This is a genomic window from Streptococcus sp. HMSC066F10, from assembly GCF_001813805.1.
Classification (GTDB): domain Bacteria; phylum Bacillota; class Bacilli; order Lactobacillales; family Streptococcaceae; genus Streptococcus; species Streptococcus vaginalis.
Genome location: NZ_KV814002.1, coordinates 57,672 through 100,444 on the forward strand (window position 1 = coordinate 57,672; position 42,773 = coordinate 100,444).

The window sequence follows — 42,773 nt, forward strand, 5'->3', positions numbered from 1 at the left end:
CACCAGTCGCCTTCATCTGTGTTCCAAGACGACGTTCACCATGTTCAAATTTATCAAATGGAAAACGCGGAATCTTAGCCACTACATAGTCCAAAGCTGGTTCAAACATGGCATAAGTTGTCCCCGCAACTGGATTAATCATCTCATCCAGAGTTAAACCAACAGCGATTTTAGCAGCTAATTTAGCGATAGGGTAGCCAGTTGCTTTAGAAGCTAGAGCTGATGAACGTGAGACACGTGGATTAACCTCAATGACATAGTATTTAAAGCTATGCGGATCCAGAGCCAGCTGTACATTACAACCACCTTCAATCTTAAGGGCACGAATAATTTTTAAACTAGCATCACGCAGCATTTGATTTTCGATATCTGAAAGTGTCTGCGTTGGCGCAAAAACGATAGAATCCCCTGTATGAATACCAACTGGATCAAAATTTTCCATGTTACAGACAACTAGAGCATTATCTGCACTATCTCTCATAACTTCATATTCAATTTCCTTAAAGCCAGCAATAGAACGCTCAATCAGACATTGCGTTACAGGTGACAGTTTGAGACCATTTTCAGCAATTTCACGAAGTTCTTTCTCATCTGCACACATACCGCCGCCTGTGCCGCCAAGAGTAAATGCCGGACGAACAATGACTGGATAGCCAATCTTAGCAGCAAATGCAACAGCTTCGTCAACGCTATTAACAATTTCAGATTCCGGAATAGGCTGTTTCAGCTCTTCCATGAGTTGCTTGAACAAATCACGATCCTCAGCTTGGTCAATAGCCGACAGCTTGGTTCCCAAAAGTTCGACACCCAGTTCATCCAAGATGCCTTCTTTAGATAATTCCATTGCCATATTGAGACCTGTTTGCCCACCCAAAGTCGGTAGAAGTGCATCTGGTCGCTCTTTCCGTAAAATTCTGGTGACAAATTCCAGCGTAATTGGCTCAATATAAACCTTATCAGCAAATTCCTTGTCTGTCATAATCGTTGCAGGATTGGAATTAACTAAAACGACTGTGTAGCCTTCTTCTTTCAAAGACAAGCAAGCCTGCGTTCCTGCATAATCAAACTCAGCAGCCTGTCCAATGACAATGGGACCAGAGCCAATCACCATAATTTTCTGAATATCTGTACGTTTTGGCATGTCTTTCTCCTATTTCCTAATCCATTGATTAAAATGAACTATGCCGTTGTTTAAAAGCATCAATCATTTCCATAAACTCATCAAAGAGATAGCTGGCATCATGCGGTCCTGCTGCAGCATCAGGATGAAATTGCACTGAAAAAGCAGGGAAAAATCGATGCCGCACACCTTCAATAGACTTATCATTGATTTCCTCATGTGTAATCAACAACTCGCTCGGAAAATTTTCCCGACTAACAGCATAACCATGATTTTGGCTGGTAAAATCAATCCGCCCTGTCGCAATCTCTCTGACAGCATGATTAAAACCGCGATGACCGAATTTCATTTTATAGGTCTGAGCTCCATTAGCCTTACAAAAAAGTTGATGTCCCATACAGATACCAAAAAGAGGAATTTCCCCTTGAATCCCTCGAATCATTTCTAGCACTTGCGGTACATCATCTGGATTACCTGGACCGTTGGATAACATGACACCGTCAGGGTGAAGGTGAAGAATATCTGCTGCACTTGTATCATAGGGAACAACTGTCACATTACAATTGCGTGCCGCCAATTCACGAAGAATCGAATGTTTCAATCCAAAATCAACTAACACAATACTAGGACCTGAACCCGGTGCTGGATATGGCGTTTTCGTTGAGACTTGTTTGATATTGTCAGTCGGCAAAACGGTCGCCTTCAACTGATCTTGCAGATGCACCATTTGGTCGCCTACATTGGCTATTGTTGCTTTCATCGTTCCATGCTGCCGAATGATTTTCGTCAATGCCCGCGTATCAATACCAGCAATTCCTGGAATTTTCTTGAACTTTAAAAACTCGTCTAGGGTCATCTGATTGCGCCAATTGCTTGCCCTTCGTGCCCACTCATAAACAACCACCCCTTTACAAGTAGGAGTGATCGATTCGTAGTCATCACGGTTAATTCCATAATTTCCGATTAACGGGTAGGTAAAGGTCAAAATTTGCCCATTGTATGATTGATCTGTAATAGATTCTTGATAACCGGTCATACCTGTATTAAAGACGATTTCTCCGGTCACATCCATATCAGCCCCGAATGCCTCTCCTTCAAATACTGTCCCATCTTCCAGAATTAACAAGCGTTTTTCCATTTTCCCCTCCGTTTGTCCTTACAGCAATACCTTAGTGTCTATTGCTCTTTTCGTCCATTTAAAACAGACTCAATAATTGCCATACGGACAAATACACCATTTGTCATTTGCTCTACAATCCGCGATTTTGGAGCTTCTACCAGATGATCTGCAATTTCAACATCGCGATTGACTGGAGCTGGATGCATGATGATGGCTGTATCCTTCAGTCTGTCATATCGTTCCTGAGTTAAGCCGTGCAATCTATGATAATTTTCTTTTGAAAAGAGTGAATCGTCATCATGACGCTCGTGCTGCACGCGCAGAAGCATTAAGACATCCACTTGGTCAACGACTTCATCAAGTGTGACAAATTGCCCATAATCTGCAAATTCTTCACTTCTCCATACCTCTGGACCTGCAAAATAAAGTTCTGCACCCAGACGCTTCAATATTTGCATATTTGACTTGGCCACGCGCGAGTGATCTAAGTCGCCTGCAATCACAATCTTCAAGCCGTCAAAATGCCCAAACTCTTGATAAATGGTCATCAAATCTAGCAAACTTTGACTCGGATGTTGTCCAGAGCCATCACCACCATTCACAATTGAAGTTGTAATCGTTGGACTTTCGACTAATTCCTTGTAATAGTCCACTTCTGGATGACGAATGACACAGACATCCACTCCGAGCGCTGACAAGGTTAAAATCGTATCATATAAGGTCTCTCCTTTGTTGATAGAGCTGGTCTTTGAATCAAAATCCAACAGGTCACAACCTAGCTTTAATTCCGCTACTTCAAAGGCTTTATGTGTTCGCGTAGAGGGCTCAAAGAAGAGATTAGCGATAATATGCTGTTCATCATAATGAGCTTTTGCTCCATTTTTAAATCCAATGCCACGTTTGATTAAACTTAAGACTTCCTCATTGGTAAGAGTTTCCATAGAGACAACGTTTTTAAGAGCGATTTGATTAGATGACATGGTGTATTTCTCCTTTTATTAGATACAGCGTTTCTTTCAATAAAATTAAGAATTCAAACTAATTTTTAGGTTCAGGCAAAATAAGATAGAGTACAATACCAAGAACGGTTGACAAGGCAACCCCTGAAATTTGCAGACCTAAAAGTTGAAGCGTTAAGCCGCCAATCCCTGCAACTAAAATTACACTGGCAATTAACAGGTTTTTCTTATTATCAAAGTCTGTTTGCTTTTCAATCAAAATTTTCAAGCCGCTAGAGGCAATGACTCCAAAGAGTGCAATGGAGATTCCTCCAAGAACGGGACTTGGAATGGATTGCAAGAGGGCAGAAACTTTCCCAACAAAACTCATCACAATCGCAAGTACTGCCGCACCTGCAATCACATAAACGCTATAGATTTTGTTCAGAGCCATCACACCGATATTTTCACCGTAACTCGTTACTGGAGGCGCACCGAAAATCCCAGCGATAACTTGTGAAAGGCCATCTCCGGCAAGAGTTTTATCCAATCCTGGGTCTTTAAAGAAATCTTTTCCGGTCAAGCTATTCAGTACCATGACATGACCAAAGTGCTCTGTCATCGTCACAAAGGCAATTGGAGCCATTGTTAAAATCGCACTTGGATAAAATTTTAAATTGTAGTCTAAGAAAGGAAGATGCATAGGTGGGACATGGAACCATGAAGCTTGAGAGACTTTTGCAAAGGAAATAATTTCTTCTCCTGTTACCGCTCCAAGAATGAGCGCGAAGACATATCCGACAATCAAGCCTAACAGCACTGGAATAATTCCAACAATCTTTTTACCATAGATATTAAAGAGGATGACTGCAAAGAGAGTGACAATTCCAATGATGAAATAAGTTAAATTGTATTTACCATCTTTTAACATGACATCATTTACAGCTGTGCTTGCTAGGCTTAGTCCGATAACCATAATGATTGGTCCTACCAAAACTGGCGGCAAAATCTTATCAATCCAAGCATTCCCAGCGAACTTCACAATAAGAGCTACAATGAAGTAAACCAAACCACCTGTAATGGCACCTTGAGCGACTGCTGCGATACCGTCTGTTTTCATCAACATTTGCATAGCTGCGATATAAGCGAAACTAGACCCCATATAAGCTGGCACTTTGTACTTGGTAACCGTTAAATGTGCTAAGGTTCCTAGACCGCTTGAAAACAAGGCAACTGCTGGATCAATTCCGACTAGAATGGGAACAAGAACCGTTGCTCCAAACATAGCGAACAAATGCTGAAAGGACAATCCTACAAGCAAACCAGGTTTTGGCATATCGTGCACATCATATTTCACATCTTGACTCATTTTCTTATAACTCCTCCGCAATCAAGACACGGTCTTGACCATCCTGTTCTACCATTTCTACAATAATCTCTTCTGTTCGGCTTGTCGGAATATTTTTTCCAACATAATCTGCTCGAATCGGCAACTCACGATGCCCACGGTCTACTAAAACAGCCAAGCTCACGCGTGATGGACGTCCCAAGCTAACTAGATTATCAATAGCAGCACGAATGGTGCGTCCTGTATAGAGGACATCATCTACCAAGATGACTTCGCGGTCTGTAATATCAACAGGAACATGTGTTGTATCTTCTTCCACTTTAAAATCATCGCGGAATGGCTTGGTATCCAACTCACCGATGGGTACATCAATCTTTTCAAGTTGCGCTAATCGTTCTTGAATCCGCTGTGCAATGTAAACACCCCGTGTTTTTATACCAATCAAGATAATCTTGTCTAGCTCTTTGTTGCGCTCAATGATTTCATAAGTGATCCGTGTAATGGCACGTTTCATTGTCAAACCATCAACAACTTCTTTTGTTTTCATGGAAAACCTCCTGCATAAAAAAGATAAAAGAAAAAGTCTCCTTCACAAGGAGACTTCAGAAAATCTAGGTAAGCACAGAGAAACTACTAACAGCCTCACTGTGCTACACCATCTTATACTTTGACTCCTTGTCTGCCTCACAGGACAGATTTAAAGGATTATTTAATTTTTATTACTATATCACACTTTTTGAAAATCTTCAAGAGAAAACCGTAAAGTTTTAATGGAAATTCTCAAATTGATTCCGACTATAATATATAAGCCACATTTCTTTGCATTTTCTACAACTCATTTGCGATTTTATTGATTTTCCTCAAGCGATGATTGACACCACTTTTCGTCAAAGGCTTACTAAGACTTTCTGCCAATTGCTGGATAGAATAATCCGGATGATTGACACGCAGATAAGCTACCTCTTGCAAATCAACCGGCAAGCTTTCTAAACCAACTGTGTCAATGATTTTGCTAATGTTGTGAATGGTTTTCATGCTAGCTGTCACCGTTCGAGCAATATTCGCTGTTTCTGCATTATTCGTCCGATTCAGATCATTTCTAGCCTCCCGCAAAAGTTTGACCGACTCAAACTCAGTCATCGCTTCCATAGCCCCAATCACAATCAAAAAGTCCATAATGTCCTCAGCTCGCTGCAGATAGGTTACTGAGCCTTTTTTGCGCTCAATTGTCTTGGCGTCCAATAAAAACTTTCGCATCAAAGCTGCTAAATCCTCCGCATGGTCAAAATAGACCGACAAGATTTCCAGCTGATATTTCCCAGAATCTGGATCACGCATACTGCCCGTTGATAAAAATGCTCCTCGTAAATACGATCGGCTAGCCTCATCATCTGATAAAATAGCTTGATCAATACCTGCTTCAATTCCAAAAAAAGAGTCTGCCAAGTGCAAATCAGCTAAAATTTGTTCAACACCTTCATCTAAAAAAACAGTATAAACACGGTTTTTCCGAAGATTCGCTTTTTGATGATGACGAATATCCGACTTGACTTTATAAAAAGCTGCCAACAATTCATAAATATGACGAGCAATTTTTGCATTTTCTGTCGTAACAGATAATGTTAAGCCTTGACTAGAAATTCCTAAACTGCCTGATATCTTAATAATAGCAGATAATTCCGTTTTATCTTTTTTGCCTAGACCAAGCAGTTCTTCTTTCACTTTAATGGTAAAACTCATTTGCGCACCTGTATAATCTGCATGAGTTCATCTACGACTGATTCACCATCATGAAAAGCTCCGCCATTTTCCAAGCGAAGAAAATTAGACGAAATGACACGAGGAACTTGTTTTTTCAGGCCTTGAAAATCATGTTCAACTTGCACTAAATATTCATCAAATTTATTAGAATTCATATATTCTTGAGGAACTTGATCAATGTTCACTAAAACCGTGTCAATAAATGCTTTCCCAAGATGACGATGCAAAACAGCTACGTGGTCACTATCTGTGAAATGCTCGGTTTCACCACGCTGCGTCATAATATTACAAACATAAGCAATCTCTGCTTGGGTTTTCAAGAGCGCTTGCCCAATTTCTTCTATCACCATATTGGGTAAGATAGAGGTAAACAATGATCCCGGTCCCAAAACTACCATATCACTTTCTAAAATTGTTTGTACCACTTTGCGACTAGCCACCGGCTTCTGGTCATTATAGGTATTGGTCACATAAACCCGCTCAATCATACCTTGGTGTTCTGCGAGATGACTTTCTCCAGCGACTTCGCTTCCATCAGTAAATACAGCATGAAGCGTTAAAGGTGTATCACAAGACGGATAAATTTTGCCAGTTGTATGGAAAAACTTAGTCAGTAGCTGCATAGCATTGTAAGTCGACCCTTGCATTTCTGAAATACCTGCAATAATCAAGTTTCCAAGAGGATGTCCAGATAAAGCACCATCTTCTTCCGCAAAGCGATATTGAAAAACTTTTTCATAAAAGCGCGGCATGTCCGATAAAGCTACCAAAACATTTCGCAAATCACCAGGTGGTGTTAATTGTTGAATGTTTTTTCGCAATTCCCCTGAACTTCCACCGTCATCAGCGACCGTCACAATAGCAGCAATGTCTACGTCTTTCTTACGCAAACTATCCAAAATGACTGAAATCCCTGTGCCACCACCAATAACAGCAATCTTTGGTCTCCTCATGAACGATTCACCGTTTCCTTTCTGCGGTCTTTGTCTCGATGTGATGAGTGAACGGTCCATTCGCTTGCCAAATCATCTGCTAGACGTTGTGCAAAAGCTACGCTTCTGTGTTGACCGCCTGTACAACCAACCGCAATTGTTAAAACAGATTTCCCCTCTTTTTTGTAGCCCGGTAAAATCGGTTTGATAAGATCCACTAAGTGCTGATAAAATTCTTCTGACTCCATATGATTCATCACATAATCATAAACTGGTTTATCAAGTCCTGTTTGATTGCGAAGTTCTGGTTGGTAATATGGATTTGGTAAAAAACGCACATCAAATACAAGGTCGGCATCTAGCGGAATACCATATTTAAAGCCGAAACTCACCACTTCAATGCGAAACGATTGAAGCTTTGTCTGATCTGAAAAATGTTCAGAAATGGTTTTACGCAGTGCACGCGGTGTTAATTCGGTCGTATCTACTACATTTTGACTCATGTTTTTCAACGGTGCCAGTAACTCACGTTCTAGCTTAATCCCGTCTAAAATACGACCGTCTGCTGCTAAGGGGTGGCTGCGACGCGTTTCTTTATAACGAGCAACCAATTCCGTATCTGCCGCATCTAAAAACAAAATCTTAAAATCAAGTCCAGCGTTACTTTCAATCTCATCTAGAACTTTCTGAATCTCAGAAAAGAAGGAACGACTGCGCATATCTACAACCATAGCAATCTTGTCATTGTCTTGCGTTGTTTCGATCAACTGCAAAAATTTAGGAACAAGTGTAGGAGGCATATTGTCAATCGTAAAATAGCCTAAATCTTCAAAAGACTGGATGACCACGGTCTTTCCCGCTCCACTCATTCCCGTCACGATAACCAAATGAATTTGTTTGTCTGACATATTTCCTCCTTGATAAAACAATCAATTTCCAGTATATTAAAATATTTCCAATTCCTTTTTATTATAACACACCCAGTACAATTCGGATAGTAAAAAAGAGAGAACAAAAGCAATCACTATCTGTACTCTCTAGAATTTATACTACTATGTTTTAATGATTACCAAACCAAAGCGCAATTTCCCGTTTGGCAGACTCTTCAGAATCTGAACCGTGAACAACATTTCGAATCGTTTCACCAGCTTCAGCTGCTTGTGCAAAATCTCCGCGAATAGTTCCCGGTAGAGCTTCTTCCGGACGAGTAGCGCCCATCATGTGACGCCAACCTGAAATCACTTGGCTTCCCGATAAAACACCGATAATCACAGATCCGCTTGTCATATAATCACGGATTGAAGGATAAAAATCTTTCGCTAACAGGGCTTCATAATGCTGATCAATTAACTCATTTGAAACATTGGTTCTCATTTCCAAACGTTCGATTTTGTAACCACGTTGTTCTACGCGCTTCAGTACTTCTCCAACCAAGCCACGTTTTACGCCGTCTGGTTTTATAATAAAAAATGTTTGTTCCATGATTGACACGCTCCTCTTTTGTTACCTTTATTTTATCATAAATGAAAGAAAGTTGAAAGTCCTTTCAAAAATCTTCTTTCACAAATGACTTATCAAGGTCAAAGATGTTAAAAACATGAAGATTGTAAAAATCCAGAACCAAACAGAACGAAAAGCTTGCCTATAGGCCCCTGTAAATGAACGATTTTCTTGTACATACATTTTTATGTCTGCTTTGTTATTAATCAGGAAAATTACTGCGACACTTGCACCGACTAGCAGGATAAATAAGTGTAAGAGACCACCTATATCGTCCGGCAAAAACGAATACAAATAAGTTAAACCATCTCCAATGACCAAATTATTAAAAACGTGGAAAACCATTGCCCAGAGAATTGAATACTCCAAGGTCACATAAGAGAAGATAATTCCAACAAAAGTCGCAAAAAAGAACTGCGGGATATTTCCATGAAATAAACCAAATATGAGGGAAGACATCAAAATCGCAAAGACTTTTCCATATTTTTCAAATGTTCGTAAGCCTGCACCGCGAAAAATCAATTCTTCTGAAACAGGACCGAAAAAACCTGCATACAAAAACATCGTTACACTATCTGAGCCTGCGGAAGCTGATTCAATGGCTTTAAATAAGCTAAATCCAAAGATATTCAATACTGCCTCAAATATTTGATTAAAGAGTACAAAACCTAATTGACCCAGAAGTAAGAATGATAAAACTATTCCAAACGTTTTGGGAGTCATGACCCTTTTCTGCGTTCGTAAATCAGACTTAAATAATTTTCCGTCCCGATACAACCAAAAGATAAATACTCCTGCACAAACAGCAATTAGATAATAGCTGCCATCGCGTGACATAAAACTTTCCGTTGCTTTTTGGATTCTCTCAAGATTTCCGAAATAACGAATCGCTTGAAACAAGGTTACAATCGTCTGATAGATTAAGCTAATCATTGTCACGACGAAGACATAAATCAGACACAAAGCAGAAAATAAACTAACATCTTTTCGCACTTGCTGATTGGCTGACATCATTTTTCCTCCTTCTTCAAATAGATTTTTCGACTCCACAAGTATAACCCCACAGCAAAGCCTTCATAAAGAACAAAAAACAAAAGAAAGGCGTGGAGGAAAAATTCTTCTGGTAATATCCAAATGACAGGATCTTTAGCAGGGTCAAATAACCAAGTATTATCCCCAACAAATAAAATCTGATGAAAGAGAGTAAAAAACGCATCAAAGCCAATCCCCAGCGCCACACCAGCAATTACAATAGGTAACCAAATAATAGCTAAAATCACTTTGGAAAAGACAGATAGGTATCTTTTTTTTATAATGCTTTTTACAAACAAACAAACCGCTGGTAAGGTTACTAGAAAAGCAACTTGCGCCAGATGAAAAAGATATTTCACGACTTGAAAATGGTGCAGACCTGCTGCTGATGAGCGAAAATCAGGCATGAAGAGCTTTTGCTGAAATGGATTGGTTAAGTAATTCATCAAAACATTGAAATTATGCTGAATGGTTGCAGATTTGAGGTAAACTTGATTTTCTAAATGCAACCAAGAAATTTCCAAAGGATAAAACAGCCAAGTCAGATAAATGGTCAACAAAATGGCTGTTGCTAAAAAGCAGAGCATACTCAGCCAAAAGGTCAGTTTAGTGCGCATTAAAATCCCACTCCGCTAGGCTAGAAAGTACATAATCTGGTTGGATTGGCAAGCCTGGCACTTCTTCTGGTTTCGTAAAGCCAGTTGTCACCAGAAGCGTAGGGATACCATTGTCAATCCCAGCCCGAATGTCCGTCAGGTAATTATCCCCAACCATTATCACCTCTTGCCGCGGTAGTCCTAGATGCTCAACCGCCTTTTCCATGATAATTGCATTTGGCTTCCCGATATAAACAGGTTTCACACGAGTTGCTACTTCAATGAGAGTAATAATCGATCCTGCTCCAGGCATGAGACCGCGCTCCGTTGGAATATTAAGATCTGGATTGGTTCCTACGAAATGAGCTCCTTTTTGAATAGCTAAAGTAGCAATTGACAATTTTTCATAGTCCACTTCCCAGTCTAATCCAACAACTACATAATCTGGGTTATCAGTATCTTCGATATAGCCAGCTTCTGCAATGGCTTGCTTAAGTCCGACATCACCGATAACATAGACTTTCTTGCCTAGATTTTTATCATTTAAGTAGTCAACCGTTGCTAAAGTCGCTGTATAAATCGTTTCAATCGGCGTTTCAACATTGAATTGTTCCGCTAGCATTGTTTGAACAGTCTCAGGAGTACGTGTTGTATTATTTGTCACAAATAAATATGGAATATTACGCCGCTGCAATTCATGGACAAAAGCTTCTCCCGCCGGGATTCGGTCTTTTCCTTTATAAATCGTTCCGTCTAAATCAATTAAATATCCTTTGTAGGTCATACTTCTCTTTCTATTGTTTCTCTTATGAAATTTCTTGCCAAGTTACCATAGCTTGTGCATTGGTATCACCATTGCTGGAAATCTGATGATTGCTCTCTAATCCATTCAAATCATAGCTAGAGGTAATCTGCCCACCAGGTCGCACTTCCTTGACATACTTGAGGTGAACTTTTTTGGGAACGTGTTTCATAAGAAAATCCGCTCCCATAACCTCAAAAATCCAGTCCAAATACTTGCTATTATTGACATGACCATTCATGTCTAAATCATAAAATCGAACATGATAATCTTTACTAGTCGAATCTTTCAGTTCTGGATATTTTGGTCCACGAATCAACTTTTTAGAAAATTCTGTCTCGTAAGGCGCAACAATCTTTGGCTCTACAGCGTGCACTTTTCGACTGTCTCTGTCCATAAGGACAAAAGTAGCCATCATTTCAATCACAGCAACATCATTTTCATCAAAAACGGTAAAACGACGATAACAAAAGAGACGATTATAGGAAAGTGCTTCTGTTTCAATCGTCATTTCTTCACCAAATTTAGGCAGCCGTACCACATCGATATCATAGTCAGTAATAATCCAGACCAGATTGTATTTCTCCAGCATATCCTTGTCGCTAATCCCCAAATCAATGGATTGCAAACCTGATACCTGTAAGGACAGCAAAATAACATCAGGCAACTTGATATGACCGTTCATATCCGCCATGTCAAACGGAATTTTCATTTTCATTTGATAAGTTAAACCCATAATTTACTCCAATATAAATTTCTCTGCGACCGTATCACCCAAAAATAGACCTTTTTTAGTCATACGGACAACTTCTTTATCAGGTACTAAAAGCCCTTGCTCAGTTAATTCTGTTACTATATGACCATACTGCTGCTCAAAAGAAATGCCAAACTTTTCCTCAAAACGCTTTTTAGAAACACCTGACCTTTTGCGCAAGCCCAGAAACATTTCTTCTTCCATCATCTCTTGCTTACTCAGATGTTCCTCATTCACACGCGCATTGCCTTTTTCCACAGCCTCTAAATAATGACGAATCGGACCATGATTTTTGTAGCGGATTCCGTCAACATAGCCGGAAGCTCCAGCCCCAATACCAAAATATTCTGCATTGTTCCAGTACATGAGATTGTGTCGACTCTCAAAGCCTGGCTTAGAAAAGTTGGAAATCTCATAGTGTTCAAACCCAGCTTTTTCCAACTCCTCAATGATGTACTCAAACATCTCTGCTTCCAAGTCTTCTTTCGGTAAAGGCAGCTTTCCTCGCCGCATCCGGTTCATAAAGACCGTGTGATTCTCTAGAATTAAGCTATAAAGACTCATATGAGGGATGTCTAGTGCAATAGCCTTGGCTACATTTTCCCGCATGTTGTCCATGGTCTGCTTGGGCAATGCGTAGATCAAGTCAATAGAGATATTGTCAAACCCAGCTTGCTTCAGATTGGTGATATTTTCATAAATATCTTTCTCTAAATGGCTGCGCCCAATTTGCTTGAGCATGCGATCGTCAAACGTTTGAACACCCAAAGACACTCGGTTAACAGCCGAATCTTTTAAAACAGCAATCTTATCTGGATCCAAATCACCTGGATTGGCCTCAATCGTCAACTCTTCTAAACATGATAAATTCAAACTTTTCGTCAGCTCTGCTAGCAAAAATTCTAATTGAGTGGGGGACAGAGACGTTGGTGTCCCACCACCGATATAAAGCGTCTGTAAATGCTTTATATCATAAGAAGTATATTCTTGAAGCAAGTGCTCTAAATAGGCGTCCACTGGCTGATTTTTGATAAAGACCTTAGAAAAGTCACAATAATAACAAATTTGAGTACAAAACGGAATGTGTACATAGGCAGAAGTTGGTTTGGTATACATAGCATTTATTATAGCATAATTTTAGTATATAGATGTTTCAAAGTTCACACTAAAATACATAGGTCTCTTATCAATATATTCTTGCTAAGCAATAAAAACATAATAAATATTCAAAAACTTTCAGCTTAATTTTCTACTTCAGCTTGAACTTTTTTCAAATAATGATTTGTCAGTAAAAATGCCATCATTGCAAGAGCAATCAGAAAAGTACCTGCTAACAAATAGCCCACTAAATCTGGTGATACCAAAATGAAATAAGCGCTCATTGCAATAATGATTATGTAAATAATCATAGCAACAATGCCCAAAATCATCTTTAGTAAATTATTTTCACGATTAAATAATTCCGTCACATTCGACCAGTTAGTAACTTGTAGGCGTTTGTCACGATGATATCCCCAAGCACTCCATGCTAAGCAGGTCAATGTCCAAGCTATAATCATCAAGACAATAGCAACTGGTTGCACGCCGACAATAAAGGAAAAAATTGTCAATAAAATGAATGGTAAAATGGATTGAAGGACAAATAAATTCCAAAACTTAAGTTTAAGATAACGTGCCATGTCAAAGGGTAATACTTTCAAATAATCATAATTTTCACGTTCAAGTGAAATGCCAATTCCTGTTAAATTTGCTCCACCCGTATTTAAACTTGCTACAAATGTTGCTATCAACATCAGTGGAAAAGCAAATCTTGTTGTCAAATAAGGAGAAATCATTTCACTATTCTGCATAAAACTAGCCATTAACGGAATTAGAATAAAATAAGGTGACACACTAGGCATCAAAAGAGTTTGTAATAAGACGGAGCCATCACTGATTAGGTTTAATTGATAGCGCAACACAAACTGCGGAAAGTTCCTAAGTCCATTCATCTTAAAAATTTTCGTTCGTTTTTGTCTATTGACCGTTGCTGTTGTGGTCATTGCAGCTTCATAAAATTCTGGTAAAACCTTTCGCTTAACAATTATAAATAATATAACAGCTACGACTATCCATATTCCCATTCCAAGCAAGGAATTCAAAGCAAAAGGTTGCATACTGAAAGCATGAAAAACCGTCATTGGCGGAAAATAAGCAGGTTGATCTTGCAATATTGCGTTTTTAACGTTAGAGTTATTTTGCAAATTCACCAATAAAATCGCACCAAAAGCCATTATTGTAGCAAGAGCCAGTAAAATATTAGAGGCAAGCTTTTTATATTTCCTAAAAATAGTCGTTTTCGTAATAAAATGAACACCAACTAAAAGAAGGAAAATAAGTGTCGAAAATAGTATTCCTAACGAAATAAGCAGAATAGGGATTGCAAGCCAGATTGGTTGACCTGATTGCATTTGCAAACCAATAAAGTAAATAACAATGGGAAACACTCCCATTAAAGTAGTTAAAAGAACAGAAAATCCTTTCCCAACCATAATTTCGCTCTCACTAAAGGCATAAGGTCGGTAAGCTTGCAAGTCTTTACTTTCATAAAAAACATTGTAAAAGGAAAGAAATCCCTGTGCAAAGATGAAAAGATAAAAGACGCTGACAAAATTCGAAAATAGCCCTGGATTCTGAGCAAGCGGTAAAAAAGCACCCTGTACACCAAATATACAAGCATACAAAATTCCAGCATAGAGATAGTTCATCACTAGATTTCTAGCAACATTTCCTTTTTTCTTTGGATTTTTTTGCTGTTTTTTACGATAACTAGAAAGCCTAGTTGATTGCGTCGTATAAATGATATTTGCATGAATGAGGGAGCGAATCGCTTTAAGACGCATCAGGACTCACCTCTTCTCTACGACCTGCCAAACTGAGGTAAATACTTTCTAAGGATTTTTCAGGATGTTGACTTTTCAATTCCTCAATCGTACCGTAAAACAACAATTCTCCCTTTTTGAGAATGGCAATACGGTCACACAATTGCTCTGCCACTTCTAAAACATGGGTTGAGAACAAAACAGTATTTCCTTTATCTGCATGCTCTCGCATCATTTGTTTGAGGTCAAAAGCCGCCTGCGGATCCAAACCAGTTAAAGGCTCATCCAACACCCAGATATCTGGATCAGACAAAAGAGCACCAATGATAAACACTTTTTGTCGCATTCCATGTGAAAACGATTCAATAACTTCATAGCGATGAGCTGTAAAATCAAATAATTCCAGTAGCTCTGTTAAACGTTTCTCATAATCTGAAAGACTCATATCATAAGAAGTTCCAACCAATTCCCAGAATTCATTTGCCGTCAGGCGTAAAAACAAGTCCGGCGAATCAGCTACATAACCAATTTTCTTCTTGATTTCCAACCGATTAGCTGCTAATTCCTTGCCATCCACAAAAATCTGACCATGCGTTGGATTAATCACACTAACCAATGATTTAATCGTTGTTGATTTTCCAGCACCATTGTGTCCAATTAATCCTACAATTTCTCCACTCTGAAGCGTTAAATTCAGATGATTCAACGCTATCTTGTCATCGTACACTTTTGTAACATCCTTAAATTCAATCATAAATTTTCCTATCTATTGAATGTTTTCAGCATGATAGAAATAAAAGTAAAAATTCTTTCTCTTTATTCAAACATATATATTCATTAACAATTTATTATTAGTTTTCCAAAAAAACAAAATAATGCCTCTTTAACTAGTATCTGCCAACTCCAAAATTTTCTGAAAGGTTTTCCCATTGCGAATAGTCAAAGACTTGTAAAAGCTAGATTTGAGTAGCTTCTTGTGGTAGTTAGACTTGAGATAGTCAGCCTGGTCGCTATTTCTGTAAAAAAAGGCTGTCTGACCGAAATGCAGCAGATCCCTGTCATTTGCCCAGTTCCCCGCTTCTACCTCTATCTGCTCGCGATTAGCCTCTGGCAGGAAAAAGAGGACATCGCGCCGATAAGCTGCCTCATCCTGCCACCAAGCAGGCAGTTTTGCCACTTCTTCTTGAAGAATAGCAGAGCTGAGCAGGACAAAAGGGATTGGAAAGTCATAGGATTGACTGAAATAAGCCGTCAGAATCTCCCTAATCTTCTCCTCGTGCTCCTGACTGTCAAAAAAGAGAGCGCCACTGTTGATGTAGGAAACCGGATTATCAAAGCTCAGCTCCGCCAAATCGACCTTCAGGTCAGACACAATGACCTTGTTTTTTCCACCGACATTGATGCCACGGAGTAAGAGAATGTAACGCATTCTTCTTCCCTTTTTGCTTTGTTTATCTTTCTAATCCACCGCCTTAATCTCCAAAATCATATCGCGAATTTGAGCGGCAAGTTCGAAATCCAAAAGACCAGCCGCTTCTTGCATTTGTCCCTCTAGTTTCTTAATCATATCTTTACGTTCCTGCTTGTTAAGACTTTCAATATCTACCACTTCTTCCTTGTCTGGTAGAGCAGATTTTGTCACACTGATTAGGTCACGGATTTCTTTCTGGATTGTTTGCGGTACAATACCATGTTCTTCATTATAAGCCATTTGAATCTGACGACGACGGGCGGTTTCATCCATAGCTTTTTGCATGGAATCTGTGATCGTGTCAGCATACATGATGACGTGGCCTTCACTATTACGGGCAGCGCGACCAATGGTCTGGATTAAGCCACGTTCGTTACGTAGGAAACCTTCCTTATCGGCATCGAGAATGGCAACCAAGCTTACTTCAGGAACGTCAATTCCCTCGCGTAGCAGGTTAATCCCAACCAGAACGTCAAAAACACCCAAGCGCAGGTCTCGGATAATCTCGGTACGCTCCAAAGTCTTGATGTCTGAGTGCATGTACTTGACCTTGACACCCATTTCTTTAAAGTAATCCGTCAGATCTTCTGCCATCTTTTTAGTCAACGTCGTGATAAAAGTCCGCTCATTCTTTTCAGTACGTACGTTGATTTCCCCTAAAAGATCATCTATTTGCCCCATAGTCGGACGCACTTCAACTTCTGGATCCAGCAGTCCAGTTGGTCGAATAATTTGCTCAATTACTGTATCCGTCTGCTCTCGCTCATAATCCCCTGGTGTAGCAGACACGTAAACAATCTGGTGCACATGACTTTCAAATTCTTCCCGACGCAGCGGACGATTGTCCAAGGCAGACGGCAGGCGGAAACCATAATTGACCAGCATTTCCTTCCGCGAGCGGTCACCATTGTACATCCCTTTAATCTGCCCCATCGTCATATGACTTTCGTCTACCATGATTAAAAAATCATCAGGAAAGAAATCTAATAAAGTGTAAGGTGGCTCACCTTCACTCCGTCCGTCCATGTGGCGAGAATAATTCTCTACACCATTCGTGTAGCCCATTTCGCGCAGCATTTCAATATCATAGTCCGTTCTTTGCTTCAACCGCTGAGCTTCTAAAAGCTTCCCTTCTCTTTCAAAAAAGCCTAGCTGATCTTCTAATTCCGCTTGAATCTTGCCAATAGCAATCTCCATATTTTCGTCATTGGTCATAAAGTGAGTGGCAGGAAAAATAGCTAAATGGTCTACTTCGCCCAACACTTGACCTGTCAATACTTCCACTTCTCGAATGCGGTCAATTTCATCACCGAAAAATTCCACCCGAAAGGCATGTTCATCGCGAGAAGCTGGGAAGATTTCCACAACATCGCCACGCACACGAAATTTTCCCCGCTGAAAGTCAATATCATTGCGCTCAAATTGAATATCAACCAAATCATTGAGAAGTTGATCCCGTGAAATCTCTAAACCAGGTCGCAGACTGACCACGCTATCGGAGTATTCCTTAGGCGAGCCCAAACCATAAATGCAGCTGACTGATGCCACAACAATCACATCGTTGCGCTCCAAGAGAGCCGAGGTTGCTGAGTGACGAAGTTTGTCAATCTCATCATTGACCGAGCTGTCCTTCTCAATATAGGTATCACTAGAAGGCACATAGGCTTCCGGTTGGTAATAGTCATAGTAAGACACGAAGTATTCAACCGCATTGTCAGGAAAAAACTCCTTAAACTCACCATAGAGCTGACCAGCCAGGGTTTTATTATGAGCGATAACTAGGGTCGGTTTATTGACCTTTTGGATGACCTGACTCATAGTGTAGGTCTTCCCAGTTCCTGTCGCTCCCATGAGAATCTGAGCTTTCTCACCACCCTCTATATTATCCACTAATTGCTCAATCGCCTGTGGTTGATCTCCTGAAGGCTCATACTTGGAAACTAATTTAAATTTATTGTCCGTAATTCTATTTATCATTATTCTTTTCCTCTATACAATCTTCTCTTATTTTATCACAATTCTTAAAATATCACTGACTTAGGATATAAAGAATCTCACCTAGTAAAACTAAGTGAGATTTGATTTTCTAAATTGCAATGCTGTAGGCAATTTTTCTTCTTTTTTAAGAGACCAATACAGATAGGCAATACTGAGAATTAACACCAGACTGGTAAAAATAGAACCTTCTGCTCCAAAAGCCCCACCCGAAAGCCAATCAACACTAGATTTCGTATTATAGGCAAAGACGGAAGCTTCTGCTCCCTGACCGCTGACCTGAATACCATAAATATTACCTTGAACAAAATTCCAAGCCCCGTGGATACCAGCCAGACCCCACATATTGTCCGTTTTTAGCATGTAAAAACAAGCGAAAATACCATCAAGAATAATGTTGATAATCGAAAGAAGCGTTACACCGGGATTCAATAAATGGAGAGCACCAAATAGACCAGCAGAAATTAAGATACCGACTAAAATATTTGACTTGGCAGTAACTGTAGGAAATAGCCAACCACGCGTCACCAATTCTTCTGTTCCTCCTTGTAAAATCCAAAACGGAATCAAGGCGATGATAAAGAGCAAGGGCTCCAAACTAAGATGGTTGAGTTCTAACCTACCTAGACCTGTCAGCAAAAGCAAGACAACTATGAGAGAAAACTGTGCCGCTCCAATCAAAAATCCTTTTGTTAGTTCTTTAAACCAATTTTCCTTAAAAAAACCAAGACTTGAAAAAGGTCTTTTTTCAACGCATTTCACCCAAAGAAAGAGAGCCAAAGAAATAAAGGAAAAGAAGAAGAGTTGGATGAAAATCATATAATGTGATATCAGTTCTTGTATAATTACAAAGCCCGCCCCAGAATGAACAAGGCCAAGCACAAGACCCAGCAGTATCGAAATTGGAACCAATGCAAGCCCACCGACAATTTCACATCCATAAACAAAAACAATCGAGAGGATAACGGCCAACCAAATAGGCGGAATGTAACGGGACTGTTTCACATTATCAAGCATACGAGATTTAAACATAAAATTCCCTTTCTATTTTTTATTATTATATCATATTTATTTTACGCAAATCAAAAAAGAAATTTTCATCCATGTTATAAAATCTAACATAAAAACGCGAAATATTTGCCTTTCGAAGATATTTCTGGTATAATTTAAAAATATTCTTTAAAGGAGAGACTCATGAAGAAAAAAATTATAACTTTTTTGTTAGCTTTACTACCACTCTTTGCAGTAACAGCCATTCATGCCGATACAATCAAAGTGGTATCTGATACAGCTTACGCACCTTTTGAATTTAAAGATTCCGATCAAACTTATAAAGGTATTGATGTAGATATCATCAATAAAGTTGCTGAACTAAAAGGTTGGGACATCAATATGACTTTCCCTGGATTTGATGCAGCAGTCAATGCTGTTCAATCTGGTCAGGCAGATGCTATCATGGCTGGAATGACAAAAACTAAAGACCGTGAAAAAGTCTTCACCATGTCTGATACTTATTATGATACAAAAGTTGTCATCGCAACGACTAAAGCCAATACAATCAGTAGTTATTCACAATTAAAAGGAAAAACTGTTGGGGTTAAAAACGGAACTGCCTCTCAACGCTTTCTAGAAAAAATCAAAAACAAATACAAATTTACTATCAAAACATTTGACACAACTGATTTGACTTACAACAGCTTGAATTCTGGTTCAATTGACGCCATGATGGACGACCAACCAGTCATTGAGTATGCTATTAAACAAGGCCAAAATTTAAAAATCTCTATAAAAGGAGAAGCTGTTGGTAGTTTTGCTTTTGGTGTCAAAAAGGGAAGCAAGTATGAATATCTGGTAACAGAATTTAACGAAGCGCTTGCTCAAATGAAAAAAGATGGTTCTCTTGAGAAAATTATCACAAAATGGACAAGTTCTACAGCCACGAAAACAACTAGTTCTACTCCAGAAACCACTACTCCTGCTGGTCAAAAAGCTACTCCCGTAAAATCAACATATACCATTGCGAGTGACTCTTCCTTTGCACCATTCGTTTTTCAGGATAGTAATAACAAATATACTGGGATTGACATGGATTTGATAAAAGCTATCGCCAAAGACCAAGGTTTCACGATTGAAATTACAAATCCCGGATTTGATGCCGCTTTAAATGCTGTACAATCTGGACAAGCTGACGGAATGATTGCAGGGATGTCTGTGACAGACGCTCGTAAAGAAACCTTTGATTTCTCAGAGCCTTATTACACAGCAAACGCAATCCTTGCTGTCAAAGGATCAAGTACAATTGCTTCTTATAAAGACTTGAAAGGTAAAACAATCGGGGTTAAAAACGGAACTGCTTCACAAACTTTCTTAACAAAAAATCAAAGCAAATATGATTACAAAATCAAAACATTCGCTGATGCTTCTTCAATGTATGATAGCTTAAACTCTAGCTCTGTGGATGCCGTTATGGATGACGAACCTGTTGTTAAATACTCCATTAGCCAAGGCCAAAAACTGAAAACACCAATCAAAGGAACTCCTATTGGAGATACTGCTTTTGCCGTAAAAAAGGGTAGTAATCCTGAATTGATCCAAATGTTTAATAATGGTTTAGCAAATATCAAGAAAAATGGTCAGTATCAAAAAATTCTTGATAAGTATTTAAAAAAATCAAACTCAAATACTGGCTCTTCAGACAGTACAGTTGATGAAACAACCATTTGGGGGCTCCTCCAAAATAACTACAAGCAATTGTTAAGTGGTCTTGGAATTACTTTGGCACTCGCGCTTCTGTCATTTGCAATCGCTATGGTCATCGGAATCATCTTTGGTATGTTTAGCGTGAGTCCCGTCAAAGCCCTCCGCATTATCTCAGAAATCTTCGTGGATGTCATTCGTGGAATCCCGCTTATGATTCTCGCAGCCTTTATCTTCTGGGGCATTCCAAATCTCATTGAATCAATGACAGGGCACCAAAGTCCGATTAACGATTTTGTGGCTGGTACAATTGCTCTTTCTCTCAACGCTGGCGCTTATATTGCAGAAATCGTCCGTGGTGGAATTCAAGCTGTTCCAGCTGGACAAATGGAAGCCAGTCGAAGTCTTGGTATTTCTTACTCAAAAACCATGAGAAAGATTATTTTGCCGCAAGCGACAAAAATCATGTTACCAAACTTCGTCAATCAGTTTGTTATCGCTTTGAAAGATACTACAATCGTCTCTGCTATCGGTCTCGTCGAACTTTTCCAAACGGGTAAAATCATCATTGCTCGTAACTATCAAAGCTTCAAAATGTATGCTATCCTAGCAGTCTTTTACTTGATTATCATCACTCTTTTAACGAGACTTGCAAAACGCTTAGAAAAGAGGATTCAATAATGGCTAAATTAAAAATTGCTGTCAATGATTTACATAAATACTACGGAGAAAATGAAGTTCTAAAAGGAATCACAACCAAATTCTATGAAGGGGATGTCGTTTGTATCATCGGACCTTCAGGTTCGGGAAAATCAACCTTTCTTCGCAGTCTCAACCTGCTGGAAGAAGTTACAAGTGGATCTATTACCGTGGACGGTTTCGACTTAACCGATAAAAAAACAGATGTCGACTTAGTTCGTGAAAATATTGGTATGGTTTTCCAACACTTCAATCTCTTCCCTCACATGACAGTTTTGGAAAATATCACCTTTGCTCCTGTCGAGCACAAGCGAATGACACAAGCTGAAGCAGATAAACTTGGTATGGAATTATTAGAAAAAGTCGGTCTCTCTGATAAAGCTGATGCCATGCCAGATAGCCTCTCAGGTGGACAAAAACAACGTGTTGCAATTGCACGGGGACTTGCTATGAATCCTGATATTATGCTCTTTGACGAACCTACTTCTGCTCTTGATCCCGAAATGGTTGGAGATGTTCTCAATGTTATGAAAGAATTGGCCAAGCAAGGCATGACTATGATTATCGTAACTCATGAAATGGGATTTGCTCGCCAAGTGGCAAACCGTGTTATCTTTACGGCTGACGGAGAGTTTTTAGAAGACGGTAAACCCGACCAAATCTTTGATAATCCGCAGCACCCACGCCTCAAAGACTTCCTAGATAAAGTCTTGAACGTGTAATATGACTTCGAGTCTGGTACAAAAATGTTCCAGACTCGTTTACTTTTTAGAAGAAAACTTAATAACACAACAGTTGCACTTTCATTACATTTATTCTTAGTGACAAACTTTTATCTCGTACTCTTTTGACATTTTATATCTTTTTTGCTACACTAAAATCAGTAAAATTCGGAGGTAAGGAGTCTATGTACAAGAAATCTATTGCTTAAAGGAAACTTTATCTAGTAGATTTTTTGTTATGCTCTTGCCTATTTTTCATAAAAGAAATTTTTTTCAAACTTCTCAATGATAATCTATTCGTTGCAAACTACTCCGTTTTGCAATGTTTGTTGGCAATCCAAAAACAAGAACAGCTCTACTAGGTAAATAGGGCTGTTTTTCTTAGCTCTAAAATGACAATGAACATCATAAGGAGATATATATGCTACAAATTCGACATTTAACTATTACCCATTTAAAAGATTTGAAAGACTTAGTCAATGATTTATCACTTACTGTCAATGCAGGCGATAAAGTCGGTATTATCGGAGAAGAAGGGAATGGAAAATCTACTCTTCTCAAGCTACTTATGAATGACACACTTGTTTCAGACTATGTTAGTTATAGGGGAGGGATTCAGAAAAGCTATAATTGTTATGCTTATTTGCCGCAAACTTTACCTGAAAATGAAAGAAGGCTCTCCCTCAACGACTATTTCTTTGGTGATTTGGACGTAGACTTAGATTACAGCAAACTTTACCGCTTTGCTCAAGAATTACATTTTGATAGCGAACGTTTTACTAGTCAGCAAACATTAGCGACTCTATCTGGCGGTGAAACATTAAAAGTACAGCTTTTAAAAATCCTCTCTACAAATTGGGACATTCTCTTTTTAGATGAGCCCTCCAATGATTTAGACACAGACACTCTGATTTGGCTGGAAAATTTTCTTCAAAATACACCTCAAACAGTTATGTTTGTTTCACATGATGAAAGTCTTTTAAGTCATGCAGCAACAAAAATCGTGCATTTGGAATTGGTTAAGAAAAAGCAAGAAGCTAGAACAACTGTTAGGAATCTTGATTATGAAAATTACAGCCAGCAAAGACAGACCTCATTTGAAAAGCAAACTAAAGACGCAAAAAAAGAACGAGAAGAATATCAAAAAGCAATGGCAAAACACCAGCGAGTCAAACAAAGTGTGGAGCATGTCTTGCGTCATACTTATGACAGCACAGCTGGTAGATTACTAGCCAAAAAAATGAAAAATATTCTCTCACAAGAAAAACGTTTTAATCGAGAAGCCACTAAAATGACAGAGTTACCAACACAGGCAGATGCTATCAATCTACAATTTTCTACTATTACTCCTCTGCCATCTACAAAAAGAGTAGTCACTCTCAAACAGATGTATTTGAAGGTAGGGGAACGCACCTTAGCCAAAAATATAAATTTTGAACTCTTAGGGCAGGAAAAGATTGGGATTATTGGTGAAAATGGTGTCGGAAAATCTACTTTTATCAAAGAACTTCGAAATCTATTGCAAAAGAAAAAAGGCATTACGCTAGGGTATATGCCTCAAATCTATCCTGATAGTTTAAACGAAGTCGATTCTCCAATAGATTTTCTAACATCCACAGGAGAAGCTATTGAGCGAGAAAAAATCCTCACCCACCTAGCCAGTCTGCAATTCACGCGTAATGAAGTGCAACATTCTATTTCCCAGCTATCTGGTGGACAAAAAGCTAAATTACTGCTTCTAAAAATGGTATTAGATCAAGCAAATGTCTTGATATTAGACGAGCCAACACGTAACTTTTCTCCTACTTCGCAGCCACAAGTACGAAAACTTTTTACAGATTATAACGGAGCTGTCATTACCATTTCACACGACCGCACCTTTCTCAAAGAAGTTTGTCAGAAAATCTACCGCTTGACTAAGACAGGAATAGAGCTAGTCAGCAAAGAACAGCTATAAGTTTGTTCTACTAGTCAATCTTAAACAGCCAAACTTCCTTGAGCTGTCTGCATTTGGTAATAAACGCCTTTTGCTTGCATCAGCTCTTGATGACTGCCATATTCCACAATATCTCCGTCAACCAACACTAAAATGATATCTGCATTCTGAATGGTAGACAAGCGATGAGCAATGATAAAACTGGTTCGCCCTACCATGAGCTTATTAAAAGCCTCTTGAATGAGTACTTCAGTCCGCGTATCAATAGAGGAGGTTGCTTCATCCAAAATCAGGATTTTAGGAACCGCTAGAAAAACACGCGCAATGGTCAATAGCTGGCGTTGTCCTTGTGACAAAGAATCTCCTGCATCTGCTAGATAAGTATCATAGCCATGCGGCAATTGCTGGATAAAGAAATGAGCATTAGCAGCTTTAGCTGCTGCAATTACTTCTTCTCGGCTAGACTCTGGTCGCCCAAAAGCAATATTTTCATGAATCGTCGCTGTCTTCAGCCATGTTTCTTGTAAAACCATACCAAACTGCTGGCGAAATGAGACTCTGGTATAATCTGTAATATCTCTATCGTCTAACTTAATCTTACCCGCATCTACATTATAAAAACGCATGAGGAGATTGATTAAAGTGGATTTTCCAGCACCAGTTGGTCCAACAATAGCAACTTTGCTTCCTGCTGGAACGGTCATGTTTAAATCGTGAATCAAAGGTTTATCTTTTTCATAACCAAAACGGACGTGCTCAAAACAAATCGCACCCCGTACTGCTTCACTCGTGAGTTCTTCTTTTCCAGTTTCTACAACTTCTTTTTCATCTAAAATCATGTACAAGCGCTCTGCACAAGCAAGGGCGCTTTGTAATTCAGCCATAACAGACGAAATATCGTTGAAAGGCTTGGTGTATTGGTTGACATAATTTAAGAATGTCACTAATTGTCCAACTGTGAAACTAGAGCCGTTAATGATACGAACCGCACCAAATCCAACAACAATAGCATAAATAAGAGCATTCACGAAGCGAGTCGCTGGATTGACAGTAGAGGAATAAAAGATAGCATCCTGAGAATAATCTGCATAGCTCTCATTGCCTTTTGTAAAATCCGTAATGAATTGCTCTTGGGCATTAAAACTTTGAATCAAACTTTCTTGAGAGAGACTTTCTTCAATGAGCTGTGTCTGAAGCCCTCGTGTCGTCGTTTGTTTTTGAAACAGCTTGTAGCTTTTACGGGCTATAAAACGTGCAATCAGCATAGATAAGGGAGTTAAAAGAAAGACTAACATCATCATGAAAAAGTCAATCCTTGCCATTGTCACAATCGTTATAAGAATAGTTAACACGCCTACAAAAAACTGATTGAAAACCATGAGCAGACCATTATTTAACTGCTCCACATCCGTCGTCAAGCGACTCACTAAATCACCACTCCCTTGACAATCAAGATAAGCTAAGGGAAGTCGATGAATTTTTTGAATAACTGCGTCCCGAAGTTTCTGACTATAACTATAAATCAACTGATTATAGATTAAAGGATTGAGCCATTGAATCGCTGTATTGGCAACAATCACCATCCCCATTTTCGAGAGAATTGGCAGCAAATGCTGACTTGCATCGGAAAGTAAAATACTATCAACTGCATTTCCAATCAAAATCGGCAAATAAATGGTCAAGGCAACCTGAACAATCGTTCCAATTGTAGCTAGTAGGAAAAGCCAGCGCTGCTGCAATAAATCACTTGCAAGGCGTTTTAAACTACTTTTAGAATACCTCATTTTCATGCTTTTCCTCCTTACTATGTTGTGAGAGATGAATTTCTCGATAAATAGCGCTCGTTTGAAGCAAATCTTCATGTGCACCAAGAGCGACCTGATGACCTTTATCCAAGACAAGTATCTGATCAGCTGCACACAAGCTATTGGTTCGCTGTGAAATTAAAATCAAACTCGTGTTCTTTAACTGCTCTTTGATAGCTTGCAATAGTTTAGCTTCTGTTAAATAATCAAGTGCCGAAGTGGAATCATCCAGCACCAGAAAAGGTGCTTTTTGTAAAATAGCGTGCGCAATTGTCAACCGTTGGCGTTGACCACCGGAAAAATTCCGACCAAAAGCTTCTACTACTGCATCTAGCTGACCTTCTTTTTCCTGTACAAAGTCACTAGCCTGCGCAATATCAAGAGCCCACCAAAGTTGTTCATCCGTCACCTTGTCTTCCAAACCCAGCAATAAATTCGAGCGAATAGTTCCACGGAACAATTCTGCTTTTTGTGGCACCAAACTCATCCAAGTGCGCCACTCTTCAAGGTTTCTAGGACTTCGGCCATTTTTAAAAATAACCAACTGACCAGCATCAATCGTATACAAGTGCGCCAAGAGTTGCACCAAAGTTGATTTTCCTGAGCCTGTTCCGCCAATCACTCCCAAAGTCTGACCAGATAGTACGTCAAACGAAATATTTTCCAAGGCTGGACTAGCAGCTTGTGGATAGGTAAAGGTAACATTTTCAGCAGAAATAGACTGAGCACCAATAGAATGCCGTATTGGCAGTTCTGCTAGTACATCTTCCTCTTCCTGTTCAAAGACCTCTTGAATTCGTCCAGCGCTGATGTAACTTTGATTCAAAGAAGTGACGAGCATAGCTAATTTCAACAGTTCTATCAAAATTTGCAAAAGGTAATTGACTAAAGCGACTAATTTCCCTTGCGTCAGCAAATCCTGTCCAATAGCTAGATTCCCATGCCAAATAACCATGACCAAAGTGCTATTTACCACTAAAAAAGTCAACGGGCTAATCAAGCTAGACCAAACTCCTGTTTTTATCTGCCAGGTCTTATAGATTTCGTTGGTATCTCTAAACTCATGGATTTCTTTATTTGTTTGCCCAAAGGCACGGATAACACGCATACCTTGCAGTTGTTGGCGTGTCATATTGACAATTTTATCTGTAATCTGGCGAATTTTAGCGTACAGCGGATTTACCAAGCGTGACATGATATAGATAATACCCGTTAGGATGACAACCATGAGTAAGAACCACAGTGTAATACTTGGACTAATCAAAAATGCCATGATAATCGAGCCAAAAACAATAATCGGCGCGCGCAAAAAAAGACGAAGAAATTGATTGATACCGGTCTGAATTTGATAAGTATCACTTGTTAAACGAGTGACCAGACTAGATGTCGTCAAGCTATCTCGACTAGCTTTTGGCAAACGCATGATTTTTTGATATAAATCTTTAGTTAATTGACGTGTAAAACCTACCGCTGCTTTTGAGGAATAATATTGAGCAATAATCGCCACAACAACACCAAACGATGCAAGGACAACCAATAAAAAGATCATAGCATAAAGATGCGCACTGTCTTTTTTAGGGATTGTTTGGTCCACAATTGTTGCAATCAAAATTGGCACCAATAGTTCAAAACTAGCTTCTAACAATTTAAAAAGCGGACCCAACAAGGATTCCTTGATATAGCCCTTAAAATATTTCAATAAATCTTTCATGAAATCTCTTTTCTCATACAAAACTAGTTCTATTTTATCATATTTATCATAATCTAGCCTTCTCTGTGATTTGTTAGCGGATACAATTATTTTTATAGGAGAATTTTTGCTAGATGAATTCCAGATAAAAAGGAGAAGAACAATTTCGTTCTCTCCTACTAAATTTCTTTCAAATAAAATATTTATTGATGACGATTTGCCCAAGCAACATCCAAATCTAACACTTCTTGTGTTGTGTATTGTTGGCGATAAGGATTGTAGACTTTGTTAGTTGTTGCAACATTGGTTGCTTGCACATTTGGTACATCATATTGTGTCAAATTATATTGTTGAATCAAATTGTTCAACTTAACATTATAGCTTGTATCCGTTGCATAGACACCTGTTAAAGCAGCAGTTGCATTCATATAGCTGGTCGTATTACTCTTCCAAGCATAAGTGTAGCGGCTATGTTTTAAAATCGTCACATAGTCTTGTAAAGATTCAACATAACTTGGATAGGATCTAAATTCTGCATTGACATTATAAGTATTTCCTTGCCCATCATCTTCTAGTGTAGCCATTGTTGCTGATTGCCCAGCATATTGTCCTTTGATGCCAAATAAATTATGATGAGGAGCGGCTGATAAAGCAGAACGTCCAGAATTGCTTTCCAGAATGGCCTGTGCGATCATAATCGAAGCATATAAATCATTTTCTTGTCCCAATTGACGAGCAGTTTCACCAATTTGTGAAATGAACACCTCTGTTTGAGTTAACGGACGTTGGTAAGTCTCATCATTGGCACTAGCTGGGTGAACTTGCTTGGACAAAACTGCACTAACCAATAAAGCAGCGACCGCCAAAGCTAGAACTGTTAAAATTCTTTTTTTCAATTTTTTCTTTCTCATAGCTTATTCTCCAGTATAATATATTTTGATTATAACATAAAATTTCCAGCCCTTAGTTACAATTTGGTGACAGATTCATTATAAAAAACAGAGAAAATGTGTACTGACCCCCAAGAGTTAGATTTTTCTTGTCCAACTTTTGGGGGTCAGTACAATGATTCTCAGTTTTTTCTTCAATTCCTAAATTTTTTCCAAAATCGCATCCCAAGCTGCATCTAAACCATCTTTATTGACAGATGAAAAAACAATAAAATCATCATTTTTATCAAAATCCAACTTTTTCTTAATGACTGATTCGTGCTTGTTCCATTTGCCGCGTGGAATTTTGTCAGCTTTCGTGGCTACGACAATGACTGGTATTTCATAATATTTAAGAAATTCGTACATTTGTACATCGTCTGCACTTGGCTCATGCCGAAAGTCCACTAGACTGACAACTGCTCTGAGATTTTCCCTGCTCGTCAGATATTCCTCAATCATCTTGCCCCACTTCGCTCGTTCTGTCTTAGAAACTTTAGCATAGCCATATCCTGGGACATCCACAAAACGAAGTTTGTCATCAATATTGAAGAAATTCAGCAATTGCGTTTTTCCTGGCTTGCCAGAAGTTCGAGCTAGATTTTTTCGATTTAACAATGTATTGATAAAGGAAGATTTACCAACATTTGATCGTCCAGCAAGAGCGATTTCAGGAATCTCATCTTGGGGATAATGAGATTTATTTGCTGCACTTAGCAAAATTTCTGCATTGTGTGTGTTAATTTCCATTGCACACCTCTTTATGCTGTTTCTAAAATCGGCTTATCCGTTCCATCAACTGCTTCCTTGGTAATCCGTACCAGCTTCACATTTTCTTGACTTGGAACTTCAAACATAACATCCATCATAGTTTCCTCAATGATTGAACGTAATCCACGCGCACCTGTCTTGCGTTCAATGGCCTTGTTAGCAATTTCCTGAAGAGCATCATCATCAAACTCTAGTTTAACATCGTCATAAGAAAGGAGAGTCTGATATTGCTTCACTAAAGCATTCTTTGGTTCGCGCAGGATTCGCACCAAATCATCAACTGTCAAAGGCTCAAGCGCTGCAAACACAGGCAAACGACCAATCAATTCCGGAATCAAACCAAATTTTTGAATATCTTCAGAGATGATTTCTTGCATATAAGAACCAGTTTCATCAATGGCTTTATTATTTTGACCAAAACCGATAATTTTTTCGCCTAGACGTTGTTTGACAATTTCTTCAATACTGTCAAATGCACCACCAACGATAAAGAGAATATTCTTGGTATCTACTTGAATCATTTCTTGTTGAGGGTGCTTGCGACCGCCTTGCGGAGGTACGCTGGCTACAGTTCCTTCAATAATCTTGAGGAGCGCTTGCTGAACGCCTTCACCAGACACATCGCGAGTAATAGACACGTTTTCGCTTTTCTTCGCAATTTTGTCAATCTCATCTACATAGATGATACCACGTTCTGCACGCTCAATATTGAAATCTGCTGCTTGCAAGAGTTTCAAGAGAATATTTTCAACATCTTCTCCGACATACCCAGCTTCTGTCAAAGCTGTCGCATCTGCAATCGCAAAAGGAACATTCAGACTTTTCGCCAAGGTTTGAGCAAGAAAAGTCTTACCAGAACCAGTTGGCCCAATCATAAGAATATTGGATTTTTGTAATTCGACATCATCCTCTTCTTCACGATTATCGTGAAAATTGATACGTTTATAGTGATTGTATACAGCAACAGCCAATGCTCGCTTAGCACGATCTTGCCCAATCACATAATGATTCAAAATATTGAGTAGTTCTTGCGGTTTTGGCACTTCTGACAAGTCCGCTAGTACTTCTTCTGCTAGTTCCTCTCTGATGATTTCTTGCGCTAATTCCACGCATTCATTACAAATAAAGGCATTATTTCCTGCGATAATTTTTTGGACTTCTTCTTGGCTTTTACCACAAAAAGAGCAATAAACCATCATTTCATTCGTACGATTTGTAGGCATTTTTCACTCCAATTCTATTCGTTGTTTATTCTATTTTCTCATTTAAATAAGGTCATATAAAAAGCATGAATACTATTCACCAAATTTGTAAAAGCATTCAGCCAAAAGAGCACTGACAATCCATACCGTTTTTTACGAAAAGCTTGCGTTGCCGCCATAACACAAACGACACATAAAAGAGCCGTAAAAAATCCGAAAATACTACGTTCCATTACGACTCCTTTCTCTGAAAGGTTGTGACAGTAAAGTCATACTCATTCTTTTCATCTTTGGCATGAAACTGATGAGACAGCTCCTGAAATTTCGTCATATTAAAATCTTTCGGGAAATAGGTATCTCCTTGTAAACGAGCATGAATACGGGTAATAACTAATTCATCTATTAAGGGCTCGAACGCAGAAAAAATCTGACCACCGCCAATAATATAAAGAGTTTTTTCCTGAGTCTCATACCATTTCATGACAGAATCAACATCATGAAACACTAGAACTTGCTCATTCTCTGCTTGATATGATTTGTCTCTCGTCAAAATAATTGTCGTGCGATTGGGTAATACTCTGCGGTTCATCCCATCAAATGTCACTCGCCCCATTAAAATAGCCTGTCCAGTTGTCATTTCTTTAAAATGCTTGAGATCAGCTGGTAAATGCCAGGGCAATGTGTTGTCTCGCCCAATCAAGCCATTCTCATCTTGCGCCCAAATAGCTACAATTTTCTTTGTCATTTCCTAATCCTTTGAATTGATATTTCTATTTTATCAAATTTCACAAAAAAAGGCTGACTTTAACTATCAAATCAATACTAATTTATATTGCACAAGAAATCCGTTCTTTTATGATGTCTTGTGAAAATAGTTAGATACAGCCCTTTATTTTTTAGATTTTGAAAATCTGAAAATCAATTCATTCTCAAATGGCTAAATCAAATTTCAACTGTGGCTTAACAGGGATATAATCAACTAATTCAAAATCTTCTGCTTTAATGTCAAAAAAGTTGGTTCCGTCTGGAACATTTAAAACCAAGCGTGGCGTACAGTTAGTTGGTTCACGTTGAAGTAATTCTTCAGCCTGTTCAAATTGATTATCATAAATGTGCAAATTATTGACAAAATAAAAGAATTTACCAACTTTCCAGCCAAAATGCTTGGCAATCATCATTTGCAATGCTACATACTGCATGGCATTGATGTGATGAGCTACCAGCATATCATTTGAGCGTTGTGTCAGAGTTGCATCCAGATAAATGTCACCGTCTACACGACGTACATCAAACATGGTCTGAAAGGCACACGGTAGTAGACCTTCTGTTTCTTCAAATGCTTCATAATCCCAAAGTGAGATAATATTTCGTCGATTCCAAGGATTGATTTCTAGCTGTTTCAAGATTTTATTGATAATATCATGTTTCTTAACAACAGCGCCATAACGCAAGCCAATCGTGCGAGTATCTCCTACTTCCCAATCATTCCAATAATGAACATTGTACTTTTCTTCTAAAATATCTAAGCTATTGGATTGGTCTTGGTAAATCCAGAGCACCTCTTTGATAGCTGACTTGATAGCAATCGGCCGAAGCGTTGTAATAGGAAATTCTCCCTTGCTCAAGTCGTATTCAGCAAAAGAACCTGTAATATACTTAGAGTTAGCCACTTTCCCGTTTTTATAACGAGGGCGTGCATTTTCAGAAAAAACACCTTCAGTCAAGATTTTTCGAATATTTTCTTTAAAAATAGTATCTGCTTTTGTCATGATTTCCCTTTTCTAATATTACTTTTTCTAGTATAACACAAAATAAAAATCTCCTACAAGTCAAAACCTTGCAAGAGAACATGCTTTAATATCGAATTTTTTGAGCTCCATAAATCGAATGCTGACGATGTAGAGAAAACGCCACCGAACACACTATGAAAAAATAGGGGAAATTAGTAAAGCCAAATACTTCACAGCCAATTAAAATCGGACCTAAGAAAGTAGAGGTCGCACTTCCGAAAACTGCAGCATAGCCTAGCGCCGCAACCAAGCTAACTGGAAGACCAAATAAACCTGCCAGTAGAACGCCTAGACTTGCCCCAATTGCAAAAAGCGGTGTTACTTCTCCACCTTGAAAACCTGCTGATAAAGTCAAAACTGTTAGAAGTAATTTGAAGAGCCAATCATATACATAGACGGGCTGACCAGCAAAACTAGCTGCAATCAAATTTGTTCCAAGCCCTGAGTAGCGACCTTTATCTAACAGCAGAAAGACAATACTTAAAAATATTCCCATAACGACAATCCGTTTGTAGGAATTTGGAAAAATAATTGCTGCTTTCTTTTTGCTCCATGAGAGAGCATAAGCAAATAAATTGCCGCAAAGTCCAAATAGAACTCCAAGAAACACTAATTTGATAAGAAGCGTCGGTGACAATACCAGATGCACAGAAATTGGTTGTACAAACTTTTCAAGCCCTAACGCATGCGATGTCCAAGAAGCAACAAAGGAAGCAATCATTGCAGGATACAGAGCCGTCAGTTGCATGGTTCCTACAACCAAGACTTCCATTGCAAACAAAATTGCCGCCAGCGGTGTTTGAAACAGTCCAGCAAAACCAGCAGCCATTCCTGCGACTAAAAAGATTTTTGAAGTGTTGGGGATAGAAAATTTCTTGCCAAACCAATGAGAAACTGTTGCTCCTAATTGTACTGCTACTCCTTCTCGACCAGCTGAGCCACCAAAAAGGTGCGTCATCCAAGTTGTAAATATAACCAAAGGAATCAAGCGCTTTGGGATATGTTCCTCTACACCATGTCCTACATCAAAAATCAAGGTCATCCCTTTGCTACTGCTTCCACCATACTTTTGATAAAGAAATACAATTCCTAATCCCGCAACAGCTAAAAAAGGAATCAAATAGAGTGGATACATAGAACGAATATCGCTTAAAAAGATAAGGGTTCGCCCAAATATCACATCAATAATCCCAACTACTAGACCTATAAAAATGGATAACACTGTAATAGCCACTGCTCGCTTTCCACTATCAAGCCATTCTATATCACGCGAATGTTTCATTTTAACTTCCTTTATTATTTGACGTGTTGGTCTTGATAAGCACGCGAATGTTTCAAAATATCAGAAAAAGTCTGAACAATAGTTTCTTTGTACTGTTTTTCATGTACACTATTTGCAACTTTCTCTAGAATAACTTGTTCACGTTGGATATCCAAGACAGCTTTTCCAGTCTGACGTTTATAAAGAGCAACTTGACTCACCAAAGCCATTCTTTTTTCTAGTAAGGCAGTCAAATCTGCATCTATTTGATCGATTTCTTTTCTAATTTCTACTAAATCCATAATTTCCTCCTAATTACTTTCTATCTTAACAAAATTTTTCACAATATGCTAGTAATCGTCAGATTTTGAATCTCAGTCCTAATTTTCTCAATTTTAGCAGAAAAATAACACTCAAATTGAGACAAGTTCAAATAAAGCTTATTCTTTCAGAGCTAAGCAGCTTCTAACCTTCTACTTTGCTTCTACTCGCCCTAAAATCCGGCTTGACAATCCCTTTCCTTCTGTGGTAATTTTGAAAAATAAGGGGGAACGATGTTAGATTACTATTTGGAAAAAGTTATTTTAAACAAGGCAGAAGTGTTACAAATTTTGCTGGAATTTCAAACTTTAGAGATTGAGCAGATAAACACAAATTACCAGTTTTAGTGAGAAAAACATTTATCAATACTTGGCAGAGCTGAAGGAAGAATTTCAAGATTTGTTCTGTTTGCAAGTCATTAGACGTACGGTTCATTTGGATATTTATACAAAGCTCAATCCGCTAGTCTGTTTTCATCGGATTTATCAAGGTTCTATTTTTCTTCGTCTTTTGTGTTATTTCTTGCGGGAAGAAAAAGAAAGTTTTGCCTGTTTTATCCAAAAAGAATATCTCTCACGAGCTACGGGTTATCGGCTCTGCGATAAGTGTTTGGATTTTCTAAAAGGAATTAGACTTTCTTTAGACAAATACCAAGTGATTGGGCCAGAATACCGCATTCGATTTCTGATTGCTTTGTTGGAGTACAAGTTTGGCATTCATCTGTATGCGATCACAGAGAAAGAATTAGAGATTGTTTTTGACTTGATTAGCGCTTCCAACGCTCACCTCTCTATAGAAGCTTTTGAGGAAGCTACAGAAGAAAGTCGCTTCTTTTGCATTTTAATGGTTTTAATGTGGAAACGAAAGGATTTTGCAGCGGATATTCCGGAATCTCCTGAACTGACTCGGCTCAAAACACTATTTATCTATCCAAAACTGATGTCCTTGACCAAGAACATCATGGAATCTGCGTTAGAAATAACATTTACTCAAGCAGACTATGATTATCTCTTTCTAGCTTATTGTACGGACTCCCAATCCTTTTTTCAAAGACAAATGGTCCGATGAAGACCAGCGTTTAGCGGTTGATATGGTGACCAATCAAGGGATTTTGCTTCCATTTATTCAGAAATTGCAACACTTGTTTGGCGAGGAGATGACGAATTCTCAGACCTTTCGCATTGTCATACTTTTCTTTCTGAAGCCTTTTTTCTGCAATTTGCAAAGCTTGGTGCCTAATTCCTACATTTTTCAATACGACCATCGGGGTCTGTGCGACCCACTTTATCGGATTTTAAAGGTGCTTGTGAGAGAATGGATGCAAGAGATGGGCTTAACAGTCGAGGTTTACAAGTACCACATTTATCATGTGAGCATTCAGCTACGAGAGCTGATTTATTCCCGCATGGCTCCTATTCCGCTTTACATTTTTACGAGTAACAATGCGGATTTGACAACTTTAAAGAATGCCTTCTCCATGCATATTCCACCTGCTATTGCACGAATATCTGGTGTTGACTTTTTGAATACCTCCTTGGATTTGCAGACGCACGAGGAAACAAGCATTATCGTAGCCGACCAGCACCTTTCGACTTATCTCGAAGCCTTATTTCCAGAGGCAGAACACATTCTCATCAACTTTTCTATGAACTTTTATGACATTCATTACCAGCATATCTATGAAGCTATTTATAAACTGAGAGAAGCGGTATCGGGAGTATGTCAAGGGCTTGGAGAAGTTGATGTAGAACAAATCAAAATCGTTAAAATCCGGAAAATGGTTATCTGTACAGTGCCTGAAAGTTAAAAAATACTTTTCTTCAGTTAAAAGCAATAAAGCCTGAAAAAGTTCCTTTAGGTAACAATTTTCAGGCTATTTTTTATCTAAAAATCTCAATTGAACAGCCTTTTCAGGAAATTCAAAATAAAATTTTATTATTGTTTTGAGACAGACTCCTGCTCATTAGACGAAGTTGTCTTTTCAGCTGTTGATTTTGTTTCATTTTCAGCCCCTTTCAAGTCTGACGGAACTTATTCTTTCTCAGAATTGTTTACCTTATTTCCTTCTTCATCTAATCCTTTCCTCGAATCCGGCTGCACTTTTTCTTCTTTTTTAGTCTCAGAACCCTTGTCTATTGAGTCAGCAGTTTGTTCCTCTACTGGAGACGATTTAGCTTCACTGGTATCTACTTTCTTTGCAGTACCTTCTTTTTTAGAAACCTCTTTTTCTTCTTTCTTTTCCTCTCTCAATGGATTGTTTTCAATGCTTTCTCCCTTAACGGCTGGGAAATGCTGAGCCAATGCTTTTGGAATTCGATTTTCATTTAACTCCAGTTCTAACTTTGGAATAAAATTATGACTAAGATCAATATAGGTAATGGTATTGTTAGGGGTACTAATCGCCACGCTTGTGATCTTATTCTTAGATACATCTAAATTTTCAAGTGCTTTAAATTGATTCACACCTTCCAAATTCTTCAAGGCATTGCCGCTTAAACTCAATTCCTTCAAAGATGATTGAGCTCCAGAGATATTTAAGCTCTGAATTTGATCTTAAGCTGCTGTAAAGCTGGTCAGATTCTTTGCTGCTTCAATCCCTGCCAACGAAGTCAGGCGATTACCACTCATTGTAATACTTGTCAAAGCAGGATTGTTTTTCAAGAAATTCAAATTTTGAATATTTGACTCATTCACTGTCAGTTCTGCAAGCGCTAAGGTTTTCAAACTATTGATATCCAAGTTAGGATTATTTGACAAGAACAGACGTGTTAGGTGCGCTTTTTGAGCCAATGCTGATACATCTTGGAGTTGATTGTGCTCCAGACTAACCGCTTGTAAATTTGAAAGATTTGACAGAGCTGAAATATCTGAAATTTCATTATAGTCCAAATTTAAGGATTCTAAATTCTTCAACTGAGCCAGCGGACGAATGTCTTTAATTTTGGTAAAACCAATTCCTAGCACTTCAATATTTGGCATCAAATTAAGACCTTTACGTTCCAGCGGATCTTTTCATTGCCCAATATTTAGGTATTTCACCGTTGCCAACCAGGCTTTCATCTTTTCCAAGTCCGTTTCATTTGACGGAAATTCTGTATCCGCAGTTGCATGTAAAATATCTTCGATAATCTCATCATCAAATCCTAAGGCTTTCAATGTTGCCATGCCTACCTTATCATGAGCATGCGGATCACCGTGTGGATCGAATGGTTTGGTCGTATCAATGTCACTAATTAAAGTTGAATGTTTGTGATCGCCATGTGGATAAACAAAAGCCTTCCCTTTTTCATTGTCAATCACTTGGATCAAACTTTCATCAATTCCCAACTGTTATGCCAGATAGGTCTTTTTCTTAGTGATTTCTTCATTTTCTTTTGAAGAATCTTGTGCTGGCGTGGACGGAGTTTGACCTTTTCGAGCATAGTAAGCGTCCTCAGCAGATTTTTTATACTCTGCTGGGATTAAATATTCCCATTTGGACTGAATGAGTTGTTCATAAGAGATAACGTGCGTATGACCGTTATGGTTCACTAATAAGCCATAGGATTTCTTTTCTTGAATCCCTGTTCCATCAAATAAAAATCCATCACTTGTCGGATAATCTATACCAGCAAACTGATGTTTGTTTGAACCTGGATGTTGCGGATTAACAGGTGGATTTGTGTAATTTGGCTACGCAGCGGCGGTTGACGGAGCTTGACCATTTTTCGGAATCAAATAAGCCCATTTGCTGTTTTTTAAATCGGAATAAAAAATAAAGTGTGTGTGACCATCATGGTCTAAAATCAAACCGTCACTTGTTCTAGCCTTAATCTGTGATTCACTTGTGAATAGAAAACTATCATCTGTCGGCTTATCTACACCTGGTACTTGACCTTTTTTAGCGTTAGAATGTTTCTTTTTCACTCCTTGTTTCGCCGTCACCTTATCCCTGCTTTTTGACGACGAGTTAGAATAGCAAGCAGTCAGTAAAAGATTGCAAGATAAAGCAATTCCCGCCAATGCCCAAAGCTTCTTATATTTCATATAGCTCTCCTTTTATTTAACTAGTTAATATTTAACTAGTTAAACATAACACAGAAAACACATCTTGACAAGAAAAAATAAGTCAAATAGAGAGTTTTTAGCAAAATATAGAAAAAAACAGACAACATCTGTTTTTTGTAAACTCTAAGAGGGCTGTTTTCGTTTCTGACGTCTTGAAAAAGACATCACTCCATAAAAACTATAACCGGCAAGCAAATAGCCGATAAAGATTTTAAGTGACCATTGCAACACATACGGCCAACCGTACTTTGGAATATTTAAGAAAAAATAAGCAAAAGGACTATCTTTTGCGCCTGGAATAGGCCATTTGATGACTAAACCATTAAACAAGGCAAAAGCCAAATAAATCAAAGGCACACTTGTCCAAACAATCGGGTCAAACCAACGATATTGTGAGCGTTTATCAAACAACAAGGTATCCGCTAAAAACCATAGTGGTACAATGTAATGACAGAGGAAATTTTCCAGTCGATAAAAATCAGTCGCGAGCGGTGCCAACATAAAATGATAAATGACGCATGTAATCATGATACACATGGTCACTCCGCCTTTTAATCGAAACAGCGACTGCGTTTGCCAGCGATGTTCAGAATGCGCCATTAGATAGAGCAAATAGGCCGTAAAAGCTGTGACAATCATGTTAGATAAAACTGTGTAGTACATCAGCATTCCTAAGCCACCATGCTTTATGATTTCAAGGTAGACTCCTATAAATCCTAACATAAACAATACCATGCGGCTATAAAAAATCACATTTCGCTTCATCACCAACCTCAGATTTTCTTGACAAACTCCGATTTGAGCTTCATCGCACCAAAACCATCAATCTTGCAGTCAATATTGTGGTCTCCTTCTACAATCCGAATATTTTTCACACGCGTCCCTTGTTTCAAATCCTTTGGAGCACCTTTGACCTTTAAATCTTTGATGAGAGTGACGGTATCTCCGTCCGCAAGCTGATTCCCATTTGCATCAATTGCTCTGATACGCTCTTCTTCAACGACTTCTGTCGGATTCCATTCGTAGGCACATTCAGGGCAAACTAACAGCAAACCGTCTTCGTAAACATATTCTGAGTTGCATTGTGGACAATTTGGTAATTGATTCATACTTCTCCTTCACTAATCTCTAGACATCACACCTAGAATTTATCATGCTTTTCTATTTTACTATAAGATAAAAAATTTGACAAATGAGATAAAATGACTAATTTTTAAAAGACTTTTTGACTCAATACTTAATGAAAATTACAAGATTTAACGACCTTCACTTCTATCTGCTAGTACCTTGAGCAATCAACTACCATGTTGTTGATTTATTGCGCCATACACTTTGAAGTTGGAGATTTTTACAAAGTATAAAAAATCATTTGATTTTCTATTATAAATTTTTTTGATGTCATAAAATGCTTCAATCATTGCAAACCATCTATGTCATTTGCCTAGTTCCTGAGTGCGTTTATAAGACGCAGCAACGGCTTTGATAATGTTCCCTCTGAAAGCATCTTCTTCAAGACTTGCTACTCCCGCAATCGTTGAGCCTGCTGGGCTGCAAACCTGATCTTTGAGAACAGCAGGGTGTTGACCACTTTCTTTGGCTAATGCTGCTGCTCCTAAAAGGGTCTGATTTGCTAATTGCAGAGCTAAGTCTCGTGGTAAGCCAGTTTGTACTCCTGCGTCAGCTAATGCTTCTAAAAAAAGATACACAAAAGCAGGACCACAGCCTGCCACAGCAGTAGCGGCATCTAATTGCTGCTCCTTTAAATGAACCAGCAAACCGGCAGAATCCAATAGTTCACACAACAAGTCTTCATCCTGCTCTGTTGCTTTATCTGATAAAACATAGCTGATAACACCGTCACCAACTGCAACAGGCGTATTGGGCATTATCCGGATCAACCGATGTTGTGTAGGAACAAGAGCTTCTAACTGCTGCAAGGTCAAGCCGGCAGCCATAGAAATCAGTAAAACAGAGCTGCGTTTTTCCAAAATAGCATGGTACTCTTGCAACAAATCCGCAAATTGGGCGGGTTTAACACCTAAGAAAATAACATCTGCTTGCTCAAAGACGACTTCGTTCGTGACAGGTTCGCCACCCACTTCATTCGCGATCTGTTTTGCTTTTTCTGGGCTTCGATTTGCTAGTAGAGCTTGATGATTTTTTTGCCTCGCCACTACACGCGCTAAGCTCCCTCCCATATTTCCTAAGCCGATAAATCCAATTTTCATGTTTTTACTCCCTAATTTGTCCTGAACCTTGCACAACATATTTGTAACTCGTTAATTCTTTTAAGCCCATCGGACCGCGTGCGTGTAATTTCTGAGTAGAAATCCCCATTTCACAGCCCAAACCAAATTCTCCACCGTCTGTGAAACGTGTGGAAGTATTGACATAGACTGCTGCACTATCAACCTGCTCTGTAAAAGTCGCTGCGCTGGTGGCATTGTTGGTAATAATGGCATCTGAATGATGTGTGCTGTGTTGCTCAATATGTGTGATAGCTTCTTCCAAAGAAGCCACTACCTTTACAGCCATGATGTAATCTGAAAATTCGCTATCAAAGTCGCTAGGCTCTGCTATTTCCCCTGAGATGAAAGAGCGAGCTATTTCATCCAATCGAAGTTGAACAGGTACTACCCCACGCGCTTTACGAACAGTTACTAAGCGTTCTTCTAATGTTGGGAGAAACTGAGAAGCAATTTCTTTATGAACCAGACAAACTTCCATTGCATTGCAGACCGAAGGACGACTGGTTTTAGCGTTATCAATGATATCTAGTGCCATTTCTTGATTGGCGTCCTTATCAACATAGATATGAACAATCCCCGTACCAGTCTCAATAACAGGAACGGTCGCATTTTCAACGACCGCTTGAATCAGCCCCGCACCCCCACGAGGAATTAGCAAATCCAAATAGCCTTTTGCTTTCATCAAGATTTGAGCACTTTCACGACTGGTATCTGACACCAACTGCAAACAATCATCTGAAATCGCGGTTTGACAAAGTGCAGCTTTTAGCGCAGAAATAATGGCAGTAGCTGTTTTATGCGCTTCTTTTCCGCTGCGAAGAACAACTGCATTCCCGCTTTTAATGGCTAAAGCAGCTGCATCAGATGTCACATTTGGACGACTTTCATAGATAATTCCAATCACTCCAAGAGCTACCCGCTTTTTAATGATTTCTAGTCCATTTTCCAAATGAGAGACTTCTAAGATGTCTCCAACGGGATCTGGCAACGCAATCACTTGACGAATGCCAGTTGCCATGTCTTTGATGCGATTGACATCTAAATACAGACGATCCAACATGACATCTGAAATATGACCTTTTGCCGCTTTCATGTCTTCCGCATTGGCTGTCAAAATTGCGTCCGTAGCTGCTTCTAAATAATCAGCCATCAAAGACAGAGCTTTATTTTTCTCAGCTGTTGAAGCTGTGTTAATTGATTTTTTTGCTTGCTTGATTTTCTCTAGTAAGCCTTGTGTACTATTCATATCCTACTTCCTCTTAAAATTCTGACAATAATAATTCCAATTCAGGCGTTAGTGAAATCCAATGATCTCGGTGAATTACCACTCCCTTTGGTTTATTGGCTTTCAGCATATCTTGCAAAGCTGACTGCCCAAAACGAACACGTCCTTTTCCTAAAATGCGCTCTGTATCCTTTTCATAGACGGTCACAATATCATCATAAGAAAAGTGTCCTGACATTTTTGAAATTCCTGAAACAAGTAAGCTCTTGCCTTGCTCACTCAATGCTGTACTTGCACCTCTATCCACCCAGATAGAGCCTTGACTGGCAGCGTAAAAAGCCAACCATTGTTTTTGCGTTTTCATATTTTTGGCTGAAGCAGTAAAAAATGTGCCATTTCCCTGATTTTCTGCGGCTTCGATGAGGGCTTGCTCTTTCAAAGAGGAACAAATATAAACAGGAACCCCTGCCATAGTGGCAATCGTTGCTGCTTTTAGCTTGGTCAGCATACCACCTGTTCCATTAGAAGAGCCTGCTCCACCTGCCATTTCAAGCAAATCCGTCGTAATCTCCTCTACCAAATCAAGGCGCTTGGCATCAGGATGATTGACTGGATTTGCCGTATAAAGCCCGTCAACATCCGTTAATAAAACTAACAAATCTGCTTGCACCATAGACGCAACCTGAGCGCTCAACGTATCATTGTCACCGACTTTCAACTCAGCAATGGAAACCGTATCATTTTCATTGATAATTGGAATGGCTCCTCGGTTGAGCAAAACAGAAATCGCCTGATGTGTATTTTTATAGCGCCGTTTATCCGCAAAATCATCTTGTGTTAATAAAATCTGAGCCGAGACAATCTTTTTCAATAACAGATTCGTCGTGTATTCTTCTAACAGCAAGCCCTGACCCACCGCTGCGGACGCTTGCTTGTCTGCAATTTTTGTCGGGCGTTTCTTAAAGCCCAAAGATGAGAAGCCTGCCGCTATTGCTCCTGATGAGACTAAAATCACCTCGTGCCCTGCTTCATGTAGCATGGCTAACTGCTGGGTAATCACTCTCACTTTCGTTCTCGATAAACTTCCATCCTCATTTGTTAAAGAACTGGTGCCGACTTTACATACAATTCGTTTATATTTCATAACCCTCTCCAAAGCTAATATAACACGTGGTGCTATTTAATTTCAAAATATCTCA

At 38.9% G+C, this 42,773-nt stretch carries 45 protein-coding genes (1 of these 45 only partly in view); 5 read left to right on the top strand and 40 right to left on the bottom strand.

What is annotated here, in order from left to right:
• From carB to HMPREF2933_RS09370, 19 genes are all read right to left on the bottom strand, one after another.
• Positions 1-1,141 carry the start of a carbamoyl-phosphate synthase large subunit gene (gene carB, locus HMPREF2933_RS09280; RefSeq protein ID WP_024052256.1) on the bottom strand. The gene continues 2,039 nt to the left of window position 1, outside the view, so the window shows 1,141 of its 3,180 coding nt (coding positions 1-1,141); the start codon lies at positions 1,139-1,141; its stop codon lies off the left edge, out of view.
• 28 nt (positions 1,142-1,169) lie between these two features.
• The gene (locus HMPREF2933_RS09285; protein WP_024052257.1) at positions 1,170-2,258 is read right to left on the bottom strand and encodes a carbamoyl phosphate synthase small subunit; all 1,089 of its coding nucleotides are present in this window, start codon (positions 2,256-2,258) and stop codon (positions 1,170-1,172) included.
• A 38-nt stretch (positions 2,259-2,296) separates the two neighbouring features.
• Complete coding sequence (locus HMPREF2933_RS09290) at positions 2,297-3,220, bottom strand: aspartate carbamoyltransferase catalytic subunit (protein ID WP_024052258.1); 924 nt, start codon at positions 3,218-3,220, stop codon at positions 2,297-2,299.
• A gap of 58 nt (positions 3,221-3,278) precedes the next feature.
• Entirely contained in the window at positions 3,279-4,547 is a 1,269-nt protein-coding gene (locus tag HMPREF2933_RS09295; protein WP_024052259.1) for a uracil-xanthine permease family protein, read from the bottom strand.
• A gap of 4 nt (positions 4,548-4,551) precedes the next feature.
• Positions 4,552-5,073, bottom strand: a complete 522-nt coding sequence (gene pyrR / locus HMPREF2933_RS09300; RefSeq protein WP_024052260.1) for a bifunctional pyr operon transcriptional regulator/uracil phosphoribosyltransferase PyrR — start codon at positions 5,071-5,073, stop codon at positions 4,552-4,554.
• 281 nt (positions 5,074-5,354) lie between these two features.
• Positions 5,355-6,266, bottom strand: coding sequence for a DNA-binding protein WhiA (gene whiA / locus HMPREF2933_RS09305; RefSeq protein ID WP_024052261.1), 912 nt, complete (start codon positions 6,264-6,266; stop codon positions 5,355-5,357).
• Complete coding sequence (locus HMPREF2933_RS09310; RefSeq protein WP_024052262.1) at positions 6,263-7,240, bottom strand: YvcK family protein; 978 nt, start codon at positions 7,238-7,240, stop codon at positions 6,263-6,265. Before HMPREF2933_RS09310 ends, whiA begins: the two co-directional genes overlap by 4 nt.
• Entirely contained in the window at positions 7,237-8,127 is an 891-nt protein-coding gene (rapZ, locus tag HMPREF2933_RS09315; RefSeq protein ID WP_024052263.1) for an RNase adapter RapZ, read from the bottom strand. Before rapZ ends, HMPREF2933_RS09310 begins: the two co-directional genes overlap by 4 nt.
• 151 nt (positions 8,128-8,278) lie before the next feature.
• A complete protein-coding gene (gene ndk, locus HMPREF2933_RS09320) occupies positions 8,279-8,701 on the bottom strand; it encodes a nucleoside-diphosphate kinase (RefSeq protein ID WP_021001604.1) in 423 nt (140 codons plus the stop codon).
• Between the two features lie 78 nt (positions 8,702-8,779).
• Positions 8,780-9,730, bottom strand: a complete 951-nt coding sequence (locus HMPREF2933_RS09325) for a CPBP family intramembrane glutamic endopeptidase (protein WP_081333909.1) — start codon at positions 9,728-9,730, stop codon at positions 8,780-8,782.
• On the bottom strand, positions 9,730-10,368 hold the full coding sequence (locus HMPREF2933_RS09330; protein ID WP_024052265.1) for a TIGR01906 family membrane protein: 639 nt from the start codon (positions 10,366-10,368) through the stop codon (positions 9,730-9,732). The genes HMPREF2933_RS09325 and HMPREF2933_RS09330 overlap by 1 nt, the downstream gene beginning before the upstream one ends.
• Entirely contained in the window at positions 10,358-11,131 is a 774-nt protein-coding gene (locus HMPREF2933_RS09335) for a TIGR01457 family HAD-type hydrolase (protein WP_024052266.1), read from the bottom strand. Before HMPREF2933_RS09335 ends, HMPREF2933_RS09330 begins: the two co-directional genes overlap by 11 nt.
• Before the next feature lie 22 nt (positions 11,132-11,153).
• On the bottom strand, positions 11,154-11,885 hold the full coding sequence (locus HMPREF2933_RS09340) for an acyl-[acyl-carrier-protein] thioesterase (protein ID WP_024052267.1): 732 nt from the start codon (positions 11,883-11,885) through the stop codon (positions 11,154-11,156).
• Positions 11,886-11,888: 3 nt separating this feature from the next.
• Positions 11,889-13,019, bottom strand: a complete 1,131-nt coding sequence (gene hemW, locus HMPREF2933_RS09345; protein ID WP_024052268.1) for a radical SAM family heme chaperone HemW — start codon at positions 13,017-13,019, stop codon at positions 11,889-11,891.
• A 125-nt stretch (positions 13,020-13,144) separates the two neighbouring features.
• Positions 13,145-14,785: a hypothetical protein gene (locus HMPREF2933_RS09350; RefSeq protein WP_070241646.1), complete on the bottom strand. Its 1,641-nt coding sequence runs from the start codon at positions 14,783-14,785 to the stop codon at positions 13,145-13,147.
• On the bottom strand, positions 14,775-15,518 hold the full coding sequence (locus HMPREF2933_RS09355; protein ID WP_070241647.1) for an ABC transporter ATP-binding protein: 744 nt from the start codon (positions 15,516-15,518) through the stop codon (positions 14,775-14,777). Before HMPREF2933_RS09355 ends, HMPREF2933_RS09350 begins: the two co-directional genes overlap by 11 nt.
• A 129-nt stretch (positions 15,519-15,647) precedes the next feature.
• Entirely contained in the window at positions 15,648-16,193 is a 546-nt protein-coding gene (locus HMPREF2933_RS09360; RefSeq protein WP_070241648.1) for a DUF1697 domain-containing protein, read from the bottom strand.
• A gap of 30 nt (positions 16,194-16,223) precedes the next feature.
• The gene (gene uvrB, locus HMPREF2933_RS09365; protein WP_024052272.1) at positions 16,224-18,212 is read right to left on the bottom strand and encodes an excinuclease ABC subunit UvrB; all 1,989 of its coding nucleotides are present in this window, start codon (positions 18,210-18,212) and stop codon (positions 16,224-16,226) included.
• A 90-nt stretch (positions 18,213-18,302) separates the two neighbouring features.
• Positions 18,303-19,262: a CPBP family intramembrane glutamic endopeptidase gene (locus HMPREF2933_RS09370; RefSeq protein WP_070241649.1), complete on the bottom strand. Its 960-nt coding sequence runs from the start codon at positions 19,260-19,262 to the stop codon at positions 18,303-18,305.
• Between the two features lie 162 nt (positions 19,263-19,424).
• Here HMPREF2933_RS09370 and HMPREF2933_RS09375 point away from each other — a divergent pair, with 162 nt between their 5' ends.
• From HMPREF2933_RS09375 to HMPREF2933_RS09385, 3 genes are all read left to right on the top strand, one after another.
• A complete protein-coding gene (locus HMPREF2933_RS09375) occupies positions 19,425-21,608 on the top strand; it encodes an ABC transporter substrate-binding protein/permease (RefSeq protein WP_070241650.1) in 2,184 nt (727 codons plus the stop codon).
• A complete protein-coding gene (locus HMPREF2933_RS09380; RefSeq protein WP_070241651.1) occupies positions 21,608-22,348 on the top strand; it encodes an amino acid ABC transporter ATP-binding protein in 741 nt (246 codons plus the stop codon). The genes HMPREF2933_RS09375 and HMPREF2933_RS09380 overlap by 1 nt, the downstream gene beginning before the upstream one ends.
• 421 nt (positions 22,349-22,769) lie before the next feature.
• Positions 22,770-24,305, top strand: a complete 1,536-nt coding sequence (locus HMPREF2933_RS09385; protein WP_070241652.1) for an ATP-binding cassette domain-containing protein — start codon at positions 22,770-22,772, stop codon at positions 24,303-24,305.
• Between the two features lie 20 nt (positions 24,306-24,325).
• Here HMPREF2933_RS09385 and HMPREF2933_RS09390 read toward each other — a convergent pair whose 3' ends face one another.
• The 10 genes from HMPREF2933_RS09390 to HMPREF2933_RS09430 all read right to left on the bottom strand — a co-directional run bounded on the left by HMPREF2933_RS09390 (position 24,326) and on the right by HMPREF2933_RS09430 (position 34,034).
• Positions 24,326-26,074 carry an ABC transporter ATP-binding protein gene (locus HMPREF2933_RS09390; RefSeq protein ID WP_024052277.1) on the bottom strand — a complete coding sequence of 583 codons (1,749 nt, stop codon included), beginning with the start codon at positions 26,072-26,074 and terminating at the stop codon, positions 24,326-24,328.
• Positions 26,055-27,800 (bottom strand): ABC transporter ATP-binding protein, encoded by a 1,746-nt coding sequence (locus tag HMPREF2933_RS09395; protein ID WP_042754049.1) that lies wholly within the window; start codon positions 27,798-27,800, stop codon positions 26,055-26,057. The genes HMPREF2933_RS09390 and HMPREF2933_RS09395 overlap by 20 nt, the downstream gene beginning before the upstream one ends.
• Before the next feature lie 182 nt (positions 27,801-27,982).
• Positions 27,983-28,690: a glucosaminidase domain-containing protein gene (locus HMPREF2933_RS09400; RefSeq protein ID WP_003024892.1), complete on the bottom strand. Its 708-nt coding sequence runs from the start codon at positions 28,688-28,690 to the stop codon at positions 27,983-27,985.
• Positions 28,691-28,870: 180 nt separating this feature from the next.
• Positions 28,871-29,458 carry a ribosome biogenesis GTP-binding protein YihA/YsxC gene (yihA, locus tag HMPREF2933_RS09405; protein WP_024052279.1) on the bottom strand — a complete coding sequence of 196 codons (588 nt, stop codon included), beginning with the start codon at positions 29,456-29,458 and terminating at the stop codon, positions 28,871-28,873.
• Positions 29,459-29,469: 11 nt separating this feature from the next.
• On the bottom strand, positions 29,470-30,702 hold the full coding sequence (clpX, locus tag HMPREF2933_RS09410) for an ATP-dependent Clp protease ATP-binding subunit ClpX (protein WP_024052280.1): 1,233 nt from the start codon (positions 30,700-30,702) through the stop codon (positions 29,470-29,472).
• A 38-nt stretch (positions 30,703-30,740) separates the two neighbouring features.
• Complete coding sequence (locus HMPREF2933_RS10035) at positions 30,741-30,914, bottom strand: hypothetical protein (protein WP_003024903.1); 174 nt, start codon at positions 30,912-30,914, stop codon at positions 30,741-30,743.
• Complete coding sequence (locus tag HMPREF2933_RS09415; RefSeq protein ID WP_024052281.1) at positions 30,914-31,426, bottom strand: dihydrofolate reductase; 513 nt, start codon at positions 31,424-31,426, stop codon at positions 30,914-30,916. The genes HMPREF2933_RS10035 and HMPREF2933_RS09415 overlap by 1 nt, the downstream gene beginning before the upstream one ends.
• A gap of 184 nt (positions 31,427-31,610) precedes the next feature.
• Positions 31,611-32,450 (bottom strand): thymidylate synthase, encoded by an 840-nt coding sequence (locus HMPREF2933_RS09420; RefSeq protein ID WP_024052282.1) that lies wholly within the window; start codon positions 32,448-32,450, stop codon positions 31,611-31,613.
• Positions 32,451-32,535: 85 nt separating this feature from the next.
• On the bottom strand, positions 32,536-33,753 hold the full coding sequence (locus HMPREF2933_RS09425; protein ID WP_024052283.1) for a voltage-gated chloride channel family protein: 1,218 nt from the start codon (positions 33,751-33,753) through the stop codon (positions 32,536-32,538).
• Between the two features lie 14 nt (positions 33,754-33,767).
• Entirely contained in the window at positions 33,768-34,034 is a 267-nt protein-coding gene (locus HMPREF2933_RS09430; RefSeq protein ID WP_024052284.1) for a chorismate mutase, read from the bottom strand.
• A gap of 388 nt (positions 34,035-34,422) precedes the next feature.
• Here HMPREF2933_RS09430 and HMPREF2933_RS10475 point away from each other — a divergent pair, with 388 nt between their 5' ends.
• A complete protein-coding gene (locus tag HMPREF2933_RS10475; RefSeq protein WP_224783956.1) occupies positions 34,423-35,121 on the top strand; it encodes a helix-turn-helix domain-containing protein in 699 nt (232 codons plus the stop codon).
• 10 nt (positions 35,122-35,131) lie between these two features.
• Here HMPREF2933_RS10475 and HMPREF2933_RS10480 read toward each other — a convergent pair whose 3' ends face one another.
• Positions 35,132-35,317, bottom strand: coding sequence for a hypothetical protein (locus HMPREF2933_RS10480; RefSeq protein ID WP_191620755.1), 186 nt, complete (start codon positions 35,315-35,317; stop codon positions 35,132-35,134).
• A gap of 42 nt (positions 35,318-35,359) precedes the next feature.
• Between HMPREF2933_RS10480 and HMPREF2933_RS10485 the strand changes: the two genes are divergently transcribed.
• Positions 35,360-35,860: a hypothetical protein gene (locus HMPREF2933_RS10485; RefSeq protein ID WP_224783955.1), complete on the top strand. Its 501-nt coding sequence runs from the start codon at positions 35,360-35,362 to the stop codon at positions 35,858-35,860.
• Positions 35,861-36,084: 224 nt separating this feature from the next.
• Here HMPREF2933_RS10485 and HMPREF2933_RS10490 read toward each other — a convergent pair whose 3' ends face one another.
• The 10 genes from HMPREF2933_RS10490 to proB form a co-directional block, all read right to left on the bottom strand.
• On the bottom strand, positions 36,085-36,564 hold the full coding sequence (locus HMPREF2933_RS10490) for a hypothetical protein (RefSeq protein ID WP_024052288.1): 480 nt from the start codon (positions 36,562-36,564) through the stop codon (positions 36,085-36,087).
• 42 nt (positions 36,565-36,606) lie between these two features.
• Positions 36,607-37,032, bottom strand: coding sequence for a leucine-rich repeat domain-containing protein (locus tag HMPREF2933_RS10495; protein ID WP_024052289.1), 426 nt, complete (start codon positions 37,030-37,032; stop codon positions 36,607-36,609).
• Between the two features lie 33 nt (positions 37,033-37,065).
• On the bottom strand, positions 37,066-37,380 hold the full coding sequence (locus tag HMPREF2933_RS10500; protein ID WP_024052290.1) for a hypothetical protein: 315 nt from the start codon (positions 37,378-37,380) through the stop codon (positions 37,066-37,068).
• 3 nt (positions 37,381-37,383) lie between these two features.
• Positions 37,384-37,659: a pneumococcal-type histidine triad protein gene (locus tag HMPREF2933_RS10505; RefSeq protein ID WP_224784587.1), complete on the bottom strand. Its 276-nt coding sequence runs from the start codon at positions 37,657-37,659 to the stop codon at positions 37,384-37,386.
• Positions 37,660-37,725: 66 nt separating this feature from the next.
• Positions 37,726-38,079, bottom strand: a complete 354-nt coding sequence (locus HMPREF2933_RS10510) for a pneumococcal-type histidine triad protein (protein ID WP_224783953.1) — start codon at positions 38,077-38,079, stop codon at positions 37,726-37,728.
• Between the two features lie 144 nt (positions 38,080-38,223).
• Positions 38,224-38,865 carry a Pr6Pr family membrane protein gene (locus HMPREF2933_RS09445; protein WP_070241654.1) on the bottom strand — a complete coding sequence of 214 codons (642 nt, stop codon included), beginning with the start codon at positions 38,863-38,865 and terminating at the stop codon, positions 38,224-38,226.
• Positions 38,866-38,873: 8 nt separating this feature from the next.
• Entirely contained in the window at positions 38,874-39,209 is a 336-nt protein-coding gene (locus HMPREF2933_RS09450) for a zinc ribbon domain-containing protein YjdM (protein WP_003032271.1), read from the bottom strand.
• A gap of 324 nt (positions 39,210-39,533) precedes the next feature.
• Entirely contained in the window at positions 39,534-40,328 is a 795-nt protein-coding gene (gene proC, locus HMPREF2933_RS09455; RefSeq protein ID WP_024052294.1) for a pyrroline-5-carboxylate reductase, read from the bottom strand.
• Between the two features lie 4 nt (positions 40,329-40,332).
• A complete protein-coding gene (locus HMPREF2933_RS09460) occupies positions 40,333-41,595 on the bottom strand; it encodes a glutamate-5-semialdehyde dehydrogenase (protein ID WP_024052295.1) in 1,263 nt (420 codons plus the stop codon).
• Positions 41,596-41,608: 13 nt separating this feature from the next.
• Positions 41,609-42,718 (bottom strand): glutamate 5-kinase, encoded by a 1,110-nt coding sequence (gene proB / locus HMPREF2933_RS09465; RefSeq protein ID WP_024052296.1) that lies wholly within the window; start codon positions 42,716-42,718, stop codon positions 41,609-41,611.
• Positions 42,719-42,773: the final 55 nt, after the last annotated feature.

What these genes read in the sequence shown, in the direction of transcription:
- HMPREF2933_RS09285 (WP_024052257.1), bottom strand. Translation starts at nt 2,258, where the DNA reads ATGGAAAAACGCTTGTTAATTCTGGAAGATGGGACAGTATTTGAAGGA.
- HMPREF2933_RS09290 (WP_024052258.1), bottom strand. Translation starts at nt 3,220, where the DNA reads ATGTCATCTAATCAAATCGCTCTTAAAAACGTTGTCTCTATGGAAACT.
- HMPREF2933_RS09295 (WP_024052259.1), bottom strand. Translation starts at nt 4,547, where the DNA reads ATGAGTCAAGATGTGAAATATGATGTGCACGATATGCCAAAACCTGGT.
- pyrR (WP_024052260.1), bottom strand. Translation starts at nt 5,073, where the DNA reads ATGAAAACAAAAGAAGTTGTTGATGGTTTGACAATGAAACGTGCCATT.
- whiA (WP_024052261.1), bottom strand. Translation starts at nt 6,266, where the DNA reads ATGAGTTTTACCATTAAAGTGAAAGAAGAACTGCTTGGTCTAGGCAAA.
- HMPREF2933_RS09310 (WP_024052262.1), bottom strand. Translation starts at nt 7,240, where the DNA reads ATGAGGAGACCAAAGATTGCTGTTATTGGTGGTGGCACAGGGATTTCA.
- rapZ (WP_024052263.1), bottom strand. Translation starts at nt 8,127, where the DNA reads ATGTCAGACAAACAAATTCATTTGGTTATCGTGACGGGAATGAGTGGA.
- ndk (WP_021001604.1), bottom strand. Translation starts at nt 8,701, where the DNA reads ATGGAACAAACATTTTTTATTATAAAACCAGACGGCGTAAAACGTGGC.
- HMPREF2933_RS09325 (WP_081333909.1), bottom strand. Translation starts at nt 9,730, where the DNA reads ATGTCAGCCAATCAGCAAGTGCGAAAAGATGTTAGTTTATTTTCTGCT.
- HMPREF2933_RS09330 (WP_024052265.1), bottom strand. Translation starts at nt 10,368, where the DNA reads ATGCGCACTAAACTGACCTTTTGGCTGAGTATGCTCTGCTTTTTAGCA.
- HMPREF2933_RS09335 (WP_024052266.1), bottom strand. Translation starts at nt 11,131, where the DNA reads ATGACCTACAAAGGATATTTAATTGATTTAGACGGAACGATTTATAAA.
- HMPREF2933_RS09340 (WP_024052267.1), bottom strand. Translation starts at nt 11,885, where the DNA reads ATGGGTTTAACTTATCAAATGAAAATGAAAATTCCGTTTGACATGGCG.
- hemW (WP_024052268.1), bottom strand. Translation starts at nt 13,019, where the DNA reads ATGTATACCAAACCAACTTCTGCCTATGTACACATTCCGTTTTGTACT.
- HMPREF2933_RS09350 (WP_070241646.1), bottom strand. Translation starts at nt 14,785, where the DNA reads ATGCGTCTTAAAGCGATTCGCTCCCTCATTCATGCAAATATCATTTAT.
- HMPREF2933_RS09355 (WP_070241647.1), bottom strand. Translation starts at nt 15,518, where the DNA reads ATGATTGAATTTAAGGATGTTACAAAAGTGTACGATGACAAGATAGCG.
- HMPREF2933_RS09360 (WP_070241648.1), bottom strand. Translation starts at nt 16,193, where the DNA reads ATGCGTTACATTCTCTTACTCCGTGGCATCAATGTCGGTGGAAAAAAC.
- uvrB (WP_024052272.1), bottom strand. Translation starts at nt 18,212, where the DNA reads ATGATAAATAGAATTACGGACAATAAATTTAAATTAGTTTCCAAGTAT.
- HMPREF2933_RS09370 (WP_070241649.1), bottom strand. Translation starts at nt 19,262, where the DNA reads ATGTTTAAATCTCGTATGCTTGATAATGTGAAACAGTCCCGTTACATT.
- HMPREF2933_RS09375 (WP_070241650.1), top strand. Translation starts at nt 19,425, where the DNA reads ATGAAGAAAAAAATTATAACTTTTTTGTTAGCTTTACTACCACTCTTT.
- HMPREF2933_RS09380 (WP_070241651.1), top strand. Translation starts at nt 21,608, where the DNA reads ATGGCTAAATTAAAAATTGCTGTCAATGATTTACATAAATACTACGGA.
- HMPREF2933_RS09385 (WP_070241652.1), top strand. Translation starts at nt 22,770, where the DNA reads ATGCTACAAATTCGACATTTAACTATTACCCATTTAAAAGATTTGAAA.
- HMPREF2933_RS09390 (WP_024052277.1), bottom strand. Translation starts at nt 26,074, where the DNA reads ATGAAAATGAGGTATTCTAAAAGTAGTTTAAAACGCCTTGCAAGTGAT.
- HMPREF2933_RS09395 (WP_042754049.1), bottom strand. Translation starts at nt 27,800, where the DNA reads ATGAAAGATTTATTGAAATATTTTAAGGGCTATATCAAGGAATCCTTG.
- HMPREF2933_RS09400 (WP_003024892.1), bottom strand. Translation starts at nt 28,690, where the DNA reads ATGAGAAAGAAAAAATTGAAAAAAAGAATTTTAACAGTTCTAGCTTTG.
- yihA (WP_024052279.1), bottom strand. Translation starts at nt 29,458, where the DNA reads ATGGAAATTAACACACACAATGCAGAAATTTTGCTAAGTGCAGCAAAT.
- clpX (WP_024052280.1), bottom strand. Translation starts at nt 30,702, where the DNA reads ATGCCTACAAATCGTACGAATGAAATGATGGTTTATTGCTCTTTTTGT.
- HMPREF2933_RS10035 (WP_003024903.1), bottom strand. Translation starts at nt 30,914, where the DNA reads ATGGAACGTAGTATTTTCGGATTTTTTACGGCTCTTTTATGTGTCGTT.
- HMPREF2933_RS09415 (WP_024052281.1), bottom strand. Translation starts at nt 31,426, where the DNA reads ATGACAAAGAAAATTGTAGCTATTTGGGCGCAAGATGAGAATGGCTTG.
- HMPREF2933_RS09420 (WP_024052282.1), bottom strand. Translation starts at nt 32,450, where the DNA reads ATGACAAAAGCAGATACTATTTTTAAAGAAAATATTCGAAAAATCTTG.
- HMPREF2933_RS09425 (WP_024052283.1), bottom strand. Translation starts at nt 33,753, where the DNA reads ATGAAACATTCGCGTGATATAGAATGGCTTGATAGTGGAAAGCGAGCA.
- HMPREF2933_RS09430 (WP_024052284.1), bottom strand. Translation starts at nt 34,034, where the DNA reads ATGGATTTAGTAGAAATTAGAAAAGAAATCGATCAAATAGATGCAGAT.
- HMPREF2933_RS10480 (WP_191620755.1), bottom strand. Translation starts at nt 35,317, where the DNA reads ATGGTCGTATTGAAAAATGTAGGAATTAGGCACCAAGCTTTGCAAATT.
- HMPREF2933_RS10495 (WP_024052289.1), bottom strand. Translation starts at nt 37,032, where the DNA reads ATGCCAAATATTGAAGTGCTAGGAATTGGTTTTACCAAAATTAAAGAC.
- HMPREF2933_RS10510 (WP_224783953.1), bottom strand. Translation starts at nt 38,079, where the DNA reads ATGAAATATAAGAAGCTTTGGGCATTGGCGGGAATTGCTTTATCTTGC.
- HMPREF2933_RS09445 (WP_070241654.1), bottom strand. Translation starts at nt 38,865, where the DNA reads ATGAAGCGAAATGTGATTTTTTATAGCCGCATGGTATTGTTTATGTTA.
- HMPREF2933_RS09450 (WP_003032271.1), bottom strand. Translation starts at nt 39,209, where the DNA reads ATGAATCAATTACCAAATTGTCCACAATGCAACTCAGAATATGTTTAC.
- proC (WP_024052294.1), bottom strand. Translation starts at nt 40,328, where the DNA reads ATGAAAATTGGATTTATCGGCTTAGGAAATATGGGAGGGAGCTTAGCG.
- HMPREF2933_RS09460 (WP_024052295.1), bottom strand. Translation starts at nt 41,595, where the DNA reads ATGAATAGTACACAAGGCTTACTAGAGAAAATCAAGCAAGCAAAAAAA.
- proB (WP_024052296.1), bottom strand. Translation starts at nt 42,718, where the DNA reads ATGAAATATAAACGAATTGTATGTAAAGTCGGCACCAGTTCTTTAACA.